Raw genomic sequence first — 54897 nt, 5'->3', positions numbered from 1 at the left:
GCGGTTTCGGCCGACGGCTTGCTGATCGCGATGTCGTCGGAGCTCGAGCGGTCCAACGCGGACCGCCTCGCCGCGATCTCCTCCGCGATGCTCGGCCTCGCCCACGGCGTCTCCGAAAGCCACCCGCTCGGCTCGCCGGACAAGGTGATCATCGAACTGGAGCACGGGTACCTGCTGGTCTGCACCATCAGCATCGGCTGCTCCCTCGGCGTGCTGGCCAACAAGCAGGCGAGCCTCGGCACGATCGCCTACGAGATGGCGATGTTCGCCAACCGCGCCACCGAAGTCCTCACCCCGGGACTCATCGAGGAACTGAAGAACACCGTGGGTTCGTGATGACCGAAGAACCTTCGCTGCTGCGGCCGTACCTGATGACCTCGGGGCGGGCCCAGCCGGTCGACCAGAGCCTGGAGATCGAAGCGCAGGTCATGACGTCCCGCCTGGGCGCGGCGTCCCACCCGAAACTCACCTTCGAACGGCAGGAAATCGTTTCCCTCTGCCGGAACACCATGTCGGTCGCCGAGGTGGCGGCCATGCTCGGCCTCCACATCGGCGTCGCCCGCGTGCTGGTGGCCGACCTCGCCGAACTGGGCTACGTCGTCGTCCGGCGGCCGGCGAACCACACGTCGCAAGACCTCGGCATGATCGAAAGGGTCATTCGTGGACTCGAAGCCATTCACTGAACCGGGTGCCCGCCCACCGGCCCCGGTCAAGATCGTCATCGCGGGCGGCTTCGGCGTCGGCAAGACCACGGCGGTCGGCGCCATCTCGGAGATCAAGCCGCTGACGACGGAGGCGGCGATCACGTCGGTGGCGGCTTCGGTGGACAGCACCGGCCACGTCCCGGCGAAGACCACGACGACCGTGGCGCTCGACTTCGGCTGCATCACGATCGACGACGAGGTCAAGCTCTACCTGTTCGGCACCCCCGGCCAGGACCGCTTCGGCTTCATGTGGCAGGACCTCGTCCACGGCGCACTCGGCGCGCTCGTCATCGTGGACACCCGCCGCATGGACGACTGCTACCCGGCCGTCGACTACTTCGAGAACGCGGGCCTGCCGTTCGTGGTCGCGGTGAACATGTTCGACGGATCCCTCGGCCACAACCTCGACGACGTCCGATGGGCACTGGCGATCAGCGAGGACGTCCCACTGATCACGTTCGACGCGCGGCAGCGGCTGTCGGTCCGCGACGCCCTGCTGGCGGTCCTGCACAACACGTTCAAAAAGGCCAGAGCCCAGGCGGGCGCAGGCGCCTGAACGCGTGTGAGTACACTGATCCACGGACCCCGCGCGGCGTCCACCCTGTGAACCTCCCCAGGGCCGGAAGGCAGCAAGGATAAGCAGGCTCTGATGGGTGCGCGGGGTCCCCTTCGTTTCCGGCTCCGGCTCTCGGGGCTTCGCCCCTTCGCCGGGCCCTTCACTTCGTCCTTTCACCCGGGGGCCGAGCCCCCGGACCCCCACGGTGCCTCTCTCGCGGGTTCTCGGGTCTGCCGTGGCCTTCCTCGCGGGTGTGGTGGTCTGCCGTGGCCTTCCTCGCGGGTGTGGTGGTCTGCCGCGGCCTTTCTTGCGGGGTTTGTGGGTCTTCTCTCAGAACAGGCCCAGTACGTCGTCTGGGGGGTGGGGGGATGGTGGGCGGTCCTCGTCCGTTATCGGGGCTGCCCGGCCCGCCAGCCTCTGTAGCTCCGCTCCGCCTACGTAGCGCGTTGGGAATGCTGCCGAGGCCGTGCGGCGGGCTATTTCTGCCGTTGGCAGTCTGGCCGCCGAGGCCGCGAACACCAGGTTGCCGAAGCGGCGGCCCTTCAGCACCGCCGGGTCCGCCAGCAGGAGGATCTCGGGGAACACCTCGCGCAGTGTCGCCAGGAAGCGGCGTGCGAACGGCAGGCCCGAGCCGTCCGTGATGTTCGCCAGGTAGATGCCTGCCGGGCGCAGGATCGTCGCGATCGCGCGTGTTGCCTCCAGGGTGGCCAGGCCGCCCGCCAGCGTCGCCCGCTCGAACGCGTCCACCACCGCCAGGTCCGCCGAGTCCTCGCGGCGGGTCGCCAGGCCCGCCCGGCCGTCCGTGATCCGGACCCGCACGCCGGGGATCCGCAGGCCCAGCTGGGCGCGAACCAGCTCCACCAGCTCGCCGTCCGCGTCGAACACCAGCTGCCGCGACCCCGGGCGCCTCGCCGCCACGTACCGCGGCAGCGTGCACGCCGCGCCGCCGATGTGCAGCGCGTCCACCGGGCCCGGCGGCAGCTGGTCCACGACGTCGCCGAACCGCCGGACGTAGTCGAACTCCAGGTTCGCCGGGTCGTCGAGGTCGACGTACGACTGCGCGACGCCGTCCACCGACACCAGCCACGCGTTGCCGCGGTCGGCGTCCCGCAGCAGCTCCGCCGTCCCGAAGCGGACCGGGTACCGCCCGGGCGCCGGACCGGGATTCCGCGAACGACTCACGAAGTCGCAGCGTATCGGAAACATTCCGACTCCCCGCGCGATAAAGGGACGGAACGATCATCGATCGAGGGGGTTTTCCTTGCGTGCGAACGCAGTAATCGTCGCCGCGGCGCTCGCCGCCGGTGTCTTCGCGACGCCGGCGGCCGCGGACGTCCTGCCCGACCGGGCCCAGGCCGTGGGGTACCTGGAAACCGGCGGGCCGGGCGTGGCGAGAGCCGCCGAGGCGGCGTTGCTCGGCAGCCCGGCCGATCTGCAGGCCTTCCTGGCCACCGGCCGCCAGCAGGCCCGCGACGACGACGACCGGGTGCTGGTCACCCAGGTCCTGTCCACCGGCGGCCCGGTCGCCAAGCGTGCCGCCCAGCAGGCGCTCAGCGGCACCATCGAGGACGTCCGCGCGTTCCTCGCCACCGGCCTCGCCCAGGCCCGGATCGCCGACGACCGCATCGCCGTCGGCCAGGCCATGAGCACCGGCGGCCCGACCGTCAACGAGCGGGCCCAGCGCGCCCTCGACGGCACACCCGCCGACGTCCGGGCGTTCCTGGAGACCGGCCTCCAGCTGGCGAAGGACGTCGACGACCGGGTCACGGCCAGCCAGGCCATGGCCGCCGGCGGCCCTGAGGTGAAGGCCGCCGCCCAGACCGCGCTCGACGGCACCCCCGCCGACGTCCGGTACTTCCTGTCGCTCTGGCGGAAGGTCGCCGCCGACGGCGACACCGAGCTCGCCGCGATCCAGGACCAGGTCTCCGGCGCCAAGGCGGCCGCGGCCGCCCACCACCCGCTCGTGGTCCGGCTCGCCGAGGAGCGGGCCAGGAAGCTCGCGTCGGACGCGCGGCAGGCGAACACCGACCGGCTCGCCGCCCAGCGGGCCAAGGGACAGCAGGACGGCCGCGCGGCCGCGGGGGCCGAGGCCACCGCGCAGCAGGAGGCCCGCGACGCGGCCGCCCGCGCGGCGCAGGCCAAGACGGACAACGACAAGCTGCTCGCCGACGCGGCCGACCCGGCGCTGACCGTGCCGAACGGCCGTCGCGCGGCGGTCTACCTGCTGCGCAACGGCGGCGCCGCCGTCAAGAACGCCGCCCGCGCCGCGCTGAGCGGCACCGACGACGACGTCGTCGCCTTCGTGCGCACCGGCCTGGCCGCCGCGCAGGAGACCGACGACCGCGCCGCGGTCGCGGCGATCGCGGCCGACACCACGGCCCGTCCGGGGCTGCGCCAGGCCGCTCGCGACGCGCTCGCCGGGCCGTACGCGGGGGTCGCCGCGCTGCTGCGCACGGGCGACTACCCGGGCCGCGACACCGACGACCGCGTCGAGGTCAACCAGATCATGGCGGCAGGTGGCCCGGCGACGAAGTCGTGGGCGCAGAACGCGCTCGACGGCACCGTCGCGGACATCCGCGAGTTCCTCGCCCACGGCCGGTACGAAGCGCACCTGATCGACCTGGACGTCTACGTGACCCGGACGCTGTCCGACGGTCCCGAAGTTGAGGCCGTCGCGCAGGGCGTGCTCGACGGCCCGCGGGCGGGCCTGCAGCCGTACCTGGACGGCGAGCTGGGCAAGGCGCGGGCGCGGGACGCCTTCACCGCGGCGCACGTCGCCAAGGTGAACGCGCTCCTGGCCCAGCTGCCCTGACCGCACGGCGAAGGTTGTCGGTGGTGCCCGGTACCCTCGCGAGGTGGCTCTCGCGCTGTACCGCAAGTACCGTCCGGCAACCTTCGCCGAGGTCGTCGGGCAGGAGCATGTGACCGAACCCCTCCGCACGGCGCTGTCCGCCGGGCGGATCAACCACGCTTACCTGTTCTCGGGTCCGCGGGGCTGCGGCAAGACGTCCAGCGCGCGCATCATGGCGCGCTCGCTGAACTGCGCCAAGGGGCCGACGCCGGACCCGTGCGGCGAGTGCAACTCGTGCCGCGCGCTGGCGCCGGAGGGGCCGGGCAGCGTCGACGTCACGGAGCTGGACGCGGCGAGCCACGGTGGTGTCGACGACGCGCGTGAACTGCGGGACAAGGCGTTCTACGCGCCGGCCGAGTCGCGGTACCGGGTGTTCATCATCGACGAGGCGCACATGGTCACCACGCAGGGCTTCAACGCCCTGCTGAAGATCGTGGAAGAGCCGCCCGAGCACGTCATCTTCATCTTCGCGACGACCGAGCCGGACAAGGTGCTGACCACCATCCGCTCGCGCACGCACCACTACCCGTTCCGGCTGATCCCGCCGAGCTCGATGCGGGAGCTGCTGGAGCGCAACGTCGCCGCCGAGGGCGTGCAGGTCGAGCAGGCGGTGTACCCGCTGGTCATCCGCGCGGGGGGCGGGTCGGCGCGCGACACGCAGTCGGTGCTGGACCAGCTGCTGGCGGGCGCGGGCCCGGACGGCGTTTCGTACTCGCGCGCGGTGGCGCTGCTGGGCGTCACGGACGTCGCGCTGATCGACGACATGGTCGACGCGCTGTCGACGGAGGACGCCGCGACGGTGTTCTCGACGGTGGAGAAGCTCGCGGAGGCGGGCCACGACCCGCGCCGGTTCGCGACGGACCTGCTGGACCGCCTGCGCGACCTGGTGCTGCTGCGCGCGGTGCCGGATTCGGCGGGCGGGCTGGTGTCCGCGCCGGAGGAAGAGCTGTCCCGGATGGTGGCGCAGGCGGAGCGGATCGGCCTGGCGACGCTGTCCCGGTACGCGGACATCGTCCACAATGGACTATTGGAGATGCGCGGCGCGACCTCGCCGCGGCTGGTGCTCGAGCTGTTGTGCGCGCGGATGCTGCTGCCGTCGGTGACGGAGGCGGAGAAGGCGCTGCTGGCCCGGATCGAGAGGCTGGAACGCCGGGCGACGGTGGCCGGCGGGGGCGGAGCGCCCGCGGAGGGTGGCGTGGAGCCCCCGGTGCGGGCGACGCCGGAGAGGGAGTTCTCGAGGCCCTCGCAGCGCCCGGCCTCGGCCGCCCCGGCCCCGGCGGCGGCTCCCGAGCCGCCGAGACCGGCACCGGCGGCGGCAAGCGCTTCGGCCCCGACGGCCGACCCCGGCACCTCGCCGGGGCGGCCCTCCGCCGCCGGCGCTTCGGCGGGGCAGGGCGCTGCTGCGGCCTCGGCGACCAGTTCCGCGGACAGCGGCTGGGGAGCGCCGCGCACCCCGGGCGGTGGCACGCCGGCGGCGGCCGCCGCCGGTGGGGCGGGGCAGGCCTCCCCGAGCCAGCCGGGCGATGGCGGCTGGGGAACTCCGCGCACCCCGGGTGGCGGCGCTCCGGCGGGGCAGTCTGCTCCCACGCCCCAGCCCGCCCCGGCCCCGGCCGAAGCCGCCGCTCCCGCCGCTTCCGGTGCGCTCGACGCCGCCGGGATCCGGAACGTCTGGCCGCAGCTCATGACCGCCCTGCGCAAGTTCACCGGCGGCCGGAGCCTCGAGGCGATGCTCACCCAGGCCACCGTGGCGAGCGTCGAGGGCAACTCCCTCACCCTCACCCACAAGTCCGAACCGCTGGCCCGCCGCCTGTCCGACCAGGACAACGCCCGCAAGATCGCCGGCGCGCTCACCGACGTCCTCGGGGGCGACTGGCAGGTCCGCTGCGTCCACGGCACCGCCCCGGCCGCGCCCGCCGCCCGTGCCCAGCAGGCCGCGCCCGCGCCGGAGCGGTCGTTCACCCGGCAGTCCGCGGCCGCTCCCGCGCCGGTCCCCGCCCGGCCCGCGCCCGCCCCGGCCCCCGCCGCGCCGGCCCGGCCGAAGGTGACCACGAGCGAGCCGGACATCCCGCTGCCCCCGGAACCCGCCGACGAGGACGACGAAGACCTCTACAACGAGGACGCCAGCCCCGCCCCGCCGCCGCCCCCACCGCCGCCGGACCAGGACCCGGACGAGGTCGCCCGCAAGCTGATCTCCGACCACCTCGGCGCCCGCCCGCTGGACTGACGGGTCACGACGCCCAGGGGCCGATGCCGGTCACCCGGTCCGCGGTGATCCGCACGATCACCGCGGTCGGCGAGCCCTGGTTGCCCAGCACGTACTTCGGGACACCGAGGTACCGCTGGGCCTGCCGGTCCATCAACGCCGTGAACTCCTCGGCGATGTCCGGGCCGACGACCCGGGCCGTCCCGCGGACCAGCAGGTACTGCGGCAGCCCACGCTCGTCGTGCCCGTCGTGGTCTTCGATCAGCACCGTCACCCGCGGATCGCGGCGGATGTTGCGCACCTTGGGCCGCCGTCCCTCCATGCCCATCACGATCTCGTCGCCGTCGCGGCTCGCCCAGACCATCGACGTCTGCGGCGAGCCGTCCGGGTTGATCGTCGTCAGCACGGCGTTGAACGGCCGCTCGAACAGGCGGTGGCTGCTTTCGGGAAGTTCCATGTCCTCGAGACTAGGAATCCGATAGGTACCGCTCGGTACCTTGAGGAGCATGGGTGACTTCCCCGGCGACGTCTTCCTCGCCGACTGCCCGGCCCGGCTGGCGATCGAGATCATCGCCGACAAGTGGGCGGTCGTCGTCGTGTTCGCGCTCAGCCGCGGGCCGCGGCGGCACGGCGAGCTCGTCGACCTCATCGGCGGCATCTCCCGCAAGGTCCTCACCCAGACCCTGCGCAAGCTGCAGGGCTACGGCCTCGTCGACCGCCGCGCGTACGCCGAGGCGCCGCCGCGCGTCGAGTACTGCCTGACCGACCTCGGGCAGACCCTCGTCGAGCCCATCGGTGTCCTCACGAAGTGGGCGACGGTCAACGGCGACGCCGTCGTCGCGGCTCAGGAAGCCAGGTAGGCCTCGATCGCCGCCGCGATCGCCGACGCGTACTGCTGCCGCCCCTCCGGGCTCGTCATCCGGGCCGCTTCCGCCGCGTTGCGCATGTTGCCGCACTCGACCAGCACCGCCGGACGCGTCGAAAGGTTCAGGCCCGCGAGGTCCGTGCGGGCCGACAGGCCGTTGCCGCCGATGTAGTTCGACGTGCTGAAACCGCTCGTGCGCAGCGTGTCCCGGACCACCTGCGCCAGCCTCGTCGACGGTTCGCCCTGCGCCGCGTTCAACGGCGGCGACGAATACGCCACGTGGAAGCCGTTCGCGCCCGCCGCGGTCGAGCCGTCCGCGTGGACGGAGACGACCGCGTCGGCGTTCGCCTCGTTGCCGATCGCCGCCCGGCGGTCGACGCAGGGCCCGACGCCGGTGTCGTTCTGTCGCGTGTAGACGACGCGGATCCCCTTGGCGGCCAACGCCTTCCCGACCCGTTGCGCGACGTCCCAGGTGAACGCGTGCTCGGGGTAGCCCGCGTTGGTCGCGGTGCCCGTGGTGTTGCACGGCTTGGTCTGACCGCGTCCGGCGGGCACCTGACGGTTGATCTCGGCCGGGTGCGCGCCGTTCCCGCCGTTGTGCCCGGGATCGAGCACGACGACCTTCCCGGTCGCGACCGGCGGCGGCGCGGCGACCGGCGACGGCGAAGGCGACGGCGTGACCGATGCCGGAGCACCCGGCGGGGTGGACGTCACCGTCGTCGGCGTGACCGTCCTGGTGGTCAAGGAGGCCGGCGCCACCGGGACGTCGCCGGAGCAGCCGGTGAGCAGCAGAGCACCGGCCAGCGGGAAGAGGACAATCGCGCGTCGCACGGCGACCACGGTGCCACAGCCCGCCACCCCGCGTGGCGCGACTACCCTGGTGGCTGACACAGGCGTGCAGAGAGGACCGAGCGAATCATGGCGCAACCCGGCGGCGGCTTCGACATTTCCCAGCTCATGCAGCAGGCGCAGCAGATGCAGCAGAAGCTCGTCGAGGCCCAGGAAGAGCTCGCCAACACCGAGGTCACCGGCAGCGCCGGCGGCGGGCTGGTCACCGCGACCGTCTCCGGTGACAGCCAGCTGAAGAACCTCAAGATCGACCCGAAGGTCGTCGACCCCGACGACGTCGAGACGCTGTCCGACCTGGTCGTCGCGGCGGTGCGCGACGCGTCGGCGAACGCGCAGAAGCTCACCGAGCAGAAGCTCGGCCCGCTGGCCAACGGGCTCGGCGGCGGTGGCGGCATGCCGGACCTCGGCAGCCTCGGCTTCGGCGGCTGACGAACTTGTACGAAGGTGTCGTCCAGGACCTGATCGACGAGCTCGGGCGGCTGCCCGGGGTCGGGCCGAAGAGCGCCCAGCGGATCGCGTTCCACCTGCTGGCCACCGACCCGGCCGACATCGCGCGGCTGCAGGACGTGCTCGGGAAGGTCAAGGAGGGCGTGCAGTTCTGCGAGGTGTGCGGCAACGTCTCCGAGCAGCAGAAGTGCCGCATCTGCCGCGACGAGCGCCGCGACCTCACGGTCATCTGCGTGGTCGAGGAGCCGAAGGACGTCCTGGCGGTCGAGCGGACGCGGGAGTTCAAGGGCCGCTACCACGTCCTGGGCGGCGCGCTCGACCCGTTGTCGGGCATCGGGCCGGAGCAGCTGCGGATGCGCGAGCTGCTCAAGCGCATCGGTGAGGCGGACATCAAGGAGATCATCATCGCCACGGACCCCAACACGGAGGGCGAGGCGACGGCGACGTACTTGGTGCGGATGCTGCGGGACTTCCCGGGCCTGAGCGTGACGCGGCTGGCGTCGGGCCTCCCGATGGGCGGTGACCTGGAGTTCGCGGACGAGCTGACCCTGGGCCGCGCGCTCTCGGGCCGTCGCGTGCTCTAGCCGGCGTCGAAGCGGCGCAGGTCGTACAGGTCCATCAACCTGATCACCTTGTCCGCGTACTCCGGGTCGGTGGCGTACTTCCGCGCCACCGCCCGGACGAACGCGTCCGGGTCGTCGCGCACCGGCAACGCCGCCGCGTAGTTCGCCGAAGTCGTCAACAGCCGGCCGTAGTCGCGGAACGAGTCGGAAACCGACGCGTACGACCGGAAGAACGCATCCACCGGGTGGCACGGCGACGGAACGCACTCCGTCGTCGGGTACCGCGCGCACCGCACCGCGATCGGGCCCGGGCTCGCCGGCGTCACGCACTTGAAGCCGAAGTAGTTGAGCTCGTTCACCGACAGCTTACTGCGGCCCCAGTTCGACTCCAGGATCGACTGCGCGACCGTCACCGACGCCGGGATGTCGTACGCCGCGTGGATCGCCCGCGCGATCGGGCTCGTCGAATCGACGTACGCCTCCTGGAAGCCGGAGGAGAGCGCCGCGTCGCGCACCGACGTCTGGTCGATCGGCGGGACCACCACCAGCACCGCCGCCAGTCCGATGTGGATCATGGCGGACAAGCTGCCCGATCGCCCCCGAAGCGGCGACCGGGATCACCCCGAAGAGACCCTCAGCAGTAGCCGAGCTGCGCCAGCGTGTCGACGACGATCTCCGACGGGTGGTACTTGTCCATCCAGGACTCGCCACGCCGGTTCTGGTACGTGTCGAGGAAGTTCTGCAGCTTGTCGCCGCGCATCTCGGTCAGCACGACCGTCTCGCCGAGGTGCTGCGGCGTCTCGGTGCGCTCGCGGTGCACCGCGCACGGCAGACCCAGGTAGTAGCACTCCGCCGAAAGACCACCCGAATCGGTGACGACGTACTCGGCGCGCGCCACCAGCGGCAGGAACTTCAGGTACCGCATCTTCGGCTGGACGATGAACTGGTCGTCGAAGATGTTCCCGATGCCCAGCGAGCGGATCTTCTCGCGCTCCGGCGCGCCCGCCATGTACAGGATCGGCATCTTGCGGCTCTGCTCGCGCAGGATCTCCAGCGCCTCGCGGTACTTGTCCGGGCGCGAGACCAGCTCGAAGCGGTGCAGCGTGGCCAGGCCGAACTTCTCCGGCAGGTCCGGCACGTCCAGCGGCCCGTTGATGGCCAGCCGCATCGCGTCGATCGCCGTGTTCGCCTCGGTGTCGACGACCACGCCGCGGGCGTTGCGCAGGTTGTTCACCTCACGCGCGCTCGGCGCGAAGTGGATGTCGACGATCTTCGCCGCGATCTTGCGGTTCAGCTCCTCCGGCAGCGGCGACAGGATGCTGCCCGACCGCGCGCCCGCCTCGACGTGCCCGACGCGGGACTTGAGGATCCGCTTCCCGATCAGCGAGCCGTACGGCGTGGTGAACGTGTCGCCGTGCACCAGCACCAGCGGGGGACGGCCGTCCTCGGTCAGCGCGGCGCGCAGCTCGTGGCGGCGGCTCCACGCGGTGCGCAGCACCTGCGCGGCCCAGCCCGGCACCTGCGCCGGCGACTCGAGGTTGTGCGCCTTGTCCTCCGGCACCAGCCAGACGTCCGGCTCCGGCATGTTCAGGTCGGCCAGGACGTCGGCGACCTCGTCGACGTGCTGCGCGGTGAACCAGATCTTCGGCCGCATCCCGCGCTCGCGGATCCCGTGGTAGACGGGCGCGATCTTGATCAGTTCCGCGGTGGTGCCGAGAATGAAGGAAATCACCGTGAAGCCCATTTCTGGTCGGGTGCGGTGGCGCAAGGATACTGGCCGACCCGCCACGGGGGCCGCCGGGTAGCCTCGGCACGGTGAGTGCGAACCCGCTCCTCCCCTCGCTCAGCGTCGTCATCCCGGTCTACAACGAGCAGGACTGGATCGAACGCAGTGTCGGCGCGCTGCTCGTCTCGGCCGAGACGGCGAACTGGCCGATCGAGGTCGTGGTCGTCGACGACGGCAGCACCGACGCGACACCGTCGCGGCTCGACGAGCTGCGCGAACGCCACGGCATCACCGTCCTGAGCCAGGCCAACGCGGGCCGCTACGAGGCCCGGCGGGCGGGCATCGCCAAGGCCGCCGGCGACCAGATCCTGCTGCTCGACAGCCGGGTCGTGGTGGACGAGGGCGCACTGACCTTCCTGCGCGACCAGCTCGTCGACCACCCCGAGCGGACGGTGTGGAACGGGCACGTCAACGTCGCCTCCGAAAGCAACCCGTACGCCGGTTTCATGGCCGGGCTGGTGAAGATTCCCTGGCGCCGCTACTGCGCCGACCCGCGCCTGATGTCCTTCGGCATCGAGGAGTTCGACCTCTTCCCGAAGGGCACCGGATTCTTTTCCGCGCCGCGCGGCGTTCTCGAAGCGGCTTCGGACGCTTTCGTCTCGCTCTTCGACGATGTCCGCTTCGCCAGTGACGACACCGGTGTCCTGCGCTGGATCGCCGAGCGCCACCGCATCTTCCTCGCCCCGGAGTTCTCCGCGACCTACCACGGGCGCGACAGCTTCAAGAAGTTCGCCGCGCAGGCCTACTTCCGCGGGACGACCTTCGTGGACTCCTACCTCGGCTCGCCGGGCCCGGCCCGCAACGGCCTGTTCGCCGCGTTCGGCGTCGGCGTGCTGGGCCTCGGCCTGGCGCTGCGCAAGCCGAAGACGGCCGTGGTGCTCGCGGCCGCCGGTTCGGCCGCGGCGGGTGCCGCCGTGACGCGCTTCGGCGCGACGAACGCCGAGGCCAAGGCCGTCGCGAAGCTCGCCCCGGTGTTCGGCGCCGGCTTCGGCGCCGGTGCGGTCCGCGGCCTGGTCATGGCGCTGCGCGCCCGCCGGCGGCGGGGACGATGAGCTCCCCGGTGACCCACGAGTCCGACGAGGCCGACGGGCGCAGCCTGGCGAAGGAGACCGGGCGCTCGGCCGGGAAGATCGGCATCTCGCTGCTGGTCGCGATCGCGCTCGGCTACGTGCTGACCCTGCTCGCCACCCGCTGGCTCGGGCCGGAGAACAGCAAGGTCTACCTGTCGTTCTGGGGCATCCTGATGGGCCTCGGCAGCGCGCTGTCGCCGCTGGAGCAGGAGCTGTCCCGCCAGTCGGCGGTGGCCGCGCTCGACGGCGGCAAGGCGGGCAAGCCCGCGCTGCGCGCCCTCACCGTCGGAGCCGTGACGGTCGCCGTCGTCGCCGCGCTGACGATGGCCGTGCCGGTGCTGTCGGACCGGCTCTACAACGGGAACACCGCGCTCGGCGTCATCGTGCTCTGCGGCGCGATCTCGTTCGCCTGCCAGTTCGCCGCCCGCGGCCTGCTGGTCGGGCAGCAGCGGATCAAGCCGTACTCCTGGCTGGTCGTGGCCGAGGCCGCGGTCCGCGTGCTCGTGCTGTTCGGCATCGCCGCGGCCGGGCTCACCGGCGTGACGTCGTTCGCGATCGCCGCCGCGGCGGGCTCGTTCGCCTGGCTGCTGTTCGTCAAGCCGGTCTCCGGGCTGGTCGACCCGCACGCCGACGGCGAGGGCTGGGCGCCGGTGACCGGCCGGATCCTGGTCCTGCTGGTCGGCGCCGCGCTCACCGCGAGCGTCATCACCGGCTACCCGGCGATGGTGAGCCTGCTCGCGCCCGGCGGCTCCGAACGCGACGTCGGCGTCCTCTTCGCGACGCTGACCGTGTCCCGCGTGCCGCTGCTGCTGCTCTCCCCGCTGCAGGCGCTCGCCGTGCCGACGGTGGTCCGGCTTTCGGGCACCGAGGACGGCAGGCACCGGCTGCGGAAGCTGCTCGCCGCCGGCGCGCTCGGCACGGTCGCCCTCGGCGTCGTCGGCGCCCTGGTCGGCTGGCTGATCGGGCCGTGGCTGGTCTCCCTGCTCTACGGCTCGGGCTTCGTCGCCCAGGGCTGGTGGGTAGCGTGGATGGTGTGGGGCGCGGTGCTGCTCACGGCGCTGCAGCTGATGACCGCCGTGCTGGTGGCCCGCAAGGAGGCGAACAAGGTGCTCGTCACCTGGGCCGTGGTCGCGGTCGCCACCGCCGCGACGCTGCTGCTCGTGCCGGGCGACCCGATCCTCAAGGCGGTCGCCGGCCTGGCCGGCGGTCCCACGCTGGGCCTGGTCGTCGTGTTGGTGTTCGTGCTGCGACGGCCGGGCAACGTGCGGCCCGCTCCGGACGTCCCAGTAGGGTGACCCCGGCTGAATCCGGGACAGGGTCGGCGTGAGGCGCCGGTGAGGTTGGACAGCGGAAAACCATGAACGTACTTCTGGTCGTGCTCGCCTTCTGGCTGCCGGGTCTCGTCTTCGGGGCCGCGATCCGGCTGCGCGGCTGGCTGCTCGCCGCGGCCGCGCCGATCCTCACGTTCGGCATCGTCAGCCTGGGTGTCCCGGTGCTCGGCGGGCTCGGCATCCGCTGGACGGCGCTCGACGTCGCCCTGTGGACGCTCGTGCTGTCGGTCGCCGGCTTCGGGCTCGCTTTCCTGGTCCAGCGCTTCACCGCGCGCCGCCACCCGGACTGGGCCGGGAAGGACGCGGAGGCGGCCGCCCCCGCCCGCTCGCTGCGCGAGCACCTGCTGATCGGCGCCGGCGTCGGGGCGGGCAGCCTCGTCGGGATCGTCACGTTCCTGCGCGGCGCCCGCGGCCTCAACCAGGTCCAGCAGGGCTGGGACGCGCCGTTCCACGCCAACCTCGTCCGCTGGATCGCCGAGCACGGCGACGCCCGGCCCTCGACCGTCGGCACCATCGCGAACCTGCCGAACCAGACGAACTACTTCTACCCGGACACCTACCACGCCCTGCTCGCGCTGGTCTTCGACAAGGCCGGCCTGGCGATGATGCCGACGCTGAACATGGGCGCGCTCACCGTCATCCTGTGCGTGCCGATCGGTGTCGCGGCGATGTGCCACGTCTGGCGGATGCCCACGCTGGCGGTCGCGGCGGCCGCCGCGGTGTCGGCGTCCTTCAGCAACTTCCCGTACGACTCGCTGTGGCGCGGCCCGCTCTGGCCGTACGTCGCCGGTGTCGCGCTCATCCCGGCGATGCTCGCGCTCGGGCGGCGGCTGCTGGAGCCGCGCGGGATCTCCGGCCCGGTCGCGATCGGCGTCGGCGTCGCGGGCCTGATCGGCCTGCACACCAGCGTCGCGTTCGTCGTCGTCGTGTACTTCCTGCTGATCCTGCTCGCGGTGCTCTTCAAGTTCGAGCGCATCGACTGGCGCCGGTCGGCGGCCTCGCTCGGGGCCACGGTCGCGCTCGCCGTCGTGTGCGGGCTGCCGCTGGCGCTGCCCTCGCTGTACAACGCGGGCGGCGTGACCAGCGCGTACTGGGCGTCGGAGGCCACCGTCACCGGCGGCCTCGGGGAGACCCTCACCTTCTCGCCGATGGCCGCGTTCCCGCAGTGGTGGATCGGCGTGCCCGCCCTGATCGGCATCTTCCTGCTGGTGAAGCACCGCCGGATGCTGTGGATGGTCGCCGCCTACGTCGTGTTCGGCGGGCTGTTCGCGGCCACCGTCTCGCTCGAGACGCCGCTCATCCACACCCTCACCGGCGTCTTCTACAACGACCACTGGCGGATCGGCGCGCTCGTCCCGCTGGCCGGCGCGGTCGCGTTCGGCGAGTTCACCGACACCGCCGCCCGCTGGATCGCGCGCAAGGCGGGCGCCCGGCTGCCCAACGTCTCGCCGGCGACGCTCACCGCGGTCGGTGTCGTGCTGCTCGTGGTCGTCATCGGCGGCCTGAGCCGCGGCGGGTACATCGGCCGCAACGCCGCCCGGCTGCAGCAGAACTACAACGGCGGCCCCACGGTCAGCAACGACGAGCGCCAGGCGTTCGACTGGCTCGCCGGCCACGTCGCGCCGGGCGAGCGGGTGATGAACGGCAAGGCCGACGGCTCGGTCTGGATGTACGCGCTCGACGGCGTCCAGCCGGTCGAGTGGACGTTCTACGGCGCCGAGGGCAACACCCCGGCCGGCTACCTGAGCGTCTACCTCGACGACATCGACCAGTTCCCGCACGTGCGGGAACTGCTCACCGACCTCAAGGTCCGGTACGTCTTCGTCGGCGCGGGCAAGGTCACCAAGGACACGTTCAACGGGCCCGGCCTGAGCCACCTCGACACGACCCCCGGCTTCAAGGTCGTGTTCCGCAACGCGGGCGCGACCGTGTACGAGATCGAGGGCCAGCAGGGCGTCGTCGCAGCTGGTGCGGCTCCAGGGTCCGCAGCCGGTAACGGGCAGTGAAAGGCTAGAGTGATCGCGTGTCCAGCACCTCCGTGACCAGCCGCCGCGTGCTCATCGTGATGCCCGCGCTGAACGAGTCCGCGAGCGTCGCTTCGGTCATCGACCAGGTGAAACGCGCTCTGCCGAGCGGTGACCTGCTGGTCGTCGACGACGGTTCGGTCGACGAAACCGCCAAGCTCGCCCGCGCGGCCGGGGCCGAGGTGGCCCGCCTCGCGGTCAACCTGGGCGTCGGCGGCGCGATGCGCACCGGCTTCCGCTACGCCGCCGCCCGCGGGTACGACGTCGTCGTGCAGGTGGACGCGGACGGCCAGCACGACCCCGACGAGCTCGACGCGCTGCTGCGCGGGCTGGACGACGCCGACATCGTGATCGGCTCCCGGTTCGCGGGCAAGGGCTCGTACAAGGCGAGCGGGCCGCGCAAGTACGCGATGGTCGCGCTCTCGCTCGTGTTCTCGCGGCTGGCGAAGACCAAGCTCACCGACGTCACGTCGGGGTTCAAGGCGATGGGGCCGCGCGCGATCCGGCTGTTCGCCGGCTACTACCCGGCGGAGTACCTCGGCGACACCGTCGAGTCGCTGGTGATGGCCATCCGGGCCAAGCTCACCATCAAGGAGATCCCGGTCGTCATGCGGGAGCGCGCGGGCGGCACGCCCAGCCACTCGCCCGTCAAGTCCGCCGTCTACCTGAGCCGGGCCGGGCTCGCGCTGCTGCTGGCGCTGGTGCGCCGCCGGCCCGCGGTCGACTCGTCCGACTCGGCGTAAGGGGAAGCAGAAATGCAGGGTTGGCGCGTCCTCAGCATCGTCGTCGCCTGTGTCGTGCTGTTCGTCGTCCTCGAGATGATGCGGCGGCGGAAGCTGCGCGAGAAGTACGCGGGCGTGTGGCTCATCGTCGCGGTCGGCGTGGTCGTCCTCGCGGTGCTGCCGCAGGCGGCCGAATTCCTCGCCAAGCACACCGGCGTGCAGACGCCGTCGAACTTCGTCTTCCTCCTCGCCGGCGTCGTGCTGGCCCTGGTGTCGCTGCACCTCTCGACCGAGGTCGGGCACCTGGAGGAGGAGGTGCGCACGTCGGTCGAGGAGATCGCGCTGCTGCGCTGCGAGCTCGAGGACGCCAAGCGCGAGCTGGCGGGCCGGATCGCCGAGCTGGAGGCGCGGACCACCGCGCCGGACGACGTCAAAGGGCTCCCCGAGGTCGAGCGCGTCAGCAAGTGACCGCGTGATCGACGCCCTGCTCGCCGCGCCCGCGCGGCTGGGGGCGGTGCGCCTGCTGGCCATCGACGGCCCGTCGGGCGCGGGGAAGTCCACACTGGCCGCCGAGGTCGTCACGCGGCTGCGTGCCCGTGGTTGCCGGACCGAGCTGGTGAGCACCGACGCCTTCGCGACGTGGGACGACCCGGTTTCCTGGTGGCCGCGGCTGGTGGACGGCGTCCTGCGGCCCCTCGCGGACGGCGTCGAAGGCGCTTACCGGCGGATGGACTGGACAAGCGGGACGCCACGGCCCGGCGAGCTCGTCCGGGTGCCCGTGCCGGACGTCCTGGTGCTGGAGGGCGTTTCGAGCGGCCGCGCTTCGGCGAGACCCCTGCTTTCGCACCTCTGCTGGCTTTCCGGCGGCCCGGAGGCCGGCCGGCTGGCCCGGACCGTGGCGCGTGACGGCGCGGCCGCACAGGCCGAACTGGGCCGCTGGCAACGGTTCGAGCGCGGCTGGTTCGCCGTCGACGGCACCGCCGAGGCCGCCGGCACCCGACTTTCGTAGGGGTTCGTGCGGTCACCGAGCGTGAGGGTGACTCTCCGGATCGATCAAGAAATAACGGTTGCGCCATCACGGCTGGGCTAACGTTGGTACCGCCATCTGAGTTAGTGATCCGGCACCGGGCGGAGTTGCGGGCCCCAAACGGTCACATTTTGTCACGATTTACGGACACATTGCGGTCAAATCGGTGCCCACGTAGCGCGATCGTAACCTCACGTACTTAAGCCTGGGCCGAGTTCCCGCTAGTGTCGCGGGGCACACCGATCGTCCGTCGAGTTCCTGACCGACCGGACGGTGACTTTGATCCCGAACATCTCCCAAGGGGTGCCAGATGCAGCAATTGCGGCTGACCCGAACACGCCGCGTGGCCCTGATCGGGCTCGCCGGCGCGCTCGCGGTTTCGCTGTCCGCTTGTGCGGAATCCAAGCGTGAAGAGGGCGCGGGGGGTGGTTCCGGGGGCACGATGATCTTCGGTGCGGCCGGTAACCCGAAGTTGTTCGACCCGATCTTCAACGACGAGGGCGAGACCTTCCGGATCACGCGGCAGATCTTCGACACGCTGATCCAGAACAAGCCGGGCACCGCCGACCTCGAGCCCTCCCTCGCCGAGAAGTGGGAGCCGAGCAACGACGGCAAGACCTGGACCTTCAGCCTCAAGCAGGGCGTGAAGTTCTCCGACGGCACCCCGTTCGACGCCACCGCCGTCTGCTTCAACTTCGACCGCTGGTTCAACATGAAGGGCGCTGCCGCCCAGAGCCAGATGATCTACTACGCCGACGTCTTCGGCGGCTTCGCCAAGAACGAGAGCGACGAGTACGGCGACCCCGTCTACAAGAGCTGCGAGGCGAAGGACCCGGCGACCGCGGTCCTCAACCTGAACAAGGCCAAGGGCGCGTTCCCGGCGGCGTTCACCCTGCCGTCGTTCTCGATGCAGAGCCCGGCCGCGCTGAAGCAGTACAACGCGGACCAGGTCACCCAGAGCGGTGACTCGTTCACCTACAGCGAGTACGCGAACAAGCACCCGGTCGGCACCGGCCCGTTCAAGTTCGAAAGCTGGGACCAGGGCAAGGGTGAGATCACCCTCGTCAAGAACGACACCAGCCCGACGCAGACGGCGAAGCTCGACAAGCTGATCTTCAAGGTCATCCCGGACGAGAACGCCCGCAAGCAGGCGCTCAAGGCCGGCGACATCCAGGGCTACGACTACCCGGCGCCCGCGGACTACAACCTGCTGCGCGGCGACGGCGAGCAGGTGCTCGTGCGTCCGCCGTTCAACGTGCTGTACCTGGGCATCAACCAGTCCGGTCCGGCCGCGGAGAAGCTGAAGGACGTCAAGGTCCGCCAGGCGCTGGCCTACGGCATCAACCGCGAGCAGTTCGTGAAGAGCAAGCTGCCCGAGGGCTCCGAGGTGGCCACCGAGTTCGTCCCGAAGACGATCTCCGGCTACACCGACGACGTCACCAAGTACCCGTACGACCAGGCGAAGGCCAAGCAGCTGCTCCAGGAAGCCGGCGCGACGAACCTGACGCTGAAGTTCTACTACCCGACCGAGGTCACGCGTCCGTACATGCCGAACCCGGCGGACGTCTTCACGTCGATCTCCGAGGACCTGAAGGCCATCGGCATCAAGGTCGAGGCCGTCGCCAAGCCGTGGAACGGCGGCTACAAGGACGACGTGCAGAAGTTCGGCAAGCAGGACCTGCACCTGCTCGGCTGGACCGGTGACTACAACGACGCCGGGAACTTCGTCGGCACCTTCTTCGGCCGCAAGAAGCCGGAGTTCGGGTTCGACAACCCGCAGCTGTTCCAGGCGCTGGCCGCCGCGGACGCTTCGCCCGCCGGCGACGCGCACGCCAAGGCGTACCAGGAAGTGAACAAGCAGATCATGGACTACCTGCCCGCGATCCCGATCTCCTACGGCCCGCCCGCCATCGTGGTCGGCCCGAAGGTCAAGGGCCTGGTCGCCAGTCCGCTGACCGACGAGCGGTTCAACACCGTCACCGTCAACTGACGTTCCACCTGTGAGGCATGGGGTGGGTGCTACCGCGCCCACCCCATGCCCGTACCTCCCGGGCTGGCCCCAAAGGACACCAAGTGCTCCGTTTTCTCGTGCGTCGGCTGCTACAAGCGATACCGACGCTGCTCATCCTGTCCATCCTGGTCTTCGCCTGGCTCCGCTCGCTGCCCGGAGGGCCCGCGGCCGCCCTCCTCGGCGACAAGGCAACGCCGGAGAAGATCGCCAACCTCAACCACGTGCTGGGGCTCGACCAGCCGGTCATCATCCAGTACTTCAAGTTCCTCGGCCGCGCCGTCACCGGTGACTTCGGCGCCTCGCTGGTCTCCACCCAGCCGGTGATGTCGGAGATCGGCACGTTCCTGCCGGCCACCATCGAGCTGGGGATCTCCGCGATGATCGTCGCGGTGGTCATCGGCATCCCGGCGGGCTACCTCTCGGCCCGCTACCGCGGTGGCGCCGCTGACAACGTGATCATCGTGCTGACGCTGATCGGTGTCGCGGTTCCCGTCTTCTTCCTCGGCTACATGATGCAGGACCTGCTCGCCGGCCCGCTGGGGCTGCCGTCGCAGGGACGGCAGACCGCCGGGCTCGACGCCACCGCCGTCACGAACTTCGCCGTCCTCGACGGCATCATGACCAGCGAGTGGGACGCCGTCTGGGACGCGATCAAGCACCTGATCCTCCCGGCGTTCGCGCTCGCGACCATCCCGCTCGCGGTGATCACCCGGATCACCCGCGCGTCGGTGCTCGAAGTGCTCAACGAGGACTTCATCCGCACGGCCAACTCCAAGGGCCTCACGCAGTCGGTGGTCCGCCGCCGGCACGTGCTGCGCAACGGCCTGCTGCCCGTGGTCACCACCATCGGCCTCCAGACCGGCGCGCTGCTCGGCGGCGCGGTGCTGACCGAGCGCGTGTTCAACTTCCGCGGCCTCGGGTTCCTGCTGGCCGAAGGCATCGAACGGCGTGACTACCCCCGGCTCCAGGCGCTGCTGCTGTTCGGGGCGCTGGTCTACGTGCTGGTGAACATGCTGGTCGACGTCTCGTACGGGATCATCGACCCGAGGGTGCGTGTGCGATGAACACTCTGCTGAACAAGAAGAAAGAGCCGATCGACAAGCTCGCCGCGGCGAGCGGGCACAGCCTCGGCGGCGAGGCCCTGCGGCGGATGCTGCGCAGCCCGGTCGCCATCACCGGCGGCGTGATCACCGGCCTGTTCGTGCTGCTGGCGGTGTTCGCGCCGCTGGTCGCGCCCAAGGACCCGTTCGAGCGGTACCTGCAGGACAAGGTCGCTCTCGGCCAGGGGATCATCCCCGGCGCGCAGCCGGGTTACCCGCTGGGCGTCGACGACTTCGGCCGTGACGAGCTGTCCCGGCTGATCGCCGGTGCGCAGAACACCCTGCTGGTCGGCGTGCTGGCCACGGTGATCGGCGTGCTGCTCGGCGTCATCATCGGCGGGCTCGCCGGCGCGTTCGGCGGCTGGGTCGACACCGTCCTCATGCGACTGGTCGACGTCATGCTGTCGGTGCCGTCGCTGCTGCTGGCGATCTCGGTCGCGGCGCTGTTCGCCAAGCCCAGCCAGTGGACGGTGATCCTCGCCGTCTCGCTGATCGGGGTGCCGATCTTCGCGCGGCTGCTGCGCGGTTCGATGCTGGTGCAGCGCGGCAGCGACCACGTCCTCGCGGCGACGTCGCTGGGTGTGAAGCGCGGCGCGATCGTGTTCCGGCACATGCTGCCGAACTCGCTCGGCCCGGTCATCGTGCAGGCGACGCTGACCCTGGCGACCGCCATCCTCGAGGCCGCGGCGCTGTCGTTCCTCGGTCTGGGCGACCCGGACCCGAACCGGGCGGAGTGGGGCATCATGCTGAGCAAGGGTGCCCGGCAGTTCCTCGACGTCCGGCCCGAGCTGGCGTACTACCCCGCGATCGCGATCATCGTCGTCGCGCTCGGGTTCACGCTGCTCGGCGAGTCCCTCCGCGAAGCCCTCGACCCGAAGAACAGGCGGTGAGAACCCATGGCACTCCTTGAAGTCCGCGACCTTTCGGTCGTGTTCCAGCGGCGCGGCGAGCAGCCGTTCACCGCGGTGGACGGGGTCAGCTTCGACGTCGAGCCGGGCCAGACGGTCGGCCTGGTCGGCGAGTCCGGCTGCGGCAAGTCCGTGACGTCGCTGGCGATCATGCGGCTGCTCGCCAAGCGCGGCAACAAGGTCAGCGGTTCGGTGCGCTTCGAAGGCACCGACCTGCTCAAGCTGTCCACGAAGGACATGAGCGACCGCCGCGGCCGCGACCTCGGCATGGTGTTCCAGGACCCGCTGTCCTCGCTGAACCCGGTCATCCCGATCGGGCTCCAGATCACCGAGGTGCTGGAGCGCCACCGCGGGATGTCGCGCAAGGCGGCGTCCGTCGAAGCGGTGGACCTGCTCGACAAGGTCGGCATCCCCGACCCGTCGCGCCGGCTTTCCGAGTACCCGCACCAGCTTTCCGGCGGGATGCGGCAGCGCGCGCTGATCGCGATCGCGCTGGCGTGCCGGCCGCGGCTGCTCATCGCCGACGAGCCGACCACCGCGCTGGACGTCACCATCCAGGCGCAGATCCTGGCGCTGCTGCGGGAACTGGTGCAGGACACCGGCACCGCGCTGATCATGATCACGCACGACCTCGGCGTCGTCGCCGGGCTCTGCGACGAGGTCAACGTGCTCTACGGCGGCAAGATCGTCGAGCGCGCGCAGCGGCACCAGCTCTTCGCCGAGCCGCGGCACCCGTACACGCACGGCCTGCTCGCTTCGATCCCGCGTCTCGACGCGGGCCGCGGCGAGAAGCTGATCCCCATCCGGGGCTCGGTGGCCGACAACATCCCGTGGGACCACGGGTGCGCGTTCGCGCCGCGCTGCCCCAACGCGCTGCAGGTCTGCCGCGAGGTCCAGCCGCAGCTGGTGCCCGACCGGAACACGCTGCTGCGCTGTCACAACCCCGTGCGGCCCGCGGTCGCGGCGGGAGGAGGAGCCCGATGACCCGTCCTGCTGGTGACGTGCTGCTCGAGGTCAGCGACCTCAAGGTGCACTTCCCGATCAAGCGCGGCATCGTGTTCGACCGGACGGTCGGGCACGTGTACGCGGTCGACGGCGTCGACCTGGCCATCCGCCGCGGCGAAACCTACGGCCTGGTGGGCGAATCGGGCTGCGGCAAGTCCACTTTGGGCCGGGCGATCCTGCGGCTCAACGAGCCGACCGCCGGTTCCGTCAAGTTCGACGGCACCGACGTCGCCCAGCTCAAGGGCGAGGAGCTGCGGAAGGCCCGGCGCCGGATGCAGATGATCTTCCAGGACCCGATGTCCAGTTTGGACCCGCGCCAGTCGGTCGAGTCCATCCTGCTCGAGGGCATGCACGCGCACGGCCTCGACCAGGACAAGGAAGCCACCCAGCGGCGGCTGCGGCAGCTGCTGGCCGCGGTCGGCCTGCCGGAGACGTCGCTGCGCAAGTACCCGCACGAGTTCTCGGGCGGGCAGCGCCAGCGCATCGGCATCGCGCGGGCGCTGGCCGTGGAGCCGGACCTGATCGTCGCCGACGAGCCGGTGTCCGCATTGGACGTTTCGGTGCAGGCCCAGGTCGTCAACCTGCTGGAGGACCTGCAGGACCAGCTCGGCCTGACGTACGTGGTGATCGCGCACGACCTCGCGGTGGTGCGCCACATCTCCGACCGCATCGGCGTGATGTACCTGGGCGCGCTGGTCGAGGAGACCGACGCGGACTCGCTCTACCGGGAGCCGCTGCACCCGTACACGCGGGCGCTGCTGTCGGCCATCCCGGTGCCGGACCCGCAGGTCGAGGACACCCGCGAGCAGATCCTGCTGGCGGGCGACCTGCCCTCGCCGGCCAACCCGCCATCGGGCTGCCGGTTCCACACGCGCTGCCCGTGGCGGCAGGCGAGCCTGTGCGACACCGACCGCCCGCAGCTGCGTGAGATCGGCGGCGGGCACCGGGTGGCGTGCCACTACGCGGAGGACATCCGCGACGGGCGCATCCAGCCGCACGAGGTCGAGCCGGAGCTGGTGGAGCTCAGCGGGGCGCTGAACCCCGACCTGGGCCCGCCGGACGTCGGCACGGCCGCCGAGATCCTCTGAGTTCTCGTTTTCCGGGGCCGGCCGGGGTTTTCGCCCCGGCCGGCCCTTTTTCACGGCTTGAGGTCGAGCGCCGCGCTCATCGAGCCGTCCATGTGGAACGGCGTCGAGTCGTGGACGTGGGTGATCCGCCAGTCGCCGTCCTCCTCGCGGAAGCAGACGGTGGACCGGAACCACAGCTCGAACGGCTGCGGCATGCCCTTCGGCGTCGTCGACAGCCGGGTGAGCGCGTGGCAGTACGCGACGCCGCCGCCCACGGTGATTTCGAGGTCGCGGGTCTCGTACTCGATCGGACCGTCGAAGCCGGCGAACCACGCTTCGCGGGCGTCGACGTCCTCGCCGTGGTGCACCAGCGGCGGGGCCAGTGTGAACGCCACGGCGTCCGGTGCGTACTGCGCCGCCAGCGCCTTGGCGTCGCGGGCGGTCATCGCCTTCGCACGCGCCGCCATCAAGTCGCGGATTCGCTGCTCGGTCATGCCATCCTCCTGGGGTGTGGTCGGTGTTCGGAGGGGACGTAGGCACCGCCGCGCGGATTTCGACACCGGCTGGGAGGCGTTCGTGAAATACGTGGTCCTGATCTACGGCAACCCCGGGTCGCGCCAGGCTTGGGAGGGGATGAGCGAGGAGCAGCGGGCCGCCGGGCTCGCGTACTACCAGCAGCTCAACGACGACCTCGACGACTCCGGCGAGCGGATCGTCTCCGAGCGGCTGGCGTACCCCGAGCTGGCGACGAGGATCAGCGCCGGCACGACGACCGACGGGCCGTTCGCCGAGGCCAAGGAGTTCCTCGCCGGCTTCTACCTGCTCGACTGCGCGGACCTCGATCGAGCGGTGGAGATCGCCAAGCGCATCCCGGAGGCGGCGTTCGGGGCGGTGGAGGTGCGGCCGGTGATGGGGCTGCACGGGACGGACCTGTGAACCCGGAGCTGCTGAGGTCGCTGGCGCCCCAGGTCCTGGCGGCGCTGGTCCGGCGGTACGGCGACTTCGAGGCGTGCGAGGACGCGGTCCAGGAAGCGTTGCTGGCGGCGTCTCAGCAGTGGCCGGCTTCGGGGATCCCGGATCACCCGAAGGGGTGGCTGATCACGACGGCGTCCCGGCGGCGCATCGAACAGCTGCGCAGCGAGTCCGCCCGTCAGCGGCGGGAGGAGGCGGTCGCGCTGGCCGAGCCGCCCGACCCGCAGCCCGTTTCCGGAGTGGACGACACGCTGACGTTGCTGCTGCTGTGCTGCCACCCGGCGCTTTCGCGGCCTTCGCAGGTGGCGCTGACGCTGCGCGCGGTGGGCGGCCTGACGACGGCGGAGATCGCCCGCGCGTTCCTGGTCCCGGAGGCGACGATCGGCCAGCGGATCAGCCGGGCGAAGCGGTCGCTGCGCGGGGAGAGGTTCTCCGGCGACGCTCGTCCCGAGCGGCTGGCCGCGGTGCTGCAGGTGCTGTACTTGATCTTCACGGAGGGGCACACGGCCAGCTCGGGTGGTTCGGTGAGCCGGGTCGAGCTGACGACGGAGGCGATCCGCCTGGTCCGGGCGTTGCACGCGGAGCTCCCGGCGGACGGCGAGGTCACGGGCCTGCTGGCGCTGATGCTGCTGACGGAGGCCCGCCGCCCCGCCCGGGTGTCGGCGTCGGGGGCGCTGGTGCCGTTGGCTTCGCAGGACCGTTCGCTTTGGGACGCTGGACTGGTCGCGGAGGGGACGGAGTTGATCACGAAGGCGCTGGCCACGGCCCCGATCGGGCCGTACCAGCTCCAGGCGGCGATCGCGGCGGTCCACGACGAGGCGGCTTCGGCGGAGTCGACGGACTGGGCGCAGATCTTGACGCTGTACGACCTGCTGCGGGTGGTGGCGCCGGGGCCGATGGTGACGTTGAACCGGGTGGTGGCGTTCGCGCAGGTCCACGGGCCGGAGGCGGGGTTGGCGGAGCTGGCCGGGGCGGAGCTGGAGCACCACCGGGTGGATGCGGTGCGGGGGCATCTGCTGGAGGAGGCGGGAGATTTCGCCGGAGCGCGGGAGGCGTACCTGGCTGCCGCGCGACGGACGTTGAGCCTGCCGGAGCAGGGGTATCTGCAGGCCCGGGCGGCGAAGCTCACGGACGGCTGACCGCCATCCCCAGGTTGTCCACATGGGGGTGAACCCTGTGGACAACTCGGTACCCACCCGGGTGACCCCGACTGAAGTCGTACCCCTGGCAATACCTGAGTAGGCCGCCCCCGGCACCCCGCCCCCGGTACCCTGCGAAAAGCAGATTCCGCGACAACAGGGGGTACGACCGGTGCACATCGACCAATGGCTGGAGGCGATCCCGCCGCTTTCGGTGTACCTGATCGTCGGCGCGGTGATCATGATCGAAAGCCTCGGCATTCCGCTGCCCGGCGAGATCGTGCTGGTCAGCGCCGCCCTGCTGGCCTCGCAGCACAGCAACCTGAACCCGCTGTGGATCGGGGTCCTCGCCAGTGCCGGCGCCATCATCGGCGACAGCATCGGCTATCTGATCGGAAAGACCGGCGGGCAACGGCTGTTCGCCTGGGCGGGCCGGAAATTCCCGAAGCATTTCGGCCCGACGCACATCGCCAACGCCGAACGGATCTTCAACAAACGCGGGGTCTGGGCCGTCTTCCTCGGCCGCTTCATCGCTTTCCTGCGCATCCTCGCCGGCCCGCTCGCCGGGTCGCTGCGGATGCACTACCCGAAGTTCCTGCTGGCGAACGCGGCCGGCGGCATCGTCTGGGCCGGCGGCACGACGGCCGCCGTCTACTACCTCGGCGTCGTCGCCGAAGAGTGGCTCGGCAACTTCTCCAAGTACGGCCTCGTTGCCGCCATCGTGATCGGTGTCGTCGTCTTCTTCGTCATGAAGAAGCGGCTCGGCAAGAAGCACCACGAGGCCGAAGAAGCGCCGAAGCAGGAGGAAAACGCGGCCTAGACCGCCACCAGCTCCGGCGAAGGCTTGCGCACCGGCCGGAGCGACCCCAGCAGCACCCCCGCGATCACGACGACGGCGGCGCCGACCTCCAGCCAGGTCGGCCGCTCGCCGAGCAGCAGGAACGACGCCGTCAGCCCGACCACCGGCACCAGCAGCGAGAACGGTGACACCACGCCGGCCGGGTTGCGGCGCATCAGCGTCGTCCACAGTCCCGATCCGACGACCGTCCCGATCAGCACCACGTAGGTCAGCCCGCCCAGCGCGGTCAGCCCGGCCGGCGTCCCGAGCGTCGTCAGCGACCGCCACTGCGCGGCCGGGCCCTCCATGACCAGCGACAGCGCGAACATCGGCAGCGGTGGCACCACCGACATCCACAGCGTGAAGTGCAGCGGGTTGTCCGGCTCGGCCTTGCGCGTGCTCAGGTTCCCGAACGCCCAGCTCAGCGCGCCCAGCAGCGTCAGCACCATCGGCAGCAGCGCCGCGTGGCCGGACTGCTGCCACGCGATCGCCGCCATCCCGGCCACGGCCAGCGCGATGCCGGCCAGCTGGTGCGGCGTGACGCGTTCGCGCAGGAAGACCGCGCCGAGCAGCACCGTGAACGGCGCCGACGCCTGCAGCACCAGCGACGCCAGCCCGGTCGGCATCCCGGTGTCCATCGCGATGAACAGGAACGCGAACTGCCCGGTGCCGAACCCGAGGCCGTAGCCGAGCAGGTAGCGGACCTTCACCTTTGGCCACGGCACGAACAGGATCGTCGGCACGGCGATGACGGCGAACCGCAGCGCACCCGCGAACACCGGCGGGAACTGGCCGAGCGTGGCGTGGATGGCGAGGAAGTTCAGGCCCCAGAGGACGGCGACGAGCACGGCGAGCAGGCGGTCACGGGTGGGCATGCCTCCACTCTGACAACGCTGACCGTGAAGGACCAGCGAGAATATCTGCAGGGACTTTGTAGCCGTGCTTCACATATGCTGGGGTCGTGGATCTGGGTCGTTTGCGCACGTTGCGGGAGTTCGCCGACCGGGGCAGCGTGACGGCGGCCGCGCGGGCGCTGCACTGCACGCCGTCGGCGGTTTCGCAGCAGCTGCGCGCGCTCCAGGGGGAGGTCGGGCTGCCGCTCACCGAGCCGGCCGGGCGCGGCCTGCGGCTGACCGACGCCGGCCGCGCGCTGGTCGCCCGCGCCGACGAGGTGCTGGCCGCGCTCGAGCGGGCGGAGTCCGAACTGGACACCTACCGCAGCGCGCCGCGCGGGCGCGTGCGGATCGCGATCTTCCAGTCGGCGGGGCTGATGCTGCTGCCGGGCCTGCTGACCCGCGTCGCCGGGTACGACGGCCTGGAGGTCGACGTCCGCGACGTCGACATGACGCCGCCGGAGGTGCCCGGCCTGGTCGCGGACTACGACGTCGTCGTCGCGCACCGGGACGAGCACGCGCCGGAGTTCGACTCCGGCCGCCTGGACGTCGTGCCGCTGCTGCGGGAGCCGCTCGACGTCGCGCTCCCGGCCGGGCACCGGCTGGCCGCCAAGCGGCGGGTGGACCTGGCGGAGCTGGCCGACGAACGCTGGATCGGCGTCGACCACGGCTTCCCGGTGGACGACGTGCTGCGCTCGCTGACCGTCCGCACCGGCGTCCGGCCGGTCGTGGTGCAGCGGATCAACGACTTCCGGATCACCGAACGGCTGGTCGCGGCGGGCCACGGCATCGCGCTGGTGCCGCGCTACACGATCGACACCCGCCGTGGCAGCGGCCTGGTCAGCAGGCCGCTGGCCGGCATCCGCGCGGCACGGCGGGTGGAGGCGGTGTGCCGCACCGGAGCGCTGCAGCGCCCGGCCGTGGCCAAGGTGATCGACGAGCTGCGCGCGGAGATCGCCCAGCTCACCGCTTGAAGCCGCGCAGGTAGGCCAGTGCGATGCCCAGCGCGTCTTCCAGTGCGGTGAGGTCGTGGCGGATGTGGGCCAGCAGCAGTCCACCGTGGACGGACGTCATCGCCGCCTGGGCCAGCCGCGCCGGGTCGGCGTCGGGCGCGAGTTCGCCCTTGTCCCGCAACGTTTTCAGCCCGCGCTCCAGGTGGGACTCCCACGTCCGGTAGGCCTGGTCGACCAGCGGTGCGAGCTTCGGGTTGTCGCCCACCTCGCCGGCGAGGTTGCCCAGCGGGCACGCGATCGGCGCGCCCGCGCGGCGGTGGACGTCCAGCAGCTGCTCGGTCCACGTCTCCAGATCGGCCCACGACGACACGGCGAAGAGCGCCGGCTGGTTGCCGAGGATCTGCTCGAGGTACCGGTCGATCACGGCCTCGACCAGCTGTTCCTTGTTCTTGAAGTAGTGGTACATCTGCGATTTCCCGGCCCCGCTCGCGGCGAGCACCTTGTCGACGCTCGTGCCCGCGACGCCGTCGACGTACATCAGCGCGGCCGCCGCGTCGACGATCGCGTCGCGCGTCCGCTTGCCGCGGGGAGTCGAAGCCGCTTGCGTCTCCATGTACTGGATAGTACAGTTCGCCTCACTGTACCGATCAGTACAACAACTAAGGGGGATCCGTGACGCTCAACAACGCCCTCTCCGACTTCAACGCGCAGGCCCGCAGCGCGCTGCCGCCGGAGATCTTCGAGGTGTTCGAAGCGGCCCGCCGCCGAGCGGCCGAGACGAAGTTCGCCGAGGTGGGTGACAAGATCGAGGACTTCACGCTGCCGGGGGCCGACGGCGTGCCGACGAACCTGGGCGAGCTGGTCGCGGACGGGCCGGCGGTGCTCGTCTTCTACCGCGGCCAGTGGTGCCCGTACTGCAACCTGACCCTGCGCACCTACCAGCAGGAGCTTCTGCCCGAACTGACGGCGAAGAACGCGACCCTCGCGGCGATCAGCCCGCAGCAGCCGGACGGCCCGCTCCCGGACCTGGAGTTCCCCGTGCTCTCGGACGTCGGCAGCACGGTCGCGCGGGGGCTGGGGCTCAGCTACCCGGTGCCCGCCGCGGTCCGGGAGGCGATGGAGCAGCTCGGCACGGACCTCGAGCAGGTCAACGGCACCTGGGAGCTGGTCCACCCGGCGGTGGTCGTGGTCGACCCCGACCGGATGATCCGGTTCATCGACGTCCACCCGGACTTCGTCACGCGTACCGAGCCGGCGGAGATCCTCAAAGCGCTCTAGCCGACCGCTTCACGCCGTAGGTGATCACCGAACCCAGGACCAGGGCGACGCCCAGGGAGAGCAGCATGCTGATCCCGGGTTCGGTGATGATCTGCCCGCCCGCGTAGCCGAGGAAGGCCACATAGGACGTCCAGAGCGTGACGCCGACGGCCGAAGCGGTGAAGAACTCCGCCATCGGCCAGCGGAGCGAACCGGCGAGCAGGGCACCGACCGTGCCACCGGAGGGCAGCCAGCGGGCGACCACCAGCACCGGGCGCGGGTGGCGCTGCAGGCGTCCGTCGAGCCAGCCGATGCCGGCGGCGATCTTCCGCCGCCGGCTCAGCCGGTTCAGCGCCGCCCGGCCACCGAACCGGCCGAGGGCGTAGAGCGCCTGGTCGGACGCCAGGCACCCAGCCGAGGCGACCGCGATCACCACCGCGAGCGACGTCCCGCCCTGTGCCGCCGCGACGCCCATGCCGAGGAGCGTCACCTCGGTGGGCAGCAGTGGCACCAGCGAGACGACGAACAGCACCAGCAGTCCGGCCGTAGTCGCGTCCACATCCCCATTAACCGCCTGCCGGGCCGGGAAAGCTCCTGATCGAGGAGCACTCACAGGAACCCGACAGGCGGCCCTCAGGTTCAGCGGTTGGCGCGGTTCACCGCCGAGACGACCGCGCGCAGCGACGCCGTCACGATCGACGGGTCGATGCCGATGCCCCAGAACACCCGGTCCGAGATCGCGCACTCGATGTAGGACGCCGCGCGCGCGTCGTCGCCCGGCGAGAGCGTGTGCTCGGAGTAGTCCAGCAGCCGCAGGTCGAAGCCCACGGTCGACAGCGCGTCGAAGAACGCCGCGATCGGGCCGTTGCCGCGGCCGGTGACCTCGTGCTCGTCACCCTCCACGCGCACGGTCGCGGTGATGTCGTACTCGCCGTCGCCGTTGTCGCGGACGTGCTGGCGGACCAGTTCCAGCGGCGTCTTCAGCTCCAGGTACTCGGCCGAGAAGGCGTTGTACATCGTGGTCGGGTCGACCTCGCCGCCTTCGGAGTCGGTGTAGCGCTGGATGACCTTCGAGAACTCGATCTGCAGCCGCCGCGGCAGGTCGAGCTGGTGCTCGGCCTTCATGATGTAGGCGACGCCGCCCTTGCCGGACTGCGAGTTCACCCGGATCACGGCCTCGTACGTGCGGCCGACGTCCTTCGGGTCGATCGGCAGGTACGGGACCTCCCACGGGTACTCGTCGACCGGTACGCCGGCCTTGTCGGCGGCGTCCTTCAGCGCGTCGAGGCCCTTGTTGATCGCGTCCTGGTGGCTGCCCGAGAAGGCCGTGAACACCAGGTCGCCGCCCCACGGCGAGCGCTCGCCGACCGGCAGCTGGTTGCAGTACTCGACCGTCCGCTTGATCTCGTCCATGTCGGAGAAGTCGATCTGCGGGTCGATGCCCTGGCTGTAGAGGTTCATGCCCAGCGCGACCAGGTCGACGTTGCCGGTGCGCTCGCCGTTGCCGAACAGGCAGCCTTCGATGCGGTCGGCGCCGGCCTGGTAGCCCAGCTCGGCGGCGGCGATGCCGGTGCCGCGGTCGTTGTGCGGGTGCAGCGACAGGATCACCGAGTCGCGGCGCTCCAGGTTCCGCGACATCCACTCGATCGAGTCGGCGTAGACGTTCGGCGTCGCCATCTCGACGGTCGCCGGCAGGTTCAGGATCACCGGCTTCTCGGGCGTCGGCTGCCAGATCTCGGTGACGGCGTTGCAGACCTCGAGCGCGTAGGACAGCTCGGTGCCGGTGTAGGACTCCGGCGAGTACTGGAAGCGGAAGTCGGTGTCCGGCTGCTTCGCGGCCAGCTCGACGACCATTTCCGCGGCCTGCGTCGCGATCTTCTTGATGCCTTCGCGCTCCTCGCGGAAGACGACGCGGCGCTGCAGGATCGAGGTCGAGTTGTAGATGTGGACGATCGCCCGCGGCGCGCCTTCGAGGGACTGGAAGGTCCGCTCGATCAGCTCGGGGCGGCACTGGGTCAGCACCTGGATGCTGACGTCGTCCGGGATGGCGTGCTCTTCGATGATCTCGCGGACGAAGTCGAAGTCGGTCTGGCTCGCGGCCGGGAAGCCGACCTCGATCTCCTTGTAGCCCATGCGCACGAGCAGGTCGAAGAACTTGCGCTTGCGCGCGGGCGACATGGGGTCGATCAGGGCCTGGTTGCCGTCCCGCAGGTCGACGGCGCACCACAGCGGCGCGCGCTCGATGCGCTTCTCGGGCCAGGTGCGGTCGGGCAGGTCGATGTTCTCGACGAGGTCGTACCACGGGCGGTAGCGGTGCACCGGCATGGACGTGCCGCGCTGGGTGTTCCAAACGGGCTGGTCAGCGGGCGCGGGACGCGAAGGCTTGCGGATCTTGCTCATGGGATTGGGGGTGTCTCCAGCTCGACGGGTGCGACCGGCACCACGAAGCCCCGCGACGAGGAGCCGGTCCGATCAGGCCCCGTCGCGGCAGCGAAGCAGGAGAACACGCGCCACGCCCCCACCATAACCACGGAACGCGGCGGGAGGGAAGCCGGGCTTCTCCCGGTGGGGGTTACCTGTGGGTAGCAATTGCCCGGTCGCCGTGCGAAACTGCGACCATGGGTGAGCACGCGGAGTCGTCGTCGGAGGAGACCGAGGTCTCGCGCCGGGCACCGGTCGACTGGCGCGCGACGGGGGGTCGCGCCGCCTCGGTGGTGGCGTCGATCGTCCGCTGGGTGGGGCTGGTCTTCGCCGCGTTCCTGGTGATCCACGTGATCTTCACGGTCGGCTCGGCGAACCCGGAAAACGGCATCGTCTCGTTCGTGAAGTCCTGGGCGGACGGGCTCGCGCTGGGGTTCAGCGACCTGTTCACACCGAGTGACGGGAAGCTGCGGGTGCTGGTGAACTACGGCATCGCGGCGATCTTCTGGCTCGTGGTGTCCGGCATCCTCGCGAAGGTCATCCGCCGGGTGGGCGGGGCGTCATAGCGCAGGCGTGCCCCACTGGCCGGTGAACGCGAACTCCACCAGCGGCAGCCGCACCCGCTCCGCCTTCTCACGCTCGATCCGCCAGTCCTCCTCGAGCACGTCCGGGGCACCCGGCGACCCCACCGCGATCGCCACCTTCGGCACCGCGTCCTCCGGGAGGGAGAACGCCGCGCGGACCGCGTCCGGCGAAAACCCCGCCATCTGGTGCGCGACCAGCCCCAGCTCGACCGCCTGCAGCACGAGGTTCTCCGACGCCAGCCCGAGCCCGTACTCCGCGTACGGCACTTCTCCCTTTTCGTTGGTTGTCACCATCACGCCGATCAGCAGCAGCGAGGCCCGGTGCGCCCACGCCCGGTTGCCCGAGTTCAGCGTCGCCAGGATCGCGTCGAACGACGGCGTCCCGCGGACGCCCACCAGGTAGCGGGCCGGCTGGGTGTTGCCGAACGACGGGGCCCAGCGGGCCGCCTCGAGCAGCGCCCGGACCTGCTCCGGCGTGACCGCCGCAGCCGGGTCCAACGCCCGGGGGCTCCACCGCTCGGCCATCAGGGAAGCGATCGGGACGCTCGTCACAGCTGGTTTCCGCACGAACTCGACCCTACCCACGAGTGCTGTGTGTCACTCGGGAGGAAGGGCTCCGCGCATTTCCTTGGTGTTACGGAAGATTTACTTCCGAGCGACCCGCGCGAAGGGTCCGCCCCACGTCAAGAGGGTGGCGGGCCGTGCCGGCCCCGGTAGGCTCCTGGTCAAATCATGGGACGCGGGGGCTCTCCGGTGCCCACCAGGGAGCCGCCCGGCCCGCGAGGAGGTTCGGGCGTGGCCCTCGTGGTCCAGAAGTACGGCGGATCGTCGCTGGAAAGTGCCGACCGGATCAAGCGCGTCGCGGAGCGGATCGTCGCCACGAAGAAGGCGGGCAACGACGTCGTCGTGGTCTGCTCGGCGATGGGTGACACCACCGACGAACTGCTCGACCTGGCGCAGCAGGTCAACCCGGCGCCGCCGGAGCGGGAGATGGACATGCTGCTCACCGCGGGTGAGCGCATCTCGAACTCCCTGGTCGCCATGGCCATCGCGGCCCAGGGCGCGGAGGCCTGGTCGTTCACCGGTTCGCAGGCCGGCGTCGTCACGACGTCGGTGCACGGCAACGCGCGCATCATCGACGTCACCCCGAGCCGGGTCACCGAGGCGCTCGAGCAGGGCTACATCGCGCTGGTGGCGGGCTTCCAGGGGGTCGCGCAGGACACCAAGGACATCACCACGCTCGGCCGCGGCGGCTCGGACACCACCGCCGTCGCGCTGGCCGCCGCGCTGAACGCCGACGTCTGCGAGATCTACTCCGATGTGGACGGTGTGTACTCCGCCGACCCGCGGATCGTGCCGGACGCGCGCAAGCTCGACACCATCCCGTACGAGGAGATGCTGGAGCTCGCCGCGAGCGGGTCGAAGATCCTGCACCTGCGTTCGGTGGAATACGCGCGCCGCTACGGCGTCCCGATCCGAGTCCGCTCTTCCTACAGTGACAAGCCGGGCACGACGGTGACCGGTTCTATCGAGGAGATCCCCGTGGAACAAGCCCTGATCACCGGTGTGGCGCACGACCGCTCCGAAGCCAAGATCACGGTCACCGGGGTGCCGGACCACGCCGGCGCCGCGGCCCGGATCTTCCGCGTGATCGCCGACGCCGAGATCGACATCGACATGGTGCTGCAGAACGTGTCCAGCACCGTCTCCGGCCGCACGGACATCACGTTCACGCTGTCGAAGGCCAACGGCGCCAAGGCGGTCAAGGAGCTGGAGAAGGTCAAGGCGGAGATCGGCTTCGAGTCGGTCCTCTACGACGACCACGTCGGCAAGGTCTCGCTGGTCGGCGCCGGGATGCGCTCGCACCCCGGTGTCACGGCGACGTTCTGCGAAGCGCTGGCCAACGCCGGCGTCAACATCGAAATCATCAACACCTCGGAAATCCGGATCTCGGTGCTGATCCGGGACGCCCAGCTCGACGACGCCGTGCGCGCGATCCACGACGCGTTCGAGCTCGGTGGCGACGAGGAAGCGGTTGTCTACGCGGGGAGTGGTCGCTGATGGCGGAAGGTCTGCGGGTCGGGGTGGTCGGCGCGACCGGCCAGGTCGGCGCGGTCATGCGCAAGCTGCTGGCGGAGCGGGAGTTCCCGGTCGCCGAGCTCCGGTACTTCGCTTCGGCGCGCTCGGCGGGTTCGAAACTGCCGTGGCGCGACACCGAAATCACGGTCGAGGACGCGGCGACGGCCGATCCGTCCGGTTTGGACATCGCGCTGTTCTCCGCGGGCGGGTCGACGTCCAAGGCACAGGCGCCGAGGTTCGCCGAAGCGGGCGCGACGGTGATCGACAACTCCTCGGCGTTCCGGATGGACCCGGACGTGCCGCTGGTCGTCAGCGAGGTCAACCCGGAAGCCGTCAAGGAGGCGCACAAGGGGATCATCGCGAACCCCAACTGCACCACCATGGCCGCGATGCCGGTGCTGAAGCCGCTGCACGACGAGGCCGGGCTGGTCCGGCTGGTCGCCTCGACGTACCAGGCGGTGTCCGGCAGCGGGCTGGCCGGCGTCGACGAGCTGGCGGGCCAGGTCAAGGCGGCCGCCGAGCACGCGTCGCTGCTGACCCACGACGGCGCGGCGATCGAGTTCCCGAAGCCGGAGAAGTACGTCCGCCCGATCGCGTTCAACGTCCTCCCGATGGCCGGGCCCATTGTGGACGACGGCGAATTCGAGACGGACGAAGAGAAGAAGTTCCGCAACGAGAGCCGCAAGATCCTGAGCATCCCCGGCCTCGGCGTCTCGTGCACCTGCGTGCGCGTGCCGGTGTTCTCGGGCCACTCGATCTCGGTGAACGCCGAATTCGAGCGGGCGCTGACGGTCGAGCGCGCGACGGAGCTGCTGACGCACGCGCCGGGCGTCGAGCTGTCGGAGGTCCCGACCCCGCTGCAGGCGGCGGGCAACGACCCGAGCTACGTCGGCCGCATCCGCGTCGACCAGGGCATCGAGGGCGGTCGCGGGCTGGCGCTGTTCATCTCGAACGACAACCTCCGCAAGGGCGCGGCGCTGAACGCCGTGCAGATCGCCGAGCTGATCGCGCAGCAGTGACCACAGTGGACAACTAAATTCGCTTGGCCGTTTCGCGGCGCCCGGGGGATCCTGGGCGCCGCGAAACAGTTTCAGGGGAGGAAACCATGTACACCGCTGTCGACGGCGCCCGCGTCCCGATCCGGATGTGGGCGGATCCCGCGTCGGTCGAAGACCAGGCCATGCGGCAGCTGCAGAACGTCGCCAACCTGCCGTGGGTGCACGGGGTCGCCGTGATGCCCGACGTCCACTACGGCAAGGGCGCCACCGTGGGCAGCGTCATCGCCATGCGCGACGCCGTTTCGCCCGCCGCCGTCGGGGTCGACATCGGGTGCGGGATGAGCGCCGTGCGGACGTCGCTCACCGCCGCGGACCTGCCCGACGACCTCGGGAAGCTGCGGCGCCGGATCGAAAGCGCCGTGCCCGTGGGCTTCGGGCTGCACAAGACGCCCGTGAACCCCGCGAAGGTGCACGGTGTCGGCGGCTGGGATGCCTTCTGGAAGGGCTTCGGCCAGCTCCACGAAGGCGTTCAGGAGCTGCACGACCGGGCCGCGCGGCAGATCGGAAGCCTCGGCGGCGGGAACCACTTCATCGAGGTCTGCCTCGAGCAGGGTGGTGTCGACGAAGGCCGCGTCTGGCTGATGCTGCACTCGGGTTCGCGCAACATCGGCAAGGAGCTCGCGGAACGGCACATGGCGGTCGCGCGGAAGCTGCCGCACAACGCCGACCTGCCGGACCGGGACCTCGCCGTGTTCGTCGCGGGCACGCCCGAGATGGCGGCGTACCGGCGCGACCTGTTCTGGGCGCAGGACTACGCGGCGCGCAACCGCGCCACGATGGTCGCGCTCGTGAAGCTGGCGCTCGCCGAAGTGGTGCCGGGCACCACGTTCGACGACGCGATCTCGTGCCACCACAACTACGTCGCGGAGGAGACCTACGACGGCGTCGAGCTGCTCGTCACCCGGAAGGGCGCGATTCGCGCCGGATCGGGTGATCTCGGGATCATCCCGGGCAGCATGGGGACCGGTTCGTACATCGTCCGCGGGCTCGGGAACACGTCGTCCTTCCAGTCGGCGTCGCACGGCGCCGGCCGCCGGATGTCGCGCAACAAGGCCAAGAAGCTGTTCACGGCCGACGACCTCGCGGCGCAGACGGCGGGCGTCGAGTGCCGCAAGGACTCGGGGGTCGTCGACGAGATCCCGGCCGCGTACAAGGACATCGAAACGGTGATCCAGGCCCAGACGGACCTGGTCGAGGTCGTGGCGCACCTCAAGCAGGTGGTCTGCGTCAAGGGCTGAGCGGTACCTTGGCGCCATGACGAGGGGTGGAACGACGGCCGCGCTGCTGGCCGGGGCCGCACTGCTGCTGAGCGGGTGCGACCAGGTCAGCAACGCGGTCGACCAGGGGTCGAAGACGGTGGACAAGGTCGGCGTCTGCACCGAGGCGCTCGGGCTCGCGGACCTGAACCCGCTGGTCGACCCGGACAAGCTCAAGGCGCGGGCCGCGGACAAGGAGAAGCGCCTGCGCGAGCTCGCCTCGGACGTCCAGGACCAGGACGTCAAGAACGCGCTGCTCGGCATGGCCGGGTCCTACGTCGAGGTGCAGAAGGAGCGCATCGAAGACGCCGGCGTCGTGGCCCAGTGGGTCCAGCGCAACGTCAAGAAGCTCGACGCCCTCCGCGCGGCCTGCGGCTGACGACGAGCCGCGGCGGACCCGCTAACTCTCGGCCAGCGCCGGGACCGGCTCCGCGGCCGGTTCCGGCTTGGCCCGTCGGCGCAGCAGGCCCGCCGAGGCGATCACCAGGCCGCCGAGCCCGGCCGCGGCGAAGCCCCACGCCGGGCTCGAGTGGTCGATCGCGAAGCCGACGACCGGGCTGCCCAGCGCCAGGCCGAGCCGCGTCGACGCGTCCTGCAGCCCCATCGCTTCGCCGCGGACCCGGGGCGGGGCGATCCGGGTGACCGTCTCGGTGGTCGCCGCGAGCGTCGGCGCGCAGAGCAGGTTCGTCGGGATCAGCACCAGCGTCAGCAGCCACCACGGGTGACCGGCCAGCCCGACCGGCACCACCAGCAGCGCGAGCAGCAGCATCAGCACGCCCTGCGGCAGCGACCGCTGCACGGCGCCGTGCACGATGCCACCGGCGATCGACGCGACGCACATCACCGCGATCACCAGCCCGGTCACGCCGAGTTCGCCATTCGCCCGCAGCGTCGCGAGCGTCGCCAGCTCGGTGCCGACGAGCACGAACAGCGTGCCCGCGGCGATCAGCAGCGTCGCCACGAGCGGGCCGGTCAGCCAGCTCCGCAGCGGCGGCCGGGCGGTGGACGCGCCGGGCTCGGCCGACTCGCGGATCGGCGGGTCGACGAGCCAGATCAGGAACGCCGTGCCGCCGAACAACGCGCCGAGCGCGCTCAGCGTGAACGTCGGGGAAAGCGTCGTGATGGCCGCGATGCCGAGGGCGGGGCCGATCATGAACGTCGCTTCGACGGAGATCGTGTCGAGCGAGTACGCCGCGCGGCGCTCCTCGACCGGGACGAGCGCGGCCAGGATCTGCCGCGCGAGCGAGCCCGCCGGCACCGAAAGCATCCCGGCCGGGACCGCGACCGCGGCGAGCGCCGCGTAGGGCAGGTGCGGCGCGGCGAACCAGAACACGGTCGTGCCGATCCCGCAGACGGCGACGACCGGGCGCAGGCCGTAGCGGTCGAGGCAGCGGCCGAGCAGCGGGGCGCCGAGGGCCATGCCGAGGGTGACGCCGGCGCCGACCAGCCCGGCGGCGCCGTAGCCCCGGCCCAGCCCGGTGACGACGTACAGCGTCATCAGCACGCCGTTCATGGTCATCGGCAGCCGGGCCAGGAACATCAGCGCCATCGTCGACGGGACGCGGGGGACGGTCAGGACCCGGCGGTAAGGCTGGAACGGCACGTCTCGATGAGACCCCAAGGTGGTACGCGCGTGCAACTTATTTCCGGGTGGTGCCCGGCAGTTTTGAGAGTTACTCTCATTTGGTAGTAACTATCAATTGGGGGTCGCTATGACTCAACTCCAGGCACGCAGGTGGTGGGCGCTCGGAGCGCTCGCGGTGAGCCTGCTGACCGTCGGGCTCGACCTGACGGTGCTGAACGTCGCCGTGCCGACGCTCGCCGTCGACCTCGGCGCCACGACCACGCAGCTGCAGTGGTTCGGCAACGCGTACACGCTCGCGCTGGCCGCCCTGCTGCTGCCGGCCGGCCTGCTGGGCGACCGGTTCGGCCCGAAGAAGCTGCTGCTCGGCGCGCTCGCGCTGTTCGGGCTGGCTTCCCTGGCCTGCGCCTACGCGAGCACGCCGGGCCAGCTGATCGCCGCCCGCGTGGTGCTGGGCGCGGACGCCGCGTTCCTCATCCCGCTCTCGCTGTCGCTGCTCAATATCCTGTTCCCGCCGCAGGAGCGGGCGAAGGCGCTGACGACCTGGGTGATGGCGACGTTCGCCGGCATCCCGCTCGGGCCGCTGCTCGGCGGCTGGCTGCTCGACCACTACGCGTGGGGTTCGGTGTTCCTGATCAACGTCCCGCTGACCGTGGTCGGCCTGGTCGCGGTGCTGTTCCTGGTGCCGCTCACGCCCGGCTCCGGGCGGGGCCGGATCGACTTCGCGGGCATCGCGCTCTCGGCAGCCGGGCTGGTCGCGCTGACATACGGCTTCGTCCACGCGGGCGAGCACGGCTGGGCCGATCCGGTGACCTACGGCCTGATCGCGCTCGGGGCCGCGGTGCTCGCGGTGTTCTGCCGAGCCCAGACGCGCACGCCCGTGCCGCTCACCGACCTGGCGTTGTTCCGCGAGCCGCGGTTCGTCTGGGGCGCGGTGCTCGCGACGATGGCGTCGTTCGCGCTGATGGGCCTGCTGTTCGTGCTGCCGCAGCTGTTCCAGGCGGTGCAGGGGGCGGACGCGCTGCAGACCGGCGTGCGGCTGCTGCCGCTGATCGGCGGGATGCTGGTGTCGGCGAAGATCGCCGAACGGCTGGTCGCCGCGGTGGGCGTGCGGGTGGTCGTCACGGCGGGGTTCGCGCTGCTCGCGGCCGGGCTGGCGTGGGGCTCGGCGACGTCGCCGTCGGACGGCTACGGCGTCACCGTGGCCTGGGAGAGCGTCATCGGGCTGGGCACGGGGTGCACGCTGCCGCCGCTGATGTCGATGGCGATGGGGGCGCTCACCGAAGGCCGCTCGGGCGCCGGGTCGGCGTTGATCCAGGTGCTGCGCCAGGTCGGCGGCACGATCGGGGTGGCGGTGCTGGGCACGGTGCTCAACGGCGTCTACCGCGACGGCGTCTCTGTCGACGGTCTGCCGGCGCCGGTGGCGGACGCGGTGCGCGGCAGCGCGTCGGGTGCGGTGGCCGTCGCGGAGAAGCTCCACCTGCCGTCGCTGGCCGAGTCCGCGCGGCTGGCGTTCACCGACGGCATGGCGGCGACGCTGTGGGTGTGCGCCGGGCTGGGCGTGGCGGGCGCGTTGCTCGCGCTGCTGTTCCTGCCCGGGCGGGCGGCCCCGGAGGCGCGGCCGCGAGAATCGGAGCATGACGTCGTCGCCAGGTGAGCCCTCGGGGCTGCGGGAACGCAAGAAGGCCAAGACGCGCGCCGCCATCCAGCGGCACGCGTTGCGGCTGTTCCGGGAGCAGGGTTACGCGGCCACGACGGTCGACCAGATCGCGGCGGCGGCGGAGATCTCGCCCAGCACGTTCTTCCGCTACTTCCCGACGAAGGAAGAGACGGTGCTGTACGACCCGTTCGACCCGGTGCTGATCGCGGCGGCGCTGGCCCAGCCGGCCGAGCTGAGCCCGATCGGCGCGTTGCGCGCGACGGTGGACGTGATCCGCGACCAGCTGTCGGGCGAGGCGTGGGAGCAGGAACGCCAGCGGCAGCTGCTGGTGTTCCGCGAGCCGGAACTGCGCACGGCGGTGATGGACAAGTTCGCGGAGGGGATCGATCTGCTGGCGGGGCTGGCGGCCCAGCGAACGGGCCGTGCGGCCGACGACTTCGAGGTCCGCAACTGGGCGGGAGCGGTGGTCGGGGTGGTGCTGGCGGCGTTCGCCGGCGCGGCGGCGGACCCGGAGGTGGACACGCTGGCGGTGCTGGACCGCGCGGTGGCGCACCTGGAGGCGGGGTTGCCGCTGTAGGGGTGGCCCGTGGTGGGCTGCGCCGGTGATGGTGGTGGGTGCGGCGTTCGGCCTGTCGCAAGTGAAGGTCGGGTGCGCGCGGTTCGGTGCGGGTGTGGCCGGTCGGTGGTGGCGCGGACTGCCGGCGATCGCGCGGTGGCGCACCTGGAAGCGGGGTTGCCGCTGTAGGGGCGGCCCGCGGTGGGCTGCGCCGGTGATGGTGGCGGGTGCGGCGTTCGGCCTGTCGCAAGGGAAGGGCGCCCCCGCCCGTCGGCGCTTGAGCGGCCACGGGAAGTCCACCCGCGCCGCTCGGCCATCCGTGTCGCGCGCGCCGACTCCGTCCCGGCCACCGCGGTTTCCCGGCCTTTCCCCGTGCCCGATTTCGGAATTGATTTCGCATTCCCGTCTCCACCTGGGTCGACACCGTGTGGGTGGCGGTGCGAGCGTGGGGGACGACCCGTCTGGAGCAGTTGCGACACGCGGTCCGACGGAGTGATGAAGCCAAATGATCACCGTTTACACCCGCGTGAGTGACCCAACTGCTCCACAGTGGACTCTTGCTACCAGCAGTAACGACGAAACGATCTCAGGATGATCTTCAGGGGGAAGGGCAAGGTTTCGACGTTAATCAATTGCGGGCCAGTTCGCCTCTCGTGCATCCGGCACGTAAGGGTTAGAAAACGTCCCTAACCGGTGATCGGGTGGCTTATCTCCGATACGGGGGGTATCGATTTATCCCGTCAGGTCTCCCGAGGCCAGGAGGTAAGGAATGAAAGGCAAGTTCGGGCGGTCCATCGCCCTGGTAGCCGCGAGCAGCCTGCTCGCGGTCGGAATGGCGGGGATCGCCTCGGCGAGCCCGGTGAGCCCGGACGGGGGCAAGGGTTCCTCCAGCACCCAGGCCCTCGCCGCACAGGTGCTCCAGATGCGCGACGACCTGACCAAGGTGGCCTACGCGGGCAACGTCGGTGCCACGCGCGCCGACCTCGGTCAGATGAGCCCCGTGCTCGCGGACATCGCCGCCGGCAAGCGCTACACCGTCCAGACCGACACCGAGCAGCTGGCCGGCCTGGCCAAGGGGCGCGCGGACGAGAGCGCCCGGCTGCTGACCGACCCCACGGCCAAGGCTCGCCAGCTGCCGCCGTTGCCGGTGCCGATCCCGTCGCTGCCGGATCTGCCGGGACCGCTGAAGATCGTCAGCGACCTGGTGAAGGCCCTGCTCGCCGCGGTCACCGGCATCCTCGGCGGCCTTCTCGGCGGCCTGCCGGTGCCGCCGTTGCCGGTGCCACCGCTGCCCGCGCCGGCGGGCTGAGCCCGAAACCACCGAAAACAGGGGGCCCGGAGCCCGGCCGCGGACATTCCTCCGCGGCCGGGCTCCGGGTGGGTCTCAGGCGAAGGACAGGCCCTGACGCAGCGCGCCCGCCGTCTCGGCCAGCGCCTCGCGGAACCGGGTGCCCACGCCGGTGAAGTTGATGAACCCGTGGATCAGGTCCTCGTGACGGCGCAACGCCACCTCGACACCCGCTTCGCGCAGCTTCTCCGCGTACGCTTCGCCTTCGTCGCGAAGCGGGTCGAAGCCCGCCGTGACGACCAAGGCCGGCGGCAGGCCGCTCAAGTCGTCCGCGTGCAGCGGCGAAAGCCGCGGGTCGGTCAGGTCCGTGCCCGGAGGCACGTAGTGGCCCTCGAACCACTTCATGTGCACGTCGGTCAGGAACAGGTCCTCGGCGAACAGGTCCTGCGAGCGGTAGCGCCGCGCGAAGTCCGTCGCCGGGTAGATGAGCAGCTGGAACGCCGGCGCCGGGCCACCCCGGCGCACCGCCTGCTGCGCCGTGACCGCGGCGAGGTTGCCGCCCGCGCTGTCGCCGCCGACGGCGATCCGCGCCGGGTCCGCGCCGAGGTCGCCCGCCTTCGCCACCGCGTACTCGAACGCCGCGAGCGCGTCCTCCGTCGCCGACGGGAACGGGAACTCCGGGGCCAGCCGGTACTCGATCGACAGCACCCGCACCCCGGCGTGCTTGGCCAGGAAGCGGACGGCGTTGTCGTGGCTCGCGCGCGTCCCGATGACCCAGCCGCCGCCGTGGAAGAACACCAGCAGCGGTGACTTCTCGGGCAGTCCGACGGGCGTGTACAGCGTCGCCGGCAGGTCGCCGTCCGGCGTCGGCACGGCGATCTCGCGCACCGAAACCGGCTCGATGGGCTTGCCGCTCACCAGGTGCCGCCCGACGTCGAGCAGGGCGCGCGACTGCTCCACCGACCCCTGCACCAGCTCGGCGCCGGACAGCTTCTGCAGCCGGAGCAGCAGCTGGGCGTCGAGTGCGAGGTCCTGGCCGTCGAGCCGCACCGGGCGGCCCGCCACCGCCCGCCGCAGCGGCGTGGGCAGCCAGAACGCGAGCTGGGACGCCGCGGCCTGGGCGCGGACCGGGAGCGGGATCGCCATCGTTGCCTCCTGGGCTCGGTACCGCCCCGGACGTTACTCGTCAGTAGGTAACAGGTCCAGCTGTGACGCGGCCCTCGGTCCCAAACTCTGGATATCCACTTAAGTGGAGGGGTTAGCCTGGAAGACGTGACTTCAGCCAGGACGATCAACGTGCTCGGGATCGGCGGCTCTCTGCGCGAGGGTTCCCAGTCCGAACGTGCGTTGCAGATCGCGCTCCAGGGTGCGGCCGAAGTCGGTGTCCGGACCCGGATGCTCACCGGCCCGGAACTGGTGCTGCCGTTCTACGACGCCGGCGAGCCGGACCGCGACGAGCGCGCCACCACCCTCATCGAAGCCGTCCGGCAGGCCGACGGCCTCGTCGTCGTGTCGCCGGGCTACCACGGCGCGCTGTCCGGCCTGGTGAAGAACGCCCTGGACTACATCGAGGACCTGCGCGACGACCAGCGTCCCTACCTCGACGGCCGCGCGGTCGGGCTGGCCGCCGTCGCCTACGGCTGGCAGGCCGCGGTCACCACGCTCGAGCAGCTCCGCACGATCACGCACGCGCTGCGCGGCTGGGCCACCCCGCTGGGGGGTTCGATCAACTCGGCCGAGACCAAGTTCGACGAAGGCGGTGGCGCGTCGGACGAGAAGAGTGTCCGCACGCTTCGCCTGATCGGGCGGCAGGTCGCCGAATTCGCGGTGACGCGCGCCGCATGACGTTTCGCCCGGTCGGCTCCGGGTAATCGATCAGCGTGATGCCTGCCATGTGGGGGCACCGTTCCGCGGGTGCGGGATGTTGTGCCGAGTGAGACGCTCGCTGTGGAGCGTCCGGAACCGAAGGCAGGCTGAGCATGGGTCAGGCGATCTACACCGCGGTGGCGACGGCGCGCGGCGACGGCCGCAACGGCGAGGTGACCTCGTCGGACGGCGTCATCGACGAGTCCCTGGCCATCCCGAAGGAGATGGGCGGCCCCGGCGGAGACAAGACCAACCCCGAGCAGCTCTTCGCCGCCGGCTACTCGGCCTGCTTCCACAGCGCCCTGCAGCTGGTCGCGCGCCAGGCCAAGGTGCCGCTGAACGGCTCGACCGTCACCGCGGAGGTCAGCGTGCTCAAGCAGGAGGTCGGCTTCGGCCTCGGCGTCGCGCTGAACGTCTCCCTGCCGGGTCTCGAGCAGGCGCAGGCCGACCAGCTGGTCGAGCAGGCCCACCAGGTGTGCCCGTACTCCAACGCGACGCGCGGCAACATCGAGGTCGCGCTTTCCGCCACCGTCTGACCCCCGGGTCCGAACCAGCACGAGGAAAGGATCAGCGCAGATGAGCAAGTCTCCGATCAAGAGCCCGCTTTCCGAGGCCGACAAGGAGATCACCGGCAACGCCCTGCAGGCCACGCTGGTCGACCTGGTCGATCTCTCCCTCATCGCGAAGCAGGCGCACTGGAACGTCGTCGGTGCCAACTTCCGCAGCGCGCACCTGCAGCTCGACGAGCTGGTGAACACCGCGCGCCAGTACGTCGACGAGGTCGCCGAGCGCGCCAACGCCATCGGCGTCTCGCCGAACGGCAAGGCCAAGACCGTCGTCGAGAGCTCGGGCGCGCCCGAGTACCCCGACAACTGGCAGTCCGTCGAGTCGACGGTCGCCGCGATCGTCGACATCCTCGCGAAGCTGATCGAGCGGCTGCGCGCCCGCATCGACGAGACCGACAAGAGCGACCTCGTCACGCAGGACCTGCTGATCGAGATCACCCGCGCGCTGGAAGAGGCGCACTGGATGTGGCAGGCCCAGCAGGCTTGATTTTTCGCGCGAAAGGGGTCGTTCCGGACGGGACGGCCCCTTTCGCGTTGCCGGGCTCAGTACGTTCGGTGGCATGGTCTTGCATCAGGGGAAAGCCGACCGCCCGGACCGCGCCGGCGGGACGAATCCGATGTACGCCGGGGCGAACCCGGCGCTCGCGGCGGGCTTCGTCATGCCGCACGACAAGCTGCGCGACGACCCGCTCCCGCCGGACTCCGCGCTGCAGCTGGTGCGCGACGAGCTGATGCTCGACGGCAACGCGCGGCTCAACCTCGCCACGTTCGTCACGACGTGGATGGAGCCGCAGGCGCGCGAGCTGATGGCCGAGTGCGTCGACAAGAACATGATCGACAAGGACGAGTACCCGCAGACGGCCGAGCTTGAGCGGCGTTGCGTGAACATCCTCGCCGACCTGTGGCACGCCCCGGACCCGGCGGACATCATGGGCTGCTCGACGACCGGGTCGTCGGAGGCCTGCATGCTCGCCGGGATGGCGCTGAAGCGGCGCTGGTCCAAGCTCGGGCGCACCGGGAAGCCGAACCTGGTGATGGGCGTCAACGTCCAGGTCTGCTGGGAGAAGTTCTGCGAGTACTGGGAGGTCGAGCCCCGGCTGGTCCCGATGGACGGCGACCGGTACCACCTGAACGCCGAGGAAGCGGTCGCGCGCTGCGACGAGAACACGATCGGCGTGGTCGCGATCCTGGGCTCGACGTTCGACGGCAGCTACGAGCCGGTCGCGGAGATCGCCGCGGCGCTGGACGCGCTTTCCGAACGGACCGGGTGGGACATCCCGATGCACGTCGACGGCGCTTCGGGCGCGATGGTCGCGCCGTTCCTCGACCCGGACCTGGAGTGGGACTTCCGGCTGCCGCGGGTGGCGTCGATCAACACGTCGGGCCACAAGTACGGGCTCGTGTACCCGGGGGTCGGCTGGGTGGTGTGGCGCGACCAGGCCGCGCTCCCGTCGGAGCTGGTGTTCAACGTCAACTACCTCGGCGGCGACATGCCGACGTTCGCGTTGAACTTCTCGCGCCCGGGCGCGGAGGTCGCGGCGCAGTACTACACGTTCGTGCGGCTCGGCCGGGAAGGCTTCCGGGCGGTGCAGCAGGCTTCGCGCGACGTCGCTCTCCACTTGTCGGCGGGGATCGAGGCGCTCGGGCCGTTCTCGTTGCTGACCCGCGGAGACCAGCTGCCGGTGTTCGCGTTCACGACCAGCGCGGACGCGGGCTTCGACGTCTTCGACGTGTCACGACGGCTGCGCGAGCGGGGCTGGCTGGTGCCGGCGTACACGTTCCCGGAGAACCGGACGGACCTGGCGGTCCTGCGGATCGTCGTCCGCAACGGCTTCACCCACGACCTGGCGGACCTGCTGCTGGCCGACCTCGCGAGGGTGCTGCCGGAGCTGGAGAAGGAGGGCGGCCGCCCGAAGGACCCCGCGAAGGCGACCGCCTTCCACCACTAGTGCCAGGACTTGGCCCGGGCGTACTGGTCGGGCCACGGCACATCCGCGCCGAGCGCGTTGGCCGCGCGCAGCGGCCAGTGCGGGTCGCGCAGCAGTGCGCGGGCCAAGAACACCACGTCGGCCTGGTCGTTGCCGATGATCTCCTCGGCCTGGTGCGGGTCGGTGATCATGCCGACCGCGCCGGTCGGGAGACCCGCTTCGGCGCGGATCCGCTCGGCGAACGGGACCTGGTAGCCCGGGCCGACCGGGATGTCCGGGTTCGGGGTGTTGCCGCCGGTCGAGGTGTCGATCAGGTCGATCCCGCGCTCGGCCAGGAGCTTCGCGAGCCGGACGGAGTCGTCGACGGTCCAGCCGCCGTCGGTCCAGTCCGTGGCGCTGAGGCGGGCGAACAGGGGGACGTTCGTCGTCGCCCGCACCGCGTCGGCGATCTCCAGCGCCAGCCGGGTGCGGCCCTCGAAGTCGCCGCCGTAGCGGTCGGTGCGGGTGTTCGACAGCGGGGACAGGAACTGGTGGACCAGGTAGCCGTGCGCGAAGTGCAGCTCCAGGACGTCGAAGCCGACGTCGGCCGCGCGCCGGGCCGCCTCCGCGAAGGCCTCGGGCAGCGCACGCACTTCGTCCGTGGTCAGCTCGCGCGGGGTGGCGTACTGGCCGAACGCCGTCGCGGACGGGCCGACGCTCTCCCAGCCACCCTCTTCTGGCGGCACGCTGCCGGGGCCTTCCCACGGCCGGTGCGCCGAGCCCTTGCGGCCGGCGTGACCGAGCTGCATGCCGATGGCCGTGCCCTGGCCGTGCACGAAGTCGACGATCCGCCGCCACGCCTGGGCCTGGGCCTCGGTCCAGATGCCGGTGTCCTGCGGGCTGATCCGGCCTTCCGAGGTGACGGCGGTGGCTTCGGTCATGACGAGCCCGGCGCCACCGGTGGCGAACTGGCCGAGGTGCACGAGGTGCCAGTCGCCGGGGACGCCGTCGGTGGCGGAGTACTGGCACATCGGTGACACCCACGCGCGGTTCGGCAGGGTCAGGCCGCGGACGGTGATCGGGCTGAAGAGTCGGCTCACGTACGGATCAACGACACGTGCCCGGCGTCTCTTCCCGTCGCGCGAAGCGTGTACCGGCGGGTAACCTCGGCCACATGGGTGTCGCTGCTGACGAACGCCAGGCCTTGAGCTCCCTCTTCGACGAACTCGGTCCCGACGCGCCCACGCTGTGCGAGGGGTGGACCACCCGGGACCTCGCCGCGCACCTCGTCGTGCGCGAGCACCGGCCCGACGCCGCTCCCGGGATCGTCGTGCCCGCGCTGGCCGGGTACACGCAGAAGGTCCAGGACCGCTACGCCGCCAAACCCTGGGGCACCCTCGTCGAGCAGGTCCGGAAGGGGCCGGCGAAGTTCTGGCCCACCGCCGTCGGCCCGCTCGACGAGCTGACCAACACCGCCGAGTTCCTCGTCCACCACGAGGACGTCCGGCGCGCGCAGCCCGGCTGGGAGCCCCGGCCCGCCGACGCCACCCGGGACGCCGCCGCCTGGAAGTCCGCGAAGCAGGCCGCCAAGCTCAACCTCCGCAAGGCGCCCGTCGGCGTCACCCTTCGCACGAAGGACGGGCGCGAGGCCGCCGTCAAGACCGGGCCCGACCCGGTCACCGTCGTCGGCGAACCGATCGACCTGCTGCTGTTCGTGTTCGGCCGCGACGCCGTCAACCTGGACTTCGAGGGCGACGCGGCCGCCGTCACGAAGCTTCAGGCCGTGAACCGTGGACTCTGACTGACACCCACCGGCCCACGGGCAACGCCACGACGATCGCGGCCAGCACCAGGTGCACGGCCATGAACGCGACCGCGGCCGGCACGCTCGGTGGCCCGCCGAGGAACACGATCATGTGCGACGCCCACTTCAGCTCGGTCGGCTTCGTGCCCGCCGCCCAGACGTCGTTGAGCGCCCAGAACGTCAGGTCGTTGACCCCCGAGATGACCACCAGGATCGACGCGATCCCGACCTTGAGCACGTTCGCCGTCCGGCCGCCGCCGAGGCGGTAGGCCAGCAGCGCGAACAGCACGATGAACGTCGTCACGAACAGCTCGAACTGGTACACCGGCTGGAAGTCCTGGTCGGGCGAGCGCGCGAAGTCCTGCACCCGCATCACCAGTTCGGTGTCCAAATAGGACATGTAGACGAACACGGCGAACACGATCAGCGCGGGCCCGAAACGACCGCGCGGGAACAGCGAAACCGTCAGCACCGCGAACACGAACGGGCACAGCTTGAACGCCCAGTCGCCGACGTTGTCCAAGGTCTGGTCCGGCGGCAGCACCACCATGATCAGCAGCGTGGTGACCACCGCCGGGACGGCGGCCACCAGCCACAGCCACTGCCGCCGCCGGTACAGGGCGGCGACCGGGCCGGGCGATTCCAAGAGCGTCACAGTTCCTTCTCCACCCAGAACGGTCCGAGGGCCAGCGCGTCGACGTCGGTCTTCAGGTAGCACGCGATCGCGTCGGCCGGGCTGGCCACGATCGGCTCGTTGTTGTCGTTGAACGAGGTGTTGACGACCATCGGTACGCCGGTCAGCTTCTCGAACTCGCTGATCATCCGGTAGTACAGCGGGTTGTCGGTACGGCTCACGGTCTGCACGCGCGCGGTCCCGTCGACGTGCGTGATCGCCGGAACCTCATCGCGTTTGTCCGGCAGGACGTCGAACACCAGCAGCATCACCGGCGACGGGTAGTCGCTGACGAAGTACTCGCCCGCCCGCTCCGCCAGGCACGACGGCGCGAACGGCCGGAAGGCCTCGCGGTGCTTCACCTTCTCGTTCATCCGCGTCTTCGACTCCGGGTCGCGCGGGTCGGCGACGAGCGAGCGGTTGCCCAGCGCCCGCGGCCCGCACTCCATCCGGCCCTGCACCCAGCCGACGATCTTGCCGTCGGCGATCTTGGCCGCGGTGTGCGCGGCGATGTCGTCGACGCGGTGGTACTCGACGCCGGCGTCCTGCAGCGCCAGTTCCATCTCGGCTTCGGTGTAGTCGGGGCCGGTGTAGGTGTAGCCGTCGCGCGGGCGCGGCTTGCCGTACTTCGCGACCGAGACGTCCAGCGCCGCGCCGAGCGCGCAGCCGTCGTCGGCCGCGGCGGGCTGGGCGAAGAAGTCCTCGAACGGCGTCTCCAGCAGGATCCGCCCGTTCATGACGCTGTTGAGCGCGACCCCGCCGGCCACGCACAGCCGCTTCGAGCCCGTCTCGCGCTGCAGCCACCGGGCCAGGTGCAGGCCCGCCTCTTCCAGTGTCACCTGCAGCGCGTACGCGATGTCGCAGTAGTGCTGGGGAACGGGATTCGACGCCGTGACGCGGGTTTTCGGCCGCGCCGGGCCGAAGGTGTCGGTGAACTTCTTCGCCATCACGTGCTTGCCGGTGCGGTGGTGGCCGAACCAGCTCAGGTCGAGCTCGAAACCGCCGTCGTCGTCGAGGTGGATCAGCTGCTTGAACGCGTCGACGTAGGTGTCCTCGCCCAGCGGTGCGAGGCCCATGATCTTGCCCTCGTCGCGGGTCGGGTAGAAGCCGAGGTAACCGGTGACCCCGGCGTACATCGCGCCGAGGGAGTGCGGGAACTTGATCCGCCGCAGGTCGACGATCTTGTCGCCGCGGCCGTGCGCGAGGTACGTGGCCGTGCCGTCGCTGCCGATGCCGTCGAAGGTCATGACCGCCGACTCGTCCCACCGCGAGATGAAGTAGCCGCTGGCCGCGTGCGCGCGGTGGTGGTCGACGAGGTGGGTCTTGAACTTCGTCGGCCCGGTCCAGCCGGCGGCCTCCTTGACGTCGTTCGCGAGCGTGTAGGACCGCTTGATGTGGGCCAGCACCGCCCCGCCGACGTGGTAGTCGTCGTGGCCCTTCCCGCCGCCGGTCAGGAAGGTGTCGACCATGCCCGCCGACTTGCCGCCCTCGTCGCCGTTGGCGTTGCGGAAGACGTCGAGCGTGCCGGGGAAGTAGCGCGCGAACACCTTGGCCGCGTGGATGCCCTCCTTCCAGCGCTGCCAGTAGTAGGCGACGTGGTCGACGTCGGCGAGGGTGATCCCGCCGCGCTCCAGGCAGAACTTGATGGCTTCGGCGGGGAAACCGCCGTCGTGCTTGACGCGGGTGAAGCGTTCCTCTTCGGCGAAGGCGATGATTTCGCCGTCGCGCACGAGTGCCGCGGCCGAGTCGTGGACCCGGCTGATGCCCAGTACGTACATGACTTTCTCCCAGTGGTTCAGCGTCGGCGGACCAGGCGTCGCAGGACGGCGGCCTTCACGGCGAGGGCGAGGACGAGCGCGGCGAACCCGCCCACCGGCCCGAGGGCGGGGACGAGCACCGCCGCGGCGACGGCGGTGGCGGCGAGCGAGAGGACGGCGGTGCCGGACGTCAGCGTCAGCACCTTGCTGTTGGTGTTCTCGATGAGGAAGCCCGCGTACAGCCCGACCGCGTACAACGCGGTCTCGGCGACGACGAGCACCCCGAGGACGACGTAGGCGTCTCCGGCGGTGAGCGGGCCGCGGGTCCCGGGGATGGCGAGACCCGCGGCCAGCAGCACGACGACCGCGATGCCCGCGCGTTCGACCAGCTTCAGCAGGCTGATCGCGCGGGCCCGGCCGGCCGCCGCGCCGGTGCCGCGCAGCCGCCGCGACGCCGTCGGCTGGTGCAGCTTGAGCTGGTAGTACAGCAGCGAGCAGAACGCGCTCGACGCCAGCAGCGCCAGGTAGAACGGGCCGCTGTCGGTGGTCCGGCCGGACAGCGCGAGGACGGCGAACACCACCGACGTCGCGATGACGTCGAGCAGTTCGGTCAGTCCGAGCAGGACGGTGCTGCGGCCGAACGCGGGCAGCAGCCGGTGCCCCGGCACGCCGCCGCCGCGCAGCCACGGCTTCGGCAGCAGGGCCACCGAAGTCCCGAGGATGACGAGGATCCCGCCGAGCAGCAACGCCAAGTGCGTTTCGGGCGGCCAGCGCACCGCCCACGTCACGCACGTGACGACGCCGACGACGACCGCGCCCGCGGTGAACGCGAGCGCGTCCAAAGTGGACTTCTCACGCAGCCGGTGCAACCCGGACACCGTCATCAGCAGGCCACCGGAGATCGACCAGGCCGCCGCGGTCAGGTACAGCGCCGCGGCCGACCGCGGGGCCGCCACCAGCGCGACGGCCGTCGCGGCCAGCACGAGCAGCACCGGCACCGCGGCGAGCCGGACCGCGAGCGCCGCGACGGCGTCCCGGGTCCGGCGCAACCGCGGCAGGCTCTTCAACGCGGACTTCTCGGCCGCGGCGGGCACGAAGTTCAGCCAGGTCATCAGGCCCAGCGCGTTCGCGAACCGGCCGTAGTCGTGCGCGCCCCACGCGGTGATCAGCACCAGCCCCATCAGCTGGACCGCCAGCCGGAAGGCGCCGCGGCCGGCGAGCAGCCGCAGCACCACCGCCGGCCGCGGCGGGGCCGCGACCGGCGGGGCGGCGGACGGCGCGGTCACGGCAGCGGTACCGCCATGTCCTGGTCGTGGAGCAGGAACTTCAGCGTGCCGCGCACGGCGTTCTCGCACGCGAGCAGTTCCGGCACCGAACCGGCGGTGAGCACGACGTACCCCAGCTTGTGGCCCGCCTGCTCGTACGGCCGGACGAACGAGCCCTCGTCGGCGAACAGGTGCAGGCCGACCAGGCCCGGCATCGCCCGGACGTCGTCGGCACCGTCCACTCGCGACAGGTGACCGCCGCGGTCGGACGCGAGGATGTGCACCAGGGTCGGCCTCGGCTCGTGCAGGTCGAGCGCCACCTCGCCGCCGGTGGCGGCGGCGATCCCGGCGCCGATCAGGTCGGCGCCGTGGCAGTGCGCGATCGCCTCGGCGAGCCCGTTGCCGCCCATCCGCGCGCCCATCTCGACCAGGTACAGCTGCCCGTCCCGGCCGAGCACGGCGTCCAGCGTCAGCGGCCCGGTCCGGTAGCCGAGCTCGGTGCAGATCCGGTCGAGGGCATCGATCAGGCCCAGCTCGACGTCGGCGGGCAGTTCGCCGGGCAGCAGGTGCGACGACGTCACGAAGAACGGCGGCGGCGTGAGCACGCGTTCGGTGACGGCGTGGAAGACGATCCGGCCGTCGACGACCAGCGCCTCGATGGTGAAGTGCGAGCCGTCGAGGTGCTCCTCCACGACCAGCCGGCCGGACGGCGAGAACGCGAGCGACTCGGTGAACGCCTTGCTCAGCAGGCCGGGGCCGGGGCACGCGACGACCCCGCGGCTGCCGGAGGAGTCGACCGGCTTGACCAGCGTGGGGAACCGCAGCTGCTGGGCGGCGTGCACGAGCTCCGGGCCGGGCCGGCCGGCGACGCTGCGGTAGCTCGGCAGGCCCAGGTGGTCGCACAGCGCGCGGAAGACGGACTTGTCCGTCGACGCCCGGACCGCGTACTCGGGCAGCGGGTCCGGCAGGCCCCAGTGGCGGGTGAGCCACGCCAGGGCGGGCAGGCCGACGTCGCTGGCCGGGCACAGCACGCCGGCGAGGTCGCGGCGGCCCTCCAGCGCCGCCGCGATCTGCTCCGGCGCCCGGACGCTGACCTGCAGGAACTCGTCGGCGAGCGCCACGGCCGGCGCGCCGGGCCGGATGTCCACGCAGATCGTGCGGAACCCCAGTTCCCGCGCCCGCTCGTACGTGCTGACCGAACCGTCCGCGCCCCCCAGGATCACCAGGGTTCTCGCGGGGTCCTTCTCGGATCTCGTCACGCTGAAACGCCTTTCCCCAGTTGCACATCGATGAGCCGGGGACCCGCCGGGTCCGCCGGGGTGAAGAGCCGGTCCTCGGGGGCGACGACGATGTTCGCCTCCCGGACGTAGAACTGCCGCGGCCGCGGCTGGCCCGCGCCGACCACGACGAGGTAGCGCACGGTCAGCGAGGCCACCAGCAGCAGCACCGCGAGCAGCGCGAACAGCAGCGTGGCCGTCGCGCCGGCGCCGAGCAGGCCGAACGCCGCCGCGCCGCCGGCGAGCACGGCGATCCCCGCGGCCAGCAGGGCCGTCGCGGAAGCCGCCGTCGTGAGCCTGCGGGTGAACCCCACGAACAGTTCGATGGCGTGCGAAGCCAGGAACCCGAAGCCCACTTTGGACTCACCGCGCTCCCGGGCCCGGTGCGCCACCTGGACGCAGGTGTACCGGCTGGTCAGCCGGGGCACGGTGGCCAGGAAGTACGGCGTGCCGAGCCGCAGGTCGACGATCTTGCGGGCCAGCTCCGCGCGCACCAGCCGGAACGCCGTGGCGCCCGGCGGAATCTCGATGCGCAGCACCCGCCTGCCGAGGAAGTGGAAGGCCGCGGTGCCCCAGCGCCGCAGCCGCGGGTCCTGGCGGTTGGTGCGGACGCCGAACACGGCGTCGTTGCCCTGCGCGGCCGCGGCGATCAGCTTCTCCGCCTCGGCCGCGGGGAACTGCTGGTCGGCGTCGACGTGCAGGATCCACGGCTGCGACGCGTAGCGGTAGCCGGCCGAGAAAGCGGCCTCGAAACCGAAGTTCCGTGAAAAGGACACGAACCGCACTCGCGGGTCGTTTGTCGCGAGCTCGCGGATCTTGTCCAGAGTCCCGTCGGCGCTCCCGTCGTCGACGAAGAACAATTCCAGTGAATAGTGGCCGAGTTCGTTGGTTATTTCCCGATAGGACGGTCCGATGTTGTCGACTTCGTTGAAGCACGGGATGACTACGGTGAGTCCACTTTGGGCAGGCCCCGGGAAAGGGGCGGTCATCTCCGCCGCCGGAGCGGTTTTGTGTCCGCGCGGTCACGGACAGTGTGAATGACGATCATGAATCCCCCAGACGGATCCGGTAAGCCCGCTTGCCGATATGCGGTGTTGCGGAGTTATAAGCAGACGGATCGTTGTTGTGCGACGGCAGGTCTACGAATTCCTCCGTTCAGACCCAGACCAAAGTAGTAACCCATCCGGCATTCGGGGTGTCCTGACGGAGAAGTCCTTCCCCGCGGGGCGTCGATGACGCAGACTCCCCGGCCATGTGGAATCTGGGGGCGGGGGTTGTTTGGCGCGCGGCTTACGCACGGGCGGTGCGCTCGGCGTTCGCGACGGTGCCGTTCTACCGCGAGCGCTGGGCGCTCGACGGCCGGGAGGACCCGGTGGTGGTGCCCGGGCGCACCGGGACGAACGGCGGCGCGGTACCCCTCGCGGAAGCGGTGCACCACCTGGTCGACCTCGTCCCGCTCGCCGGGGGCGCGCCACGGACCGAGCCCGCGCGCGGGCTCGGCCGGGTGCTGCGGACGGCACGTCAGCCACGGCCCGGCGACCTGGTCGTCCTCCTGGGGCCGGACGACCTGCGTCCGCCCGCCGACCTGCTGAAGGGCGTGCGGGGCTGCGTCGCCGACCCGGACGCGCCGGACGCGCCGGGCGCGTCGGTGCTGCGCGAGGTGACCGCGGTGCTCGACCGCGGCCACCGCGTGCTCGCCGTCGGCGACGACAAGGCGATCGCCGCGTTCACCGGCGACTCCCGCGTCGAGGCCGTGCCGCACCGTGAACTCGACTCGCTCGACGCCGGTCCCTACGGCGTGCTGCACGACCCGGTGCTCGGGTACCTCGGCGCGTTCGGCGCCTGCGGGCGCTGGCACCTCGACTGGCCGCACGTCTACGCCCGCGAGACCGCGGGCGGCCTGGCGTTCACGTTGCTGCGCCAGGCGTCCCCGCGGTTCGTCGACGTCATCCCGGCCGGCGGGGTGCGCGGCGAGATCGCGCCCTGCCCGCGGCACGGCAGCCCGGTCGTCCTCGCATGAGGTTCGAGGTCCGCGATCCCCGCGCCGAGCCGGTGCCCGCGGGCTGGGCCGCGTTCGCCGCCGCCGCCCGCGTGCACCCCGTCTGGGACTACGACGTGATGGCGCTCGAAGCCTGGGGCGCCCGCAACCCGCAGCTG

Annotated in this window: 58 protein-coding genes and 1 other RNA gene (2 of these 59 only partly in view); 40 read left to right on the top strand and 19 right to left on the bottom strand. The window is 71.1% G+C overall.

The window, feature by feature from the left end; genetic code table 11:
* The 4 genes from ACWEVP_RS26600 to ffs all read left to right on the top strand — a co-directional run.
* A protein-coding gene (locus tag ACWEVP_RS26600; RefSeq protein ID WP_361087652.1) for a roadblock/LC7 domain-containing protein crosses the window boundary here: on the top strand, window positions 1–336 show its 3' portion. It extends 99 nt beyond the left edge of the window; 336 of the gene's 435 nt are visible here — the last part of the coding sequence; the start codon falls outside the window, past its left edge; it ends in the stop codon at window positions 334–336.
* Window positions 336–683, top strand: a complete 348-nt coding sequence (locus ACWEVP_RS26595) for a DUF742 domain-containing protein (RefSeq protein ID WP_400869452.1) — start codon at window positions 336–338, stop codon at window positions 681–683. The genes ACWEVP_RS26600 and ACWEVP_RS26595 overlap by 1 nt, the downstream gene beginning before the upstream one ends.
* Window positions 661–1260 carry a GTP-binding protein gene (locus ACWEVP_RS26590; RefSeq protein WP_452065248.1) on the top strand — a complete coding sequence of 200 codons (600 nt, stop codon included), beginning with the start codon at window positions 661–663 and terminating at the stop codon, window positions 1258–1260. Before ACWEVP_RS26595 ends, ACWEVP_RS26590 begins: the two co-directional genes overlap by 23 nt.
* Before the next feature lie 21 nt (window positions 1261–1281).
* Window positions 1282–1376: signal recognition particle sRNA small type (gene ffs / locus ACWEVP_RS26585), an RNA gene on the top strand.
* A gap of 214 nt (window positions 1377–1590) precedes the next feature.
* Here the strand turns inward: ffs and ACWEVP_RS26580 are convergent.
* Window positions 1591–2466 carry a spermidine synthase gene (locus ACWEVP_RS26580; protein ID WP_452065247.1) on the bottom strand — a complete coding sequence of 292 codons (876 nt, stop codon included), beginning with the start codon at window positions 2464–2466 and terminating at the stop codon, window positions 1591–1593.
* Window positions 2467–2521: 55 nt separating this feature from the next.
* Between ACWEVP_RS26580 and ACWEVP_RS26575 the strand changes: the two genes are divergently transcribed.
* Both ACWEVP_RS26575 and ACWEVP_RS26570 read left to right on the top strand, forming a co-directional pair.
* A complete protein-coding gene (locus ACWEVP_RS26575) occupies window positions 2522–4072 on the top strand; it encodes an ALF repeat-containing protein (protein WP_452065246.1) in 1551 nt (516 codons plus the stop codon).
* A 43-nt stretch (window positions 4073–4115) separates the two neighbouring features.
* Window positions 4116–6335 carry a DNA polymerase III subunit gamma and tau gene (locus tag ACWEVP_RS26570; protein ID WP_452065245.1) on the top strand — a complete coding sequence of 740 codons (2220 nt, stop codon included), beginning with the start codon at window positions 4116–4118 and terminating at the stop codon, window positions 6333–6335.
* Between the two features lie 4 nt (window positions 6336–6339).
* Here the strand turns inward: ACWEVP_RS26570 and ACWEVP_RS26565 are convergent, their stop codons facing one another.
* A complete protein-coding gene (locus ACWEVP_RS26565; protein ID WP_452065244.1) occupies window positions 6340–6771 on the bottom strand; it encodes a TIGR03618 family F420-dependent PPOX class oxidoreductase in 432 nt (143 codons plus the stop codon).
* A 49-nt stretch (window positions 6772–6820) separates the two neighbouring features.
* On the opposite strand from ACWEVP_RS26565, the gene ACWEVP_RS26560 reads away from it, so the two are divergent.
* Entirely contained in the window at window positions 6821–7174 is a 354-nt protein-coding gene (locus ACWEVP_RS26560) for a winged helix-turn-helix transcriptional regulator (protein WP_452065243.1), read from the top strand.
* On the opposite strand, the gene ACWEVP_RS26555 is transcribed toward ACWEVP_RS26560, so the two are convergent.
* Window positions 7159–8019 (bottom strand): N-acetylmuramoyl-L-alanine amidase, encoded by an 861-nt coding sequence (locus tag ACWEVP_RS26555; RefSeq protein ID WP_452065242.1) that lies wholly within the window; start codon window positions 8017–8019, stop codon window positions 7159–7161. The two genes, ACWEVP_RS26560 and ACWEVP_RS26555, sit on opposite strands and share 16 nt — an antisense overlap.
* Window positions 8020–8097: 78 nt before the next feature.
* On the opposite strand from ACWEVP_RS26555, the gene ACWEVP_RS26550 reads away from it, so the two are divergent.
* Window positions 8098–8457, top strand: a complete 360-nt coding sequence (locus ACWEVP_RS26550; RefSeq protein WP_452065241.1) for a YbaB/EbfC family nucleoid-associated protein — start codon at window positions 8098–8100, stop codon at window positions 8455–8457.
* Window positions 8458–8462: 5 nt separating this feature from the next.
* Window positions 8463–9059 (top strand): recombination mediator RecR, encoded by a 597-nt coding sequence (recR, locus tag ACWEVP_RS26545; protein WP_364014686.1) that lies wholly within the window; start codon window positions 8463–8465, stop codon window positions 9057–9059.
* Here recR and ACWEVP_RS26540 read toward each other — a convergent pair.
* Both ACWEVP_RS26540 and ACWEVP_RS26535 read right to left on the bottom strand, forming a co-directional pair.
* The gene (locus ACWEVP_RS26540; RefSeq protein ID WP_452065240.1) at window positions 9056–9613 is read right to left on the bottom strand and encodes a glucosaminidase domain-containing protein; all 558 of its coding nucleotides are present in this window, start codon (window positions 9611–9613) and stop codon (window positions 9056–9058) included. The genes recR and ACWEVP_RS26540 overlap by 4 nt on opposite strands.
* Window positions 9614–9672: 59 nt before the next feature.
* A complete protein-coding gene (locus ACWEVP_RS26535; RefSeq protein WP_452065239.1) occupies window positions 9673–10782 on the bottom strand; it encodes a UDP-N-acetylglucosamine 2-epimerase in 1110 nt (369 codons plus the stop codon).
* 71 nt (window positions 10783–10853) lie between these two features.
* On the opposite strand from ACWEVP_RS26535, the gene ACWEVP_RS26530 reads away from it, so the two are divergent.
* From ACWEVP_RS26530 to ACWEVP_RS26480, 11 genes are all read left to right on the top strand, one after another.
* Complete coding sequence (locus ACWEVP_RS26530; RefSeq protein WP_452065238.1) at window positions 10854–11876, top strand: glycosyltransferase family 2 protein; 1023 nt, start codon at window positions 10854–10856, stop codon at window positions 11874–11876.
* An 8-nt stretch (window positions 11877–11884) separates the two neighbouring features.
* Window positions 11885–13189: a lipopolysaccharide biosynthesis protein gene (locus ACWEVP_RS26525; protein ID WP_452065237.1), complete on the top strand. Its 1305-nt coding sequence runs from the start codon at window positions 11885–11887 to the stop codon at window positions 13187–13189.
* Between the two features lie 62 nt (window positions 13190–13251).
* The gene (locus tag ACWEVP_RS26520; protein WP_452065236.1) at window positions 13252–15231 is read left to right on the top strand and encodes a DUF6541 family protein; all 1980 of its coding nucleotides are present in this window, start codon (window positions 13252–13254) and stop codon (window positions 15229–15231) included.
* A gap of 59 nt (window positions 15232–15290) precedes the next feature.
* Complete coding sequence (locus ACWEVP_RS26515) at window positions 15291–15992, top strand: glycosyltransferase family 2 protein (protein ID WP_452065283.1); 702 nt, start codon at window positions 15291–15293, stop codon at window positions 15990–15992.
* Window positions 15993–16004: 12 nt separating this feature from the next.
* Window positions 16005–16439, top strand: coding sequence for a DUF2304 domain-containing protein (locus tag ACWEVP_RS26510; RefSeq protein WP_452065235.1), 435 nt, complete (start codon window positions 16005–16007; stop codon window positions 16437–16439).
* A 4-nt stretch (window positions 16440–16443) separates the two neighbouring features.
* Window positions 16444–16980, top strand: coding sequence for a uridine kinase family protein (locus ACWEVP_RS26505; protein WP_452065234.1), 537 nt, complete (start codon window positions 16444–16446; stop codon window positions 16978–16980).
* A gap of 328 nt (window positions 16981–17308) precedes the next feature.
* Complete coding sequence (locus tag ACWEVP_RS26500) at window positions 17309–18988, top strand: ABC transporter substrate-binding protein (RefSeq protein ID WP_452065233.1); 1680 nt, start codon at window positions 17309–17311, stop codon at window positions 18986–18988.
* An 83-nt stretch (window positions 18989–19071) separates the two neighbouring features.
* Window positions 19072–20073 carry an ABC transporter permease gene (locus ACWEVP_RS26495; RefSeq protein WP_452065232.1) on the top strand — a complete coding sequence of 334 codons (1002 nt, stop codon included), beginning with the start codon at window positions 19072–19074 and terminating at the stop codon, window positions 20071–20073.
* On the top strand, window positions 20070–20999 hold the full coding sequence (locus ACWEVP_RS26490; protein WP_452065231.1) for an ABC transporter permease: 930 nt from the start codon (window positions 20070–20072) through the stop codon (window positions 20997–20999). Before ACWEVP_RS26495 ends, ACWEVP_RS26490 begins: the two co-directional genes overlap by 4 nt.
* A gap of 6 nt (window positions 21000–21005) precedes the next feature.
* Window positions 21006–22001: an ABC transporter ATP-binding protein gene (locus ACWEVP_RS26485; protein WP_452065230.1), complete on the top strand. Its 996-nt coding sequence runs from the start codon at window positions 21006–21008 to the stop codon at window positions 21999–22001.
* Window positions 21998–23110, top strand: coding sequence for an ABC transporter ATP-binding protein (locus ACWEVP_RS26480; RefSeq protein ID WP_452065229.1), 1113 nt, complete (start codon window positions 21998–22000; stop codon window positions 23108–23110). The genes ACWEVP_RS26485 and ACWEVP_RS26480 overlap by 4 nt, the downstream gene beginning before the upstream one ends.
* Window positions 23111–23160: 50 nt before the next feature.
* Here ACWEVP_RS26480 and ACWEVP_RS26475 read toward each other — a convergent pair whose 3' ends face one another.
* On the bottom strand, window positions 23161–23583 hold the full coding sequence (locus tag ACWEVP_RS26475) for a YybH family protein (protein WP_452065228.1): 423 nt from the start codon (window positions 23581–23583) through the stop codon (window positions 23161–23163).
* 82 nt (window positions 23584–23665) lie between these two features.
* Here ACWEVP_RS26475 and ACWEVP_RS26470 point away from each other — a divergent pair, with 82 nt between their 5' ends.
* The 3 genes from ACWEVP_RS26470 (at window position 23666) to ACWEVP_RS26460 (ending at window position 26020) form a co-directional block, all read left to right on the top strand.
* Window positions 23666–24025 carry a YciI family protein gene (locus ACWEVP_RS26470; protein ID WP_452065227.1) on the top strand — a complete coding sequence of 120 codons (360 nt, stop codon included), beginning with the start codon at window positions 23666–23668 and terminating at the stop codon, window positions 24023–24025.
* Window positions 24022–25200 (top strand): RNA polymerase sigma factor, encoded by a 1179-nt coding sequence (locus ACWEVP_RS26465; RefSeq protein WP_452065226.1) that lies wholly within the window; start codon window positions 24022–24024, stop codon window positions 25198–25200. The genes ACWEVP_RS26470 and ACWEVP_RS26465 overlap by 4 nt, the downstream gene beginning before the upstream one ends.
* Before the next feature lie 172 nt (window positions 25201–25372).
* Window positions 25373–26020 (top strand): DedA family protein, encoded by a 648-nt coding sequence (locus ACWEVP_RS26460; protein WP_452065225.1) that lies wholly within the window; start codon window positions 25373–25375, stop codon window positions 26018–26020.
* On the opposite strand, the gene ACWEVP_RS26455 is transcribed toward ACWEVP_RS26460, so the two are convergent.
* On the bottom strand, window positions 26017–26913 hold the full coding sequence (locus tag ACWEVP_RS26455; protein ID WP_452065224.1) for an EamA family transporter: 897 nt from the start codon (window positions 26911–26913) through the stop codon (window positions 26017–26019). The genes ACWEVP_RS26460 and ACWEVP_RS26455 overlap by 4 nt on opposite strands.
* A gap of 86 nt (window positions 26914–26999) precedes the next feature.
* Here ACWEVP_RS26455 and ACWEVP_RS26450 point away from each other — a divergent pair, with 86 nt between their 5' ends.
* A complete protein-coding gene (locus tag ACWEVP_RS26450) occupies window positions 27000–27905 on the top strand; it encodes a LysR family transcriptional regulator (protein WP_452065223.1) in 906 nt (301 codons plus the stop codon).
* On the opposite strand, the gene ACWEVP_RS26445 is transcribed toward ACWEVP_RS26450, so the two are convergent.
* On the bottom strand, window positions 27895–28497 hold the full coding sequence (locus tag ACWEVP_RS26445) for a TetR/AcrR family transcriptional regulator (protein WP_452065222.1): 603 nt from the start codon (window positions 28495–28497) through the stop codon (window positions 27895–27897). The two genes, ACWEVP_RS26450 and ACWEVP_RS26445, sit on opposite strands and share 11 nt — an antisense overlap.
* Before the next feature lie 59 nt (window positions 28498–28556).
* Here ACWEVP_RS26445 and ACWEVP_RS26440 point away from each other — a divergent pair, with 59 nt between their 5' ends.
* Window positions 28557–29162, top strand: a complete 606-nt coding sequence (locus tag ACWEVP_RS26440) for a peroxiredoxin-like family protein (RefSeq protein WP_452065221.1) — start codon at window positions 28557–28559, stop codon at window positions 29160–29162.
* Here the strand turns inward: ACWEVP_RS26440 and ACWEVP_RS26435 are convergent.
* Together ACWEVP_RS26435 and leuA are read right to left on the bottom strand one after the other, a co-directional pair.
* On the bottom strand, window positions 29149–29700 hold the full coding sequence (locus ACWEVP_RS26435) for a DedA family protein (protein WP_452065220.1): 552 nt from the start codon (window positions 29698–29700) through the stop codon (window positions 29149–29151). The genes ACWEVP_RS26440 and ACWEVP_RS26435 overlap by 14 nt on opposite strands.
* 80 nt (window positions 29701–29780) lie before the next feature.
* Window positions 29781–31541, bottom strand: coding sequence for a 2-isopropylmalate synthase (gene leuA, locus ACWEVP_RS26430; RefSeq protein WP_452065219.1), 1761 nt, complete (start codon window positions 31539–31541; stop codon window positions 29781–29783).
* Window positions 31542–31759: 218 nt separating this feature from the next.
* Here leuA and ACWEVP_RS26425 point away from each other — a divergent pair, with 218 nt between their 5' ends.
* Entirely contained in the window at window positions 31760–32128 is a 369-nt protein-coding gene (locus ACWEVP_RS26425; RefSeq protein WP_452065218.1) for a hypothetical protein, read from the top strand.
* Here the strand turns inward: ACWEVP_RS26425 and ACWEVP_RS26420 are convergent.
* Window positions 32123–32713, bottom strand: coding sequence for a nitroreductase family protein (locus ACWEVP_RS26420; RefSeq protein ID WP_452065217.1), 591 nt, complete (start codon window positions 32711–32713; stop codon window positions 32123–32125). The genes ACWEVP_RS26425 and ACWEVP_RS26420 overlap by 6 nt on opposite strands.
* Before the next feature lie 228 nt (window positions 32714–32941).
* Between ACWEVP_RS26420 and ACWEVP_RS26415 the strand changes: the two genes are divergently transcribed.
* The 4 genes from ACWEVP_RS26415 to ACWEVP_RS26400 all read left to right on the top strand — a co-directional run bounded on the left by ACWEVP_RS26415 (window position 32942) and on the right by ACWEVP_RS26400 (window position 36918).
* A complete protein-coding gene (locus ACWEVP_RS26415; RefSeq protein ID WP_364447343.1) occupies window positions 32942–34207 on the top strand; it encodes an aspartate kinase in 1266 nt (421 codons plus the stop codon).
* Entirely contained in the window at window positions 34207–35244 is a 1038-nt protein-coding gene (locus ACWEVP_RS26410) for an aspartate-semialdehyde dehydrogenase (RefSeq protein ID WP_452065216.1), read from the top strand. The genes ACWEVP_RS26415 and ACWEVP_RS26410 overlap by 1 nt, the downstream gene beginning before the upstream one ends.
* A gap of 86 nt (window positions 35245–35330) precedes the next feature.
* Window positions 35331–36521, top strand: a complete 1191-nt coding sequence (locus ACWEVP_RS26405; protein WP_452065215.1) for an RtcB family protein — start codon at window positions 35331–35333, stop codon at window positions 36519–36521.
* Window positions 36522–36537: 16 nt separating this feature from the next.
* Window positions 36538–36918: a hypothetical protein gene (locus ACWEVP_RS26400; protein WP_452065214.1), complete on the top strand. Its 381-nt coding sequence runs from the start codon at window positions 36538–36540 to the stop codon at window positions 36916–36918.
* A 21-nt stretch (window positions 36919–36939) separates the two neighbouring features.
* On the opposite strand, the gene ACWEVP_RS26395 is transcribed toward ACWEVP_RS26400, so the two are convergent.
* Window positions 36940–38079, bottom strand: coding sequence for an MFS transporter (locus ACWEVP_RS26395; protein ID WP_452065282.1), 1140 nt, complete (start codon window positions 38077–38079; stop codon window positions 36940–36942).
* A 220-nt stretch (window positions 38080–38299) separates the two neighbouring features.
* On the opposite strand from ACWEVP_RS26395, the gene ACWEVP_RS26390 reads away from it, so the two are divergent.
* From ACWEVP_RS26390 to ACWEVP_RS26380, 3 genes are all read left to right on the top strand, one after another.
* A complete protein-coding gene (locus tag ACWEVP_RS26390) occupies window positions 38300–39778 on the top strand; it encodes a DHA2 family efflux MFS transporter permease subunit (protein ID WP_452065213.1) in 1479 nt (492 codons plus the stop codon).
* Complete coding sequence (locus ACWEVP_RS26385) at window positions 39759–40358, top strand: acyl-CoA-like ligand-binding transcription factor (protein ID WP_452065212.1); 600 nt, start codon at window positions 39759–39761, stop codon at window positions 40356–40358. Before ACWEVP_RS26390 ends, ACWEVP_RS26385 begins: the two co-directional genes overlap by 20 nt.
* 748 nt (window positions 40359–41106) lie before the next feature.
* Entirely contained in the window at window positions 41107–41646 is a 540-nt protein-coding gene (locus ACWEVP_RS26380) for a hypothetical protein (RefSeq protein WP_452065211.1), read from the top strand.
* Between the two features lie 75 nt (window positions 41647–41721).
* Here ACWEVP_RS26380 and ACWEVP_RS26375 read toward each other — a convergent pair whose 3' ends face one another.
* The gene (locus tag ACWEVP_RS26375) at window positions 41722–42771 is read right to left on the bottom strand and encodes an alpha/beta hydrolase (protein WP_452065210.1); all 1050 of its coding nucleotides are present in this window, start codon (window positions 42769–42771) and stop codon (window positions 41722–41724) included.
* Between the two features lie 150 nt (window positions 42772–42921).
* Here ACWEVP_RS26375 and ACWEVP_RS26370 point away from each other — a divergent pair, with 150 nt between their 5' ends.
* From ACWEVP_RS26370 to ACWEVP_RS26355, 4 genes are all read left to right on the top strand, one after another.
* Complete coding sequence (locus ACWEVP_RS26370; protein ID WP_452065281.1) at window positions 42922–43470, top strand: NADPH-dependent FMN reductase; 549 nt, start codon at window positions 42922–42924, stop codon at window positions 43468–43470.
* Between the two features lie 134 nt (window positions 43471–43604).
* The gene (locus ACWEVP_RS26365) at window positions 43605–44027 is read left to right on the top strand and encodes an organic hydroperoxide resistance protein (RefSeq protein WP_285457651.1); all 423 of its coding nucleotides are present in this window, start codon (window positions 43605–43607) and stop codon (window positions 44025–44027) included.
* Between the two features lie 40 nt (window positions 44028–44067).
* Entirely contained in the window at window positions 44068–44544 is a 477-nt protein-coding gene (locus ACWEVP_RS26360) for a Dps family protein (RefSeq protein WP_452065209.1), read from the top strand.
* A gap of 73 nt (window positions 44545–44617) precedes the next feature.
* Window positions 44618–46006, top strand: coding sequence for a glutamate decarboxylase (locus tag ACWEVP_RS26355; protein ID WP_452065208.1), 1389 nt, complete (start codon window positions 44618–44620; stop codon window positions 46004–46006).
* Here the strand turns inward: ACWEVP_RS26355 and ACWEVP_RS26350 are convergent.
* A complete protein-coding gene (locus tag ACWEVP_RS26350; RefSeq protein WP_452065207.1) occupies window positions 46003–47064 on the bottom strand; it encodes an NADH:flavin oxidoreductase/NADH oxidase in 1062 nt (353 codons plus the stop codon). The two genes, ACWEVP_RS26355 and ACWEVP_RS26350, sit on opposite strands and share 4 nt — an antisense overlap.
* A gap of 74 nt (window positions 47065–47138) precedes the next feature.
* Between ACWEVP_RS26350 and ACWEVP_RS26345 the strand changes: the two genes are divergently transcribed.
* Window positions 47139–47765: a TIGR03085 family metal-binding protein gene (locus tag ACWEVP_RS26345; protein WP_452065206.1), complete on the top strand. Its 627-nt coding sequence runs from the start codon at window positions 47139–47141 to the stop codon at window positions 47763–47765.
* Here ACWEVP_RS26345 and ACWEVP_RS26340 read toward each other — a convergent pair.
* From ACWEVP_RS26340 to ACWEVP_RS26320, 5 genes are read right to left on the bottom strand one after another with little or no spacing between them, the layout of a single operon-like run.
* Entirely contained in the window at window positions 47731–48423 is a 693-nt protein-coding gene (locus tag ACWEVP_RS26340) for a hypothetical protein (RefSeq protein ID WP_452065205.1), read from the bottom strand. The genes ACWEVP_RS26345 and ACWEVP_RS26340 overlap by 35 nt on opposite strands.
* A complete protein-coding gene (locus tag ACWEVP_RS26335) occupies window positions 48420–50219 on the bottom strand; it encodes a carbamoyltransferase family protein (RefSeq protein ID WP_452065204.1) in 1800 nt (599 codons plus the stop codon). Before ACWEVP_RS26335 ends, ACWEVP_RS26340 begins: the two co-directional genes overlap by 4 nt.
* A gap of 17 nt (window positions 50220–50236) precedes the next feature.
* Window positions 50237–51484 carry a hypothetical protein gene (locus ACWEVP_RS26330; RefSeq protein WP_452065203.1) on the bottom strand — a complete coding sequence of 416 codons (1248 nt, stop codon included), beginning with the start codon at window positions 51482–51484 and terminating at the stop codon, window positions 50237–50239.
* Window positions 51481–52722 carry an ATP-grasp domain-containing protein gene (locus tag ACWEVP_RS26325; protein WP_452065202.1) on the bottom strand — a complete coding sequence of 414 codons (1242 nt, stop codon included), beginning with the start codon at window positions 52720–52722 and terminating at the stop codon, window positions 51481–51483. Before ACWEVP_RS26325 ends, ACWEVP_RS26330 begins: the two co-directional genes overlap by 4 nt.
* Window positions 52719–53729 (bottom strand): glycosyltransferase family 2 protein, encoded by a 1011-nt coding sequence (locus ACWEVP_RS26320; RefSeq protein WP_452065201.1) that lies wholly within the window; start codon window positions 53727–53729, stop codon window positions 52719–52721. The genes ACWEVP_RS26325 and ACWEVP_RS26320 overlap by 4 nt, the downstream gene beginning before the upstream one ends.
* 314 nt (window positions 53730–54043) lie before the next feature.
* Between ACWEVP_RS26320 and ACWEVP_RS26315 the strand changes: the two genes are divergently transcribed.
* Together ACWEVP_RS26315 and ACWEVP_RS26310 are read left to right on the top strand one after the other, a co-directional pair.
* Window positions 54044–54760, top strand: a complete 717-nt coding sequence (locus ACWEVP_RS26315) for a hypothetical protein (RefSeq protein WP_452065200.1) — start codon at window positions 54044–54046, stop codon at window positions 54758–54760.
* Window positions 54757–54897, top strand: the 5' end (the start) of a protein-coding gene (locus tag ACWEVP_RS26310; RefSeq protein WP_452065199.1) for a GNAT family N-acetyltransferase. Its footprint extends 891 nt past the window's final position; only the first 141 of its 1032 coding nucleotides appear in the window; it begins with the start codon at window positions 54757–54759; its stop codon lies off the right edge, out of view. Before ACWEVP_RS26315 ends, ACWEVP_RS26310 begins: the two co-directional genes overlap by 4 nt.

Source organism: Amycolatopsis sp. NPDC003865 (assembly GCF_053605345.1).
The sequence above is the reverse complement of the archived record's forward strand: the minus strand, read 5'-3'. Positions and strand labels throughout refer to the sequence as shown.

Bases quoted from the DNA above. Each gene is read 5' to 3' on its own strand.
- ACWEVP_RS26595 (WP_400869452.1), top strand. From the start codon at position 336: ATGACCGAAGAACCTTCGCTGCTGCGGCCGTACCTGATGACCTCGGGG.
- ACWEVP_RS26580 (WP_452065247.1), bottom strand. From the start codon at position 2,466: ATGTTTCCGATACGCTGCGACTTCGTGAGTCGTTCGCGGAATCCCGGT.
- ACWEVP_RS26565 (WP_452065244.1), bottom strand. From the start codon at position 6,771: ATGGAACTTCCCGAAAGCAGCCACCGCCTGTTCGAGCGGCCGTTCAAC.
- ACWEVP_RS26560 (WP_452065243.1), top strand. From the start codon at position 6,821: ATGGGTGACTTCCCCGGCGACGTCTTCCTCGCCGACTGCCCGGCCCGG.
- ACWEVP_RS26550 (WP_452065241.1), top strand. From the start codon at position 8,098: ATGGCGCAACCCGGCGGCGGCTTCGACATTTCCCAGCTCATGCAGCAG.
- ACWEVP_RS26540 (WP_452065240.1), bottom strand. From the start codon at position 9,613: ATGATCCACATCGGACTGGCGGCGGTGCTGGTGGTGGTCCCGCCGATC.
- ACWEVP_RS26535 (WP_452065239.1), bottom strand. From the start codon at position 10,782: ATGGGCTTCACGGTGATTTCCTTCATTCTCGGCACCACCGCGGAACTG.
- ACWEVP_RS26520 (WP_452065236.1), top strand. From the start codon at position 13,252: ATGAACGTACTTCTGGTCGTGCTCGCCTTCTGGCTGCCGGGTCTCGTC.
- ACWEVP_RS26515 (WP_452065283.1), top strand. From the start codon at position 15,291: ATGCCCGCGCTGAACGAGTCCGCGAGCGTCGCTTCGGTCATCGACCAG.
- ACWEVP_RS26510 (WP_452065235.1), top strand. From the start codon at position 16,005: ATGCAGGGTTGGCGCGTCCTCAGCATCGTCGTCGCCTGTGTCGTGCTG.
- ACWEVP_RS26500 (WP_452065233.1), top strand. From the start codon at position 17,309: ATGCAGCAATTGCGGCTGACCCGAACACGCCGCGTGGCCCTGATCGGG.
- ACWEVP_RS26490 (WP_452065231.1), top strand. From the start codon at position 20,070: ATGAACACTCTGCTGAACAAGAAGAAAGAGCCGATCGACAAGCTCGCC.
- ACWEVP_RS26485 (WP_452065230.1), top strand. From the start codon at position 21,006: ATGGCACTCCTTGAAGTCCGCGACCTTTCGGTCGTGTTCCAGCGGCGC.
- ACWEVP_RS26480 (WP_452065229.1), top strand. From the start codon at position 21,998: ATGACCCGTCCTGCTGGTGACGTGCTGCTCGAGGTCAGCGACCTCAAG.
- ACWEVP_RS26475 (WP_452065228.1), bottom strand. From the start codon at position 23,583: ATGACCGAGCAGCGAATCCGCGACTTGATGGCGGCGCGTGCGAAGGCG.
- ACWEVP_RS26455 (WP_452065224.1), bottom strand. From the start codon at position 26,913: ATGCCCACCCGTGACCGCCTGCTCGCCGTGCTCGTCGCCGTCCTCTGG.
- ACWEVP_RS26445 (WP_452065222.1), bottom strand. From the start codon at position 28,497: ATGGAGACGCAAGCGGCTTCGACTCCCCGCGGCAAGCGGACGCGCGAC.
- leuA (WP_452065219.1), bottom strand. From the start codon at position 31,541: ATGAGCAAGATCCGCAAGCCTTCGCGTCCCGCGCCCGCTGACCAGCCC.
- ACWEVP_RS26425 (WP_452065218.1), top strand. From the start codon at position 31,760: ATGGGTGAGCACGCGGAGTCGTCGTCGGAGGAGACCGAGGTCTCGCGC.
- ACWEVP_RS26410 (WP_452065216.1), top strand. From the start codon at position 34,207: ATGGCGGAAGGTCTGCGGGTCGGGGTGGTCGGCGCGACCGGCCAGGTC.
- ACWEVP_RS26405 (WP_452065215.1), top strand. From the start codon at position 35,331: ATGTACACCGCTGTCGACGGCGCCCGCGTCCCGATCCGGATGTGGGCG.
- ACWEVP_RS26400 (WP_452065214.1), top strand. From the start codon at position 36,538: ATGACGAGGGGTGGAACGACGGCCGCGCTGCTGGCCGGGGCCGCACTG.
- ACWEVP_RS26395 (WP_452065282.1), bottom strand. From the start codon at position 38,079: ATGTTCCTGGCCCGGCTGCCGATGACCATGAACGGCGTGCTGATGACG.
- ACWEVP_RS26385 (WP_452065212.1), top strand. From the start codon at position 39,759: ATGACGTCGTCGCCAGGTGAGCCCTCGGGGCTGCGGGAACGCAAGAAG.
- ACWEVP_RS26380 (WP_452065211.1), top strand. From the start codon at position 41,107: ATGAAAGGCAAGTTCGGGCGGTCCATCGCCCTGGTAGCCGCGAGCAGC.
- ACWEVP_RS26375 (WP_452065210.1), bottom strand. From the start codon at position 42,771: ATGGCGATCCCGCTCCCGGTCCGCGCCCAGGCCGCGGCGTCCCAGCTC.
- ACWEVP_RS26365 (WP_285457651.1), top strand. From the start codon at position 43,605: ATGGGTCAGGCGATCTACACCGCGGTGGCGACGGCGCGCGGCGACGGC.
- ACWEVP_RS26360 (WP_452065209.1), top strand. From the start codon at position 44,068: ATGAGCAAGTCTCCGATCAAGAGCCCGCTTTCCGAGGCCGACAAGGAG.
- ACWEVP_RS26355 (WP_452065208.1), top strand. From the start codon at position 44,618: ATGGTCTTGCATCAGGGGAAAGCCGACCGCCCGGACCGCGCCGGCGGG.
- ACWEVP_RS26345 (WP_452065206.1), top strand. From the start codon at position 47,139: ATGGGTGTCGCTGCTGACGAACGCCAGGCCTTGAGCTCCCTCTTCGAC.
- ACWEVP_RS26335 (WP_452065204.1), bottom strand. From the start codon at position 50,219: ATGTACGTACTGGGCATCAGCCGGGTCCACGACTCGGCCGCGGCACTC.
- ACWEVP_RS26320 (WP_452065201.1), bottom strand. From the start codon at position 53,729: ATGACCGCCCCTTTCCCGGGGCCTGCCCAAAGTGGACTCACCGTAGTC.